Genomic DNA, 57,671 nt, shown 5'->3' with positions numbered 1-57,671 from the left:
AATACACTAAATTTGAGGGATAAAAATGTTTTTTGTAAGAATGAAAATCAACATTATAACATTGATAATGTTGATGTTGAAAAATTGCATAGCGAACTTTTAAAAGTTAGTAAATTGAGGGACGATATTGAAAATGAGTTGCATAAGATAAGTACAAATATTCAGGATGATAAGAGTTTCATTGATGAACTGAGTAATAAATTACAGATATTACTAGAAAAGAAAGTTAAACTTTCATTAGGAAGCAAAATCGTAGGAATAGATGATTTCTTTGATTATGAATCATATAAAAATGAATTGAATAATAAAATCAGTAAATTAGAGGAAGAAAACGAAATATTGAAAAGTGAACTATTAAAGGAAAAAGAGTACAGAGAAAACGAAATAGAAATGCTAAAAAAGAAAATTGAAAGTGAACATGATTATTTTGAAAATAAAAGAAAAGGTATTTTTAGAAGGATATTTTAATTTATGGACAAAACATCTTCAAAAAGCATATTAATATTGTAGGAAGTAAGATTCCTAATATGCTTAAGGAGATGATGGATTTGATATTACAATTAAATCCTGTGCAGGATGCGTCGATATATCAAGGTTTTCCAGATGAGAGCTATGGAAGTTCTACTTCATTGTTTATAGGACAATATTCGGGTATGTTTACAGTTTTTAGAACGCTATTAAAGTTTGAATTACCGAGTATACTAAATGATGTTACTATAAACAGTGCTAAATTAAAACTGTATGTTTATAGAAAAGATGCTTCAGGGGTTCAACCTGCTGAAATATATCAATATAATCAGGATTTTGATGAGAGTGTTACGTGGAATGAAGCTCAAACTGCTTCAAAAACTTTAATAAAAACAATAAATATTTCTGGTACTGGTCATTTGGATATAGATGTTTTGGATATAATAACTAGCTGGCTTAATGATACTTCACTGTATAGATGTATTGAAATTTACGGTGTTGAAGATTCTAATGCATTGATAGGTTTTAGAAGTTCAGAGTATAGTGATTTAGATATGGTACCAGTAATTGAAATCGATTATTCTGATGCTTCTACAACAATTGATTCTATAACTAGTGGAAACTATAATATTAACACGGCAAATACGATTTTGCTTGGGCAAAAATTTTCAACAACATTTGGTATTGAAAACAAAGGTGATTTAAATTCAGGATTAGCAATTGCACAGATAAGCGATTATCCAACTGCTCCACCAAGTGTTCAATGGATGGATGATGATGTAGTTGAAATTGCACCAGGTGAAAGGAAGGTATTAACGACAATAGCAGCAAGAAAAGCAGATAGAGTTGCTATAATCAGTACTAAAATACGTTCGCTTTGTAAAGCAATAGATTCTACGGCATCACCACCTACTTCTTGGGATTACGATATGAAGGACAATTTAATAGTAAATACGAATGAAGATGTTGCAACAGAAAATTATAGTAATCAAACAGCTTTGCAGTGGAATCAAGATCCAGCTGCTACCTTTAATATAGATGATGAAGGTGTAATTCATGTGCAATCGAGTGATATATCTTCAGGAAGTCCTAAATCAGCTGAAATTCAAACGACAACTAAAAATGTAGACACTTTAAGTTATATTCCATTTGATTTAGATTTAATTGATATAAATGATGCTACGAATTTAGATGCTTATCTATTATCGGATAAAATAGCTAATGTTGATGGAATTGTGAGCAGCAGTGATATTACGGTGGATACTACTGTAACACCTATAGAGGTTGTTTTTAGGACACAATATACAACATTCACTTCATCAAATGCTAATGTAAAAGTAGATGGATATATTGAAACAGATGAATCTATGGCAGGTTTGAAAGCAAATGTTTATTATCATGATGGAACAACTACAACCTATTCATTGATAGCTTCAAATGTGGATTTAGGAACTGTAGGTGTTAGTGATAAAAAGATTTATATTTCTCAAATATCACCTGCTGGTTTGATTGCATTAGGTGCACAAAGCGGAAAAACCGATTATTTTAAATTTGAAATCACTAGAAGTTCAGGTACTGTTACAGATTACAATATAGTTCAGAGAGATATTGCTGGACCAGTGGATGCTAGTACTGGTTTAATTGATGACAATAAAGAAAAGATACTTGCAGAAAATAGTGAATCATTAACGGTTTAATATACTGTATTTGAAAGGCTTATAAAATCGTATAAGATATCTTCAATAAAATGCAGATTTTATAATTTGATAAGGCATATGAAAATAAATAAATAGTTAAGTATACTGGTGTATTATTTATATGAATGTGCCTAAATATAATGTATTAGAGTATTAGAGCGAGGTTATCTATTTGTTAGATAACCTCTTGATTTTGAGTTTTAATATTCTATTTAAGTTATTTAGATTGTTTATTTTTTTACTTTGATAACTTATGATTCTTTCAAGGGTTTTTATATAAGAGTTTTTAGAATTTATTTCTTCAATAAGAGAATTATTTATTTTACCAAATGTAAGAGTAGAGAAATTATCATCTGAATCGTTATTTTTTTTAAACTTATCATTGAGATTATGATATTTAGTATTGATGTTATTAGTACTATTTATAGTATTGTTATTATCACTATTGATGTTAATGGTATTTTTAATATTATTGTTAGTGCAGATATTAGTGATGATATTTGACTTTTGAGTATATTCACTCATTAATGTTTTTGGCAAATGTTTTAATGTATAGTTCTTCAATATTAATTGATTTGATTTGATTTGAATAAAACAGGAATCATTAGCGTATATATAAGTGCTCTTTAAGCAACTATCTTTTATAGTGTTACTCATGTATTTACATCTGTATATTTTTTTAGATGAATTTTCGAGTGTAAATTTTGATGATATTATTTTTGTGATTGTATCGTATACTTTATACACAATTTTATTTCCTTCAAGCCAAACACAATATAATTTATCATGACTACACATCAAAATAGGATAAAATACATTTGAATTCTTATCAGATATTGCCTGTATGTTAAATTTAGAATTAGTGTTATTTAAATTTTTACTTAGTAAGTATAGAACCATATTTCTATCTACTAATGTTGTATAACAAATTACAATATTATGCTTAGGAGTGATAAGAAAATTAATATTGTAGTAATTGTTAAGTGAAATGTTATCTTCTATAGTTTCAAGAATAAATTTAGTGTTATCAAGCTTTGTTAGTGAATAAACGTTATTTTTTTTAGAATTATAAAAAATATATATGAAGTTTTTATATATGTCAATAAAAAAGGACTTAGGATATTTATTATAGGGTACTGATATTATATTTTTTTTAATACACTGTCCATTTGAAAGAATACAATGATGCATATTTGAAATAAATTTTCTGTTATCATTTGAAATATAAAAAATATGAGGAATATTATTGCACACTATTAGTGTTATATGGTAAATATCATTGATTTCAAGAGGAATATTCAAACATTTTTGATTAATATTTTCATTAGAGTATGTTAAATAATTTAGTTTGAAATCTTCTGTTAAGTATGCAATATGAATTGTGTTATTTTTATCCATAAAAGAGCTATACTCTAGTACTAATTTTGATAATACATTACTGTAAAAGAGTTCTTGTGTTGAATATTTTTCAATAACTAGATTTGTATTATTTATAAAAATTTTAAATATAATGTTTTCGGTTGATCTAAAAATAGTATATTTTTTATTTGAATTGTACATTGTTATTCACCAGCTATTCCTTATATTAATTTATATGATATAGTTTAAGCTAATATAATATTGAATTTTTAAATATTTTAACAAAATACAACTGTAATTGAAGCTATCGTTATTAAATGAATTATGATATCATTGTTTTGGAAAATAAAAACTATGAAGAAGAAGGGATTCAAAATGAAAAAAGGAATTATTTATATTGTTTTAGCAGCTTTCATATTTAGCACTATGGAAGTCGTTGGTAAAATGATTGCAGGAGATTTAAATGCATTTCAAGTAACGTTTTTAAGATTTTTAATTGGATGTGTAGTGTTATTACCACTTACGGTTAATGAGTTGAAGAAAAGATCGATAAAAATAAATAAGGATGATATTATTTATTTTATATTAACCGGTTTGTTATGTATACCTATATCGATGGTTCTTTTGCAGGTATCAGTTGGATATACTAAAGCTTCTACTGCAGCGATTATGTTTAGTACAAATCCTGTTTTTACTATACCATTTGCATATTTTATATTAAAAGAGAGTATACGTAAGGAAAATATTTATTCTATAGCTATAAGTTTGATAGGTATATTATTTATATTTAATCCTTTAAGTATTGGTGGTGGTATTAAAGGAATGCTTATTGCACTTGCATCATCAATAACATTTTCTTTATATACTGTTATAAGTAAAAAAAGAATTGAAAAATACGGTGGAATTATATTTAATTTCTTTACTTTTTTAGTTGGGGATTTAGTTTTGTTAGTAATATTAATTATGTTTAATATACCTATAATTAAGGGTGTAACGGTTTCAAACATGCCTATAATACTTTATTTAGGTATTATTTTAACAGGTTTAGGATATGTAGTTTATATTGCTGCTATAAAAGAAACATCACCTGTTGTGGCTTCAACAGTTTTCTTCATAAAACCTGCATTAGCACCAATAGTATCCGTTATATTGTTGAAGGAAAGCATAACTTTTAATGTGATAATAGGAATAGCATTCATATTGATTGGTTCATATATAGGATTTAGAGGTAAACAGTCTCAAAATATTTAATAAAGGCTTTGTATTGAAAACTATGGTTTTCAATGTATAATTAAGTATATAAGTATGATTAAATTTGTTTACAGAAGGGGAGAAATTGATATGAAAAAGTTTAAGAAACCAAATTTTAAGATGAGAAGGAGGGGGACAAATTTAAAATTAAATCTAAGATTATATAACAGAATTTCTTTTAAGATAATGTTAGAATTATTTGCACTATTGTTTGTTGTTTGTACCGTGTTTGGTGTTATTTCCTATAAGGGAGCATCTAGTGCATTAAATAATAATATTAGAAATTCTCTTCAGGCAAGAACCAGAGATGCAGCAGAACATTTATCATCCCAATTAGAAGGGAAAATTGTCATATTAAAAGATATAGCGAATTGGTATGAGATTAAGACTATGGATTGGGTAAAACAAAAAGGTAAGCTTGTTGGGGAAAATCAAAGATTAGGATTTGTTAGATTTCAGATAATATCATTAAATGGGAATATGCATACAACTGATTCTGATAAAGTGTTAAATGTTTCTAATAATGAAAACTTTCAAAAGGTATTGAAAGGTGAAACAGTGATTACAGATCCGTACATAAGTGAAATAGATGATTCTGCATTAGTAGATGTAATGGTTCCTATTAAATCAGTTTTTGGTGAAACAACAGGTGTTTTAGTTGGATGTTTGGATTTAAAGAAGGTAAATAGCATAGTTTCTAATATAAAGGTTGGTACGACAGGATATGCTTTTGTTGTTAATAGAGAGGGTACGTTTATAGCACACAAGAATATTGAAAAGGTTATAAAATGTGTAAATGTTTTAAAAGAGGCCGAGAAAGATACTAAAACAAAAGAGCTTTCAAATTTAGTAAAAAATATGGTTAAAGGTGAGTCTGGTTTTGGAGAATATTACTATAATAACTCAAGAAAGTTTATGGCATATGCGCCAGTAGCAAATACGGATTGGTCAATTGCACTTACGATTACTAAAAGTGAATTATTTAAAGATATCGATTCTTTGAGAAATAAGCAAATTATATTGATTTTTGCATTTATTGTTCTTGGTGTAGCATTAGGGTATTTTATTGCAAATGATGTTAAAAAACCTCTTTTGGTTATGGAAAAACATGCTGAAGAACTAGCAAAATGCAATTTATCATATAAGACAACATTAAAGAGAAAAGATGAATTTGGAAAAACAGCTGAAGCATTAAATAAGGCAGCGGATACATTGAAAAATGTAATTTTAGCTGTTAAGAATGAAAGCAAGTTTATATTGAAAGGTACCGATAAATCAGCAGAAATGTTTGAAAAAGCGAGTGAAAAGGTAGAATATATTGCGGCTTCTACTGAGGAGATTTCGGCAAGTATGCAAGAATCATCAGCAGGAGTAGAAGAGGTTACATCGATGGCATCTACAGTAAAGGAAGAGGCAGATCAAACTGCTGAAAGAGCTAAGGAAGGTCTTGTACTCGCATTAAACATAGAAAAGAAGTCAAATGATATAAGCAAGGATGCGGCTAAGGCTATGGAAAATGTTCAAGCAATATATAAAGATGCTAAGGAAAAATTAGAGAAATCAATAGAAGATGTAAAAATTGCAAATAATATTTCCGAAATGGCTGATAGTATATTTGCGATAGCAGAACAAACAAATCTTCTTGCTTTAAATGCTGCAATAGAAGCTGCAAGAGCGGGAGAACATGGAAGAGGATTTGCTGTTGTTGCAGATGAAGTTAGAAAGTTAGCAGAAGAATCATCAGCTGCTGTTGGTGAGATTCAAACGAATGTTAAAAAGGTGTTATCTGCTGTAGGTGAACTTTCGAGTTCATCAGAGTTTGTATTGAAGGTAATAGAAAAGGATATTTTAAATGATTATAGAAAACTTATGGATGTAAGTACACAGTATAAAGGTGATGGACAAACATTTAAAAACATAATTGATGATTTCGCGAAAGCATCTGAGAATATATCTATTTCTATGGAACAGATTGTTGCTAGCATGGAAGAGGTTGCTAATGCGATAACTGATGTAACAAATTCATCAGGTGAGATTGCTCAGAGTCTTGGAGAGGTTAGTGAGAACAATGATTCAATTATGGAACAGGTTAAAGAAAATGGACAAAGTGCAGAAAAATTATCTAAAGAGATATCAGAGTTTCATATTGAGTAGATAATATAATATTTAATTAATTTTACAAACCTCTCATTTTTAAAAGTGAGAGGTTGAATTTTTGCTTTAGCAAAACGAATTTACTTTGCGAAAAAATGTATAAAACATATTTGAATTGTAAACAATAATCAACGAGGTTGTATGGTTGGCATACGAAGGGTAGATATTAAAATAAGTAGAGCAGATAGTTGCTCTACTTATTTTAGTCTATTCATGATTTGCATAAATATTGAAAAAGCTAGAAAAATAGCAATAGAAATATAAAGTGGTAAATATGCTTTAAATGCTCTTGCTTTTGAATAACATTGTGAATCACTCATGTAATTATATTCATTTTCGTTTCTTGTAGAATAATCATGTTTTTCATGTATATTTTTCAAATACTTCAATAGTCTAATTATTGCAACAGTACACATTAATGCTATAATAAAATAAGTTACTATTATTGACAATGATTGCGAACTATTAGCAGACTTTTCTATTAATTTAGGATTAGTACTTTTTATGTAAAGAAAAGCAAGAGAGTTAAATCCATTGAATATAAAATGCACAATCATTGATGAAAATATTGAATTTGTATAGTAAACCAAGTAAGCAAGTATTATACCAAGAACAAACGTATATAAGAACTGTGGTGGATTCATATGAAATAACGCAAAAATCAACCCAGTTATTATGGCAGCTTTGTGTATGCTAACACTTCTATACCCTCCCAAAACGACACCTCTTACGGCTAACTCCTCAAATATTGCAGGTAGTAATGCTACTATTATAAAAAATGTAATACTAGATGATACTGATAGTTTATTCATTACATTTACAACATTGTTTTTGAAAAATAAGCTAGTTATCATACCTAAAAAAGATCCTATCGGTATGAATAAAAATCCCAATATAATACTTATTATTATTGCATATATACTTGGCTTATTAAGCCTTAAAGTTCTTTTTACAGGATACTTTGTTATAATAAAATATATTATTATTGGAATAAGTAAAATAAATATATCAGAGAATATTAAAAGTTGAGTTGTTGAAAAGTTATGTGTTTTTGAAATAAAACCTATAAATGTTGCAAGAATAATTTGAAGCAATATTATTATTAGCGAAAATAAATTTGAGCGAAATATGTTTTTCATTAGTAATCCTCCATACGAATATAATTGTTATAAACTAGTTTATTCTATATTGAATAATATATTCCTTTATTTTTATCGAAAAAATATTAATAGTTTGTGGGAAATCTCTTTGTAGTAACGTCAATATTTATGAAAGAAAATAACAAATCAAAGATGTAACGTATATTTTTGCCAGACAAGGAGACAGATTTTGCTTGTAGAAGAACTATCAACGAGTGCTTATGGCATAAAATATACTAGCATACTTACTAGTTATTTTTGAAAATGTCTAAATAAAAAAAGCATGAGGGGAGAGTAATTATGAGAAAGGTAGGAACATTAACAGCATCTGTTGGATTGATATTTTTAGGAGTATGGATGGTTGTTAATAAAAATAATCCAGAAATTGGTGCAATGGTATTTAAGTTTTGGCCAGCTATTTTTGTGGTGTTGGGCATAGAAGTATTAATTGCAGCAAACAAAAAAGATAATAAAGTAGTAAATAGGATTAATTATTGGGTAATACCAGTTATAATATTATTTTTAATTGTGAATGTGTTTATTTTTGCTAAAAACAAAATAACAAGCATAGCACATATAAGTTTTCCTGAAATCACTAATAGTATAGATATTAGCGACAGTTTTTCTTCAAATAAGTATGATGTGATTAATGCAACAAAATCATTAGAGAAGTATGGAGATAAGATAGATTTAAATCTTAAAAATGGAGACATTGAAATTAAAAAGTCTACAGATGATAAAATAAAAATTGATGCAAATGTATATGTAAAACAAAACTCAGGAATTGATGAATATGAAATTATAGAACAAAAAAAATCAGAAGGGTATTGTATTGATTTTAATCAGCATTATGTAAAAAAAGTAAAGGCTACAATATATATTCCTAATGGATATGATATAAAAGTTGATTCTACAAATATCAATTTTAAATTGGAAGATAGTGAACTTACTGCAAATGTATTTATAGATGGAACAAATGGTGATGTTAAGTTAGATGGAGATATTTCTAATGTTAAAATAGATATGACAAATGCTAATGTACAAATAAAGAATTCAACTTGTAAAGACGTTGATGTCGATTTAACTAATGGAGATGTCAGTATAAAAACAAATGATGATAATGTTAAAATCAATGTAGATACAACAGTTGGCATATGTTTTCTTAACGGTAGTAAGTATAAAAGTGTTAATAAGAAGATAGGTGATGGTGAAGGGAAAATACGTGTTGATATTACGAATGGAGTTGTAAATATCAAAACTCAGGAGTGATTTTTTTGGATGATGTACAAATTATCAGTAAGTTAAAACAGGGAGACGATGAATGTTTCATTGAAGTTGTAAATAACTTCAAGAAAAAGATTATCTCATTATGCTATTCTTACGTTAAAGATTATCAAGAGGCGGAAGATTTATCGCAGGAAGTATTTATTACTCTTTATAATAATATTCAGCGTTTTAGGGGAGAGTGTTCGCTTTCGACTTATATTTACAGGATAACTATATCTAGATGTTTGGATTATAAAAGAAAAACGAAATTTAAAAGTATTTTAACAAATCTAATGGAAATTAGGAAAGTAGCAGAAACTGTAGATATGGATGAGAAGAATTATATTAGGGAGTGTATAAGAAAGCTTCCTGATGATTTGAAAATTGTTATTGTGTTGTATTATTATATTGGTATGAGTCAGAAAGAGATAGCAGATATACTGAATATTACTACAAAAACTGTAGAAGGCAGAATATATAGAGCTAAAAAGAAACTAAAGAAAGAATTTATAGAGGAGGGGAATATAGCATGCAGCAAAAGTGGGATGATTTAGATAAACTAATTTTAGATTCAAAACAACATATTGAAACTTCAAAAGATTATAATGAAATATTGATGAATAAGATACGAAATAAAAAACGAAAAAAATCAGGCATATTTTGTTTTAATTCTGATTTTAGGAGAATTGCTGCAGCTAGTTGTATAATGGCAGGAATTTTTATGATGGTTATGTTTACAACAGATATTCAATATAACATAATAAAAACCCAGTATAAAATTAAAATGCAAATTATGGCTATGCAATATAAATATGGTTATACAATAGATGAAATATTGAATTGGTTAGGAGAGTGATAAAGTTGAAAAGAAGAAGTGAGTTTATTACATTTTTGACAGCATTGATTCCTGGGACTGGATATATGTATTTAGGACTTATGAGAAGGGGTATTGAAGCATTAGTGATATTTTTTGCGATTAAACCTTTGTTTAGCCTTTTAGGACTTGGATTTATAGGTAGCATCATTAAAGTACCATTTTGGTTTTATTGTTTCTTTGATACTTTTAATGTTGCACATAAGATGGATAGAGGAATTATTGTTGAAGATACAGGCTTTATAATAGATAGAATAGTTGAACGCAAAAAAAATAATATGCAGTGTGATTTTCAAAATGGGTATAACAATTATAATGATTATAATATTGATAAAAGGAAGTGGATAATATTAGGATGGTGCATAATAATACTAGGTATATTAGGCATAATAAATAAGACTTTAGCGGGAAGTATGTTTTTTATGGAATTGAAATCTTTTATAAGCAAGTATTTTATTCCAGCAGCTTTTGTTATAGGTGGTATAGCATTACTGAAAAAGAATAAATATTAGATAAATAAGTTGACAATATATGTAATGTATAGTAGTATATAAGCATATACCAGTACACGGTATATGCTTATATACTTATTATGAGGTGAATGCTATGAAAAAATTGTATAAATTGATGATTGTGGTTTTGTGTGTAACTGTACTGGGAACTGCATGCAGTAGTAAAAAAACAGTTAATACTAAAAAAGATACTGCAAATAATAGTAGTATTGAAAGCAAAAAAGAAAATGTAGATAATAGCAAGATTGAAGGTGAAAAAGAAAATTTGGATAACATCAAAGTTGGTGAAGAAAAAAATAAAGAAAATAGTAAGGGTAATAAAAAAGATGAAGAAAGTGAAAAAAATAAAAAACAATCAAGTAGCAATGATAAAGAAAAATCATTAAATAAGCCCAAATTGATATATTTTTCTACATCAACATGACCTGCATGTACACAGATGGAGTCTGTGATAAATGATGTTATTTCAGCATATGGAAGCAAAATAAATGTTATTACTGCAAAGCTAGATATTGATAATTCTGAGTATATTGAACTTGCAAATAAATATGATATTGTGGCAGTTCCAACATTGATATTTTTAGATTCTGATGGTAAGGTTTTCTTTAAAAAAGTAGGTTTTTATGATGAATCACATATAAAAGATGTTTTTAAAAAGATGGGAATTAAATAATATATCAATATACTTCGCATTTTTGACTTGTTTTATTTCATATGATTTATATCTCTGTATTAAGCAGGGATATTTTTTTATTTATAGGGGAAAATTTATTAATGATGGAATTGTTTTTAGAATTTGATCAATTATACAGATTCCATTTCTATAAGAGTAAGATTGAAGATTTTTGTATTAGCAAAACGAGTTTACTAGAGAGGATGAAAGATGTGAATAAAAATACTGGTAAATTTTTAAGTTTGATATTTTTTGTGTTCTTTTCTTTTATATTTTTTGTAGCATATAAGTATTATGATGTAAATAATAACGGAGTAGAAGCTTATAATAATGAGAAGTATATATGCACAAATAAATCGTTTGATTCAGAATCGAATGATTCAAATGAACATGAATCAGATGCTTTTAACATTCATCTAGAAAGTAAGGGTGTGAAAGAAGTAACACATTTTCCAGAGATAAAGTGTACAGCTGGAGATAGTGCACAAATTATTGATGATATAAAGAAAAATGGTTTTGAACAAAAGCATTACAAAATTATTTTTGCTGATATGAAGAAAATAATAATTAAAAATAATAGTTACATTTTAATGCTCAATAATTCTGATAGCAATATTTGTTCGGCTATTGATTTAAATAAACTCATGGAAGATAATTACACTATAAAAGAATTTTCAGTGAGTCCAAATGGAGAATATGTTGTTATTGAGACAGAAGATACGCAATCAAAGTATAAGGGTCAAATTTACTGTTGTGATTTGAAGAGGAATATAGCGATTAATATTTCAAAGTGTAATCACGACGATATTATTAATACATGGTCATATTCTGGTAATTACTATGTATATGGGGATAAAAGTGGTAAAAATATTATATTATATGATGTAATAAATAATAAGCTTGTTGAGGTGCCATTCGGGAAAGGAATGATTAAGGATATATTTATTTCAAATGATGGGAATATAATTGTTAATTCTAATAAAAAATATTTCATTAATAAGGAAGAAAAATACAATGTGACTGAAATAAATATTCCTGGTAAAATAATTAATTTTAGAGATGGAAATGTTACATTTTATGATAATGGAGTTATTTACACATATAATTCTGGTAAGACAGAGGAAGTGAATAAAATTGATGAAGATTATAATTTGGTAAAATACAATGGAGAGAAGGCTATATTTTCAAATTGTAACTCAATAATGGTTTATTCATTCAATACAAAAAATATTTATAGGTATAACTTAAAATATGAGGACATAGAATATATTTATTTTTCACCAAATTTGCAGAGATGTATTCTTATGAATGAAGAACATAGATTTAAGATTATAACTTCAGATGGAGGAATATATGATATTGATAATGATGATTTTTTGAATTACTTAGGAGAATATAGATGGCTTGATAACAATAATATAATAAAACTACAGCCAATAATTGATACGAGCAACAATAGAATTAAAAACATAGAAATAGTAAAATTGAATATAGAAACAGGAGAAAAAAAGAGTATTTATAAGTTTTAGCTTATAGTATGCCAGTTTGCTAGAGCGTTATGGGCTGCTAGTCGACCATAAATAAGTGTGCTAGTTGATCAGAGTGCTAGTAAAGATTTGTGACTTGGTTGCTTTACATTTATAATTAGCGAATGCTTTTTATATCATATTTACGATATGTAACTATTTCATCATTAACTGGTAACTGACCAACTAGTAACTGGCAATCTTTTTATGTTAACTGTTCTCTATTCTTTGATGTAAGTTCTTTGTTTAAAAAATTCCTCTCTTAGTATTCCCATAATGTATTCGTCATGATATTTACCTTCTCTAAACAATTCCTGTCTGAGAGTACCTTCTTTCACAAATCCACATTTCTCATAGCTGCGAATAGCTCTTTTATTAAAAGAATAAACATGTAATTTAACTTTGTGTATATTCATTTCGCAGAATATGAATTCAAGTAATAAATTCATAGCGTCAGTACCGAAACCTTTTCCCAAATAGTTTTTGTTTCCTATAAATATACCTACAGTTGCAATACTGTTTTTCCAATCTATATTATTAATACCACATCCACCGATGTATTTGCTATCTTTTATGCTTTCAATTGCAAAACTGAAGGTATTTTTATCAGATTTACTTTGAGAGTCAACCCAATTCTGTTCTTCCTCAAGAGTAAGTGGATAAGGAATTCCAGGTGTTAGAAATTTCCTCAACTCAAAGTCATTTATATATTGATGTGCAAGTTTGGCATCTTCCTTTCTGTAGTCCCTTAGTATTACTTTTTTACCTATTAACATTATTATATTTACCCCCTCTAAATTAATATACAAAAAAGCCCAAAGAACAAGTCATTAAAATAATGAGACTCGTCCTTCGGGCTTTTATCCCAAAAGTGTAGCCAACATTTAGATGGCTCTGTATCGCTTGGACCAGACATTACTAAGGTAACCGGAACCCTAGATACACTCTCTTTGAAATATCTGTTTTGCATGATTATACACAATAAGGTTTATGTTGTCAATAATAAATGCAAAGATTTTTAATGTTTTTTTCAATAGTTACTTCAGCTAATATTTATTTTTATTATGGTTATACTAAATTAGAAAATCAAATTTACAACAAAAGAAATAGCAAAGGAGTGTATACATATGTACAAAAGAATTTCAGCTTTATTATCTGTATTATTTATTACAACCTTTTTAGGATGTGCGTTTTATAGCCAAAAATCTATTCCTCAAAAATCTATACAAGTGATGGCAAGAATAGCGGATGAGGATGATGATAAGAAAGGTAATGATGCGGAAACAATTGGGGATGAAGACAAAAGCAATCAAGAAAATGAAGAGAAGCGAGTTAAGGATGATATTGAGAAAAACACGGAAAAAACTACCAGTACCAATGAAGAAAAGTTGAATGATGACAAAGAAGAATTAAATACAGATAATAACAAAGAAGAATTTAAAACTGATATTGAAGAAGAAAAAAGAACAATTGAATCCAAAGATGATGAAGAAAATAAGCATATGAAAGAAAATGAAACTGGAAAGAAAGATAAAAACGAAAAGAAAAACAATAAAGAGAGCAAAAATAAGCACAAAGATGAAGACAAAAATGAAAAAAATCTTAAAAATAATTGATATTAAATAAAATAGCTCGCCAGTGTTGGCGAGTTTTTTATTTAAAAAGACTACTCTTATAGATCTTAAATATATCCTCTTCAGTTACTTTATCTGGATGATTTTTCAATTTAGCAGTATTCTCAATCATAGCTTTAGAATATTTTTTTAGTTCTTCTTCTGTAATTGATGTATCGTTATGAAGAATTTTATCTAAAAAGTCACCGAATTCCTCTATTGATTTTAGACCTAAACAATGTAAAATGGTATCTACTTTTGAGCTTTTATTGCAAATTTCGAGATAAGCTTTTAAGAGAAGTCCATTTGCTTTTCCATGTTTTATTCCGTGAAAATATGTTAATGGATAACCCATTCCATGAGGAAGAGATGTACCAGCTTGAGATATAACCATTCCTCCTAAAGTGGATGCTAATAATAATTTTTCGCGTATCTCAAATGAAAAATCTTTGTTATTAAGTGAAGCCATACATTCTGAAAATAGCTTTAATCCTTTTTCGGCACATGCATCACAAATAAGGTTTGATTTTGCAGACAAAAAACCTTCAATTAAATGAGATAATGCATCAACAGCAGTATTGATAGTGATTTCATCGGGTGTACCCATAAGATAAGTAGCATCTAAAAATGCTATTTTAGGGAAAATCTTTTGAGCAAAATTCCTTTTTGTTTTCGCCTTATTATCAGTTAATATTGCATATGGTGTTACTTCAGTGCCTGTACCTGCTGTGGTAGGTATTGCAATTATAGGGAGTGATTCTAATTCTGGAGAATTAAATAAGTTGTTTACAGAACAGCCTTTGTTTTTTAGAAGTACACCTATAGCTTTTGATGCATCTATAGGAGAACCACCACCTATTCCAATGATAAAATCTATATTTTCATTTTGGGCGATACTAACGGCTGATTCAATCGTTTCTAATGATGGATTTTCTTCTACACTATCGAAAATGATGTATTCTATGTTGCTATTTTTTAAAACGTAAATGATATCATTTAAAGAACCGTTTTTCCTAGAAGAATTTTTTCCTGTGATAATAAATGCCTTTTTGCCAAGTGTTTTGAATAAATTAGCTTTTTTCCTAATTATATTTTGACCTATGAAAACCTTTGTAGGCATAAAATAATTAAATTCTTGCATATACATCTCCCCTTGCTGTGATTATTCGAAATTAGGCATTTGAAAGAAAATAGATTAGCATACTGATTAGTTATTTTTTTAAAATGCCTATTACTTGAAATACAAAATTTTCATATACATAATATATATCTATAAATGAGCAAATCCCAATTCATTAAATGTAAAATAACATTTTAGTGCGATTCTCTAGCATCACCTAGTACAGGAAAACATTAAAATTCAATATTACAAATTGAGTCGTAAAGTCATTTGTAAATTATTGTAATGATTTTTGCTCATTTAAAGTATATATATAACATACGTCAAAAATATATATCATGTCAACAAGAGAGAAGTTCACTTATTTCTTTTTATCTAAATCAAAACTTTTTACAATTTTCTGTAATCTCTCATTTTCAGGAAATAATTTGTAAACAGAATATAAATATTCAAGTGCATAATCGACATCTTTCCAATTAGCATATATGTACGCTTTTTGGAAAGATAAGTCTACATTATTTGGGTACTTTTTTATTAGTTCATTATTTATTTCTAATGCTTTATTATAATTGTTTTTATCAACATAGCAAGTTACTAGGTCACTTTTTAATGTTATTTCATATCCATCTTGAAAATGCTCAATATGTTTTAATAACCAATTAATTTTTTCGATGGCATCATCATATCTACCAAGTAATATATAGGCTGTATTACCATAATCAGATGCTACTTGCAGGCAAATATAGTAATAATCAGGTATTTTACCTTGGTTTAAAATATATTTGTTTGCAAGGGACAAATAGTTTTCATAACTAATTATTTCTTTTTCATATTCTTTTACATAGTTGTATGAATATATTTCACCGTAATATGTTCTTTCACACAAATACAACTTTAAGTCAGTATCATTTAAAAACAGATTTAAGTCAATGTCTTCAATATCTGATGTATCTATAGTGTCTTGTTTTAATCTTTTTTCACCAATTTCAAAATAAATTAATGATTCTTTATACTTATTTAGGTGCTGTTTTGTTTCACCAATATTTAAACAATCAATTGCAGATAACATTCTTTTTATAAAAATTTTATTGTAGTATGTATTAGCTTGACCAAAATTTGCTTCTTTAAAATACTTATTTCCCATATAAATACAATGTTTATTATATTTATATATTCCAATGCTAATTGTCAGTATTGCTATAAATGCTATTAAAAGTTTTTTATTCATGTTTCCCTCCTAGAAAAATAGCAGACTATTCTTAAATATTATTAAGAATAGTTGCTATTATGAATTTACATAAGACTTGATTTTAACTTATTTATACCTGTTTTATTTACAGCTTACTATTTAAATTATTGATTTCGGACTTTGATAAGCTTATCTAACGAAGATTATACCATATAATGCAAGAAAAAATTGTCAAATATAGTCCATTCAAAAATAAAAAAAAAGACATTATTTTGCATAATATCATTGTTTTTTCTCAAATATAATAGGAATTGAAATGCAATAGGTAATATAAAGCAATATTCTATATGGTAAGTTAATAATATTTAATTAAAAAAGAAATTTAGAAATACTTTTTGAGAGAAAATACTTTACATTAAAAATGATAGAAAAATTGTAATGGTGGGTAAGAAATAGCAAGTAGTAAATTCGTTTTGATTAAAGTTATTGAGTAACGTTGAAACATTATATTGAATATAATGAACTAGATTAATGTTAGTCAGGAGTATTAGTATGAAGTTACATTTAAAGCTCAAAGATGGTAGGGAGTATTTTTTTAATGAAAAGCAGACAGATATTATAGCTAAAAATTTAAATTATGTTAGAATAATTCAACTTATATTGGGAGATAAAGATATATTATCAGATACAACAATTGACATTATGAATGAAAAAATAAGTTTTGGTAATATAAAGTCTTTAGAGCTTATTTTTTAGGGTCACTTTATATACAAACTTAATATAATATAATATATTATAAAATACAGTAGTGAAATTAAAGCGAGAAATAAAAATGGACTACATACAGATATAATAAGTAAATTATTATATCTGTGAGAAAAAGGAGGTAATAGTGGTGAATTGTAACAATAATTATTACAACGATAATTGTGGTTGTGGATGTTGTGTAAAAGTGTTATATGAATGTGGATGCCACTGTGTAAATGTAAGCGGTAGATTAGTTTGTGATGATGGAGAATCTATTAAGGTATGTGATAGTTGCAATAGATTAACAGTTATACCAAAATGCAAGGTTTGTTCTATGACGTTTTTCCCATCATGTTCATGTTCATGCAGAGGATAATGTTATAAACTTTTAAATATTATAGGGGCTGCCTAATTAAGGTGGCCTCTATTTTTGTGAATTATTCGACTTGATAAGAAATCAGGGATATAATTATTAATATAGAAACAAAAGAAAGGATTGAGGTATAATGGTTATTGATAGAAAAGTGAAAAGGGTTATGTTCAAAAATAAGTCTCAATATCTGGGTTCTATTATGCTTATAATTATAAGTTGCATGCTATTCAGTGTGTTTAACATACCTGGGAATAATATCATAAATAATCTTAGTGAGTTTAGAAAAAATTATATTTTGGAAGATGCTAGCTTTGTGACACAAAATCCTATAAGTAACATTTCTGAAATTGAAAATAATTACAATGCTATATTGGAGGAAAGAAAATTATTTGACTATAAAATAGATGGCAATACTGAATTAAGAGTTCTAAAGAAAACAGATAAGATTGACAAATATGTAGTGGTAAAGGGAAAAGGGCTTAAAAATAAAAATGAAATTTTACTCGAACCTAATTTTGCAAAAGCCAATAAGCTGAGTATTGATAGTACTATTGAAATAGAAGGAGAAAAATTAAAAGTAGTAGGTTATGCTGTTGTGCCAGATTATGTTTTCCCAGTTAAATCAGAAGGTGATATGTTTAAGAATCCTAAAGCATTTGGTTTTGGAATAGTTTCAGATGATACATTTAATCAATTTAATAAATATTCTTCATACTACAGTATTAAATTTTTAGAAGATAATAAGAAAAGTATGCTAGATTACTTAAATAAAAATAATTTTGTTATTAAATGGATTGACAAAAAGGATAATATGAGAATAAGTTTTGTTGATAATGATCTTAAAGGATTAGATCCAATGGGAAAATATCTACCAGGTGCGATAATATTATTAACTTGCATTTTGATATCGGTTGTAATTAGCAGACTTATAAAAAAAGAATACATTCAAATAGGAACACTTTATGCACTTGGATATAGGAAAGAGGAAATATTAAGACATTATTTGAGATATTCATTTATTATATCTATAGTTGGGAGTTTAATAGGTACTGTATTGGGAATGCTTTTTTGTAAACCATTTTTGGAATTTACAACAAGTTTTTATGATATACCTCTTTTAAGTGTTAAATATTATTTTGGATATTTAGTAATTAGCTTGATACTTCCATTTGTTTTTTTAATTCCTACAACATATCTAGTTGTTAATAGGGCATTGAAATTATCTCCATTAAAACTTATGAAGGGCGGAGTTAACAAAAGTAAAGTAAATATATTGGAGAAAAAAATTAAATTAAACAAATATAGTTTTGTTACAAAATTTAGGATAAGAGAAGTAGTTAGGAATATACCTAGAAGTGTTTTTATGATATTAGGAGTTACCTTTGCATCTATGCTTTTATTAATTGGTTTTGCAACGAAAGATTCAATGGATTATGCTCTTAATAAAAGCTATATTGAAACATATAATTATCAATATGATTATAGATTTAACGGATTTCAATTTAAAGAATTAAATAAAACTGACAAAATATCCTTTTCACCTTGTACCGTAACTTCACCTAAAAGCGATGATAATGTTTTTATAATATATGGTGTTCAGAAGAATGCAAAATATCTAAAACTTAGAGATAATAATAAAAATCTTCTAAATCTTGATAATGTAATAATTACAAGACCATTAGCAGATAAATTAAACATAAATATAGGAGATTCGATTGAGGTCAAAAATAAATTAAATTCAAAGAAATTCAAAATTAAAATTGATAACATTGCTGAAACTTATATTGGTGAATTTGTTTTTATGCCACTAATTAAATTTAATTCACTTAATGGTTATCCTAAAGGAAGTTATATTGAAGTGTACTCAAAAGACAAGATTGACTTAAAGGATAATGAATCAGTAAATGTTAGTACCAGAAATGAAATTTTAGATGGATATCAATCATTAATGAAACCATTTAAATCAATGATTGGGGTGATATCGTTAGTTTCATTTATTATAGGGTTGATTGTAATTTATATTGTAACATCTTTAATTATTGAGGAAAACAAACAAAACATATCTATGCTTAAAGTATTAGGATACAAAGATAAGCAAATTTACAGTTTAATATTAAAAAGCAACACTGTATTGGTGATTTTAGGATATATAATTTCAATTCCGTTACTTTATGTACTATTGGGTAAATTTTTTGAAATAATGACTAAAGAAATGAATTATACTATTCCAACAAAATTAAATAATATTAATATTTTTTTAGGAAGTGTATTTATATTAGTAGCGTATGAAGTATCAATAATAGCAAACAGAAGAAAAGTAATAGGAATATCAATGAGTGAAAGCCTCAAAAACAGAAATGAATAGGGGGAAAATTTATGAAAATCAAAGTGGAAAATGTAAGTAAAAAATATAATATGGCAGGACGTGATTTTTGGGCACTAAAAAATGTAAGTTTAGATATAGATAAAGGGGAAATAGTTACGATTTTAGGTCCGTCAGGTTCAGGTAAATCTACACTTCTGAATGCTATTGGAGGTATAGATAAAGTTGATGAAGGAAAAATCATTATTGGAGATTTGGAAATATCATCACTTAAAGACGATAAACTTACTAAGTATAGAAGAGATAAGGTTGGATTTGTTTTTCAATTCTATAATCTTATTCCTAATTTAACAGTGTGGGAAAATGTAGAAGTTGCTACTAATATTAGTGAAAATCCTTTGGATATCGGGAAGGTTTTAGAATCGGTTGGTATGTATGACAATAAGGACAAATTTCCTTCTGAATTAAGTGGAGGAGAACAACAGAGGGTATCTATTGCTAGAGCTGTTGCCAAAAATCCTGATATACTTTTATGTGATGAACCAACTGGAGCGTTGGATTATGTTACATCAAAGGAATTGTTAAAACTTATAGAAAAAATCAACAGTGAATACGATGCAACTATTATTATAGTTACTCATAATATTGCAATTAGTAAAATGTCTGATAAAATAATTAAACTTAGAAGTGGAGAGATAACTTCTATTTGCAAAAATATTGATAAAATTTCTGCAGAAGAAGTTGAATGGTAGTACTTATAAAACTTTTCACATAATTTCACACAATTTCATTATAATTATTCCAAAATTATTTATTATACTTAAGTTACAAATAAGAGGGAATAAGAAATGAAAAGGAGAGATGAATATGTTAGATTTGAAGAAAGTAGTAATACCATCAGTTTTAGCAGCAACTTTGATGTTGCCAAATGTAGTATTAGCAGATGAACCAAGTACAGGAGCTGTTACAAGCAACAAACAGACAAAAATTATGCAGAAATGGGATGCAAAACAAGAACATAAAATTAATAATATTACTGAAAGATGGCAGGTAAATAAACAAAAGTGGGAAAATAAAGTACAAGATAGAAGACAGCATTTTATTGAGAAAAGAGCTAAGAGAACAGAAAAGTTGAAAACTAGATATGAAAGTATGAGCGAAGTTATTTCAAAAGGTGAAAAATATGTACCAGGTATTTCTGATAAATGGAATGCAATTTATAATGAAAGAATGGATTTAAGGGCTAAAATGGATGATATATTAAAGGGAAGATGGACTAAACTAGATGAGCTAAGAGCTGAGAATTTTCAAAAACGTTTAGAGCAAAGAAAGGAAATTATTGAAAAAGTAAAAAATGGAGAAATGACAAAAGAAGAGGCTAAAGCGTTAATGAAAGAAAAGAGAAAAGAAATTAAAGATAACATAAGTGAAAGGAAACAAGGATTAAAACAAGAACGTGAAAATTACAGGGAATCAGCTAAAGCAATAAGAGAACAAATGAGAAAAGAATGGAAGAGTTTTAAAGAAGCAATAAAAAAAGAAGATGCAGATGCAATCAAGACTTCGATAAATGCTTTTTACGAAAATGCACATAAATTGAATGATATGTTTAAAACTAGAATAGAAAATTTGCAAAACTTTTAAATAAAACGCGGGAAACCGCGTTTTATTTAATGTTTAGGTATATTTAAATAAATAACAAGCTAGTATACTTAGTATATTTGATATATTATTTACTTTCATATGCCTTAAATTTATTAATTGTTGTATAATTTTATTAGATATATTCAAATAGATAATAAGTCAGTATATTTGACTTGTTATTTTCTTTCAAATGCCTTAGTAGTAGAAAGGATTGATGATTTATGTATAATATTTATCTTGTTGAAGATGAAGAAAATCTAAATAATATTTTAAAATCGTATTTAGAAAAAGAAGGTTGGAATGTGAAATCATTTTTAAATGGAGTTGATGCACAAAAAAACATAAAAAATAGACCAGATTTGTGGATCTTGGATATTATGTTGCCTGATATAGATGGCTACCAATTGATAAAGGAAATAAAAAACGACTGTGAGAATATACCTGTAATTTTTATATCGGCTAGAGATGAAGATTTAGATAGAGTTATAGGACTTGAAATGGGAAGCGATGATTATTTATCTAAACCGTTTCTTCCAAGAGAACTTGTTATTAGAACAAAGAAATTATTGAATAGGGTTTATAAAAATTCTAATAAAATACCTGATAATAGTCTAAAAAGTTTTGGAGTTTATAAAATAGATGAAGAAAAAAGAATGGTAAAGCTATATGATAATATAATTGATTTGACATCAAAAGAATTTGATTTATTAGTGCTGTTTATCAATAATCAGGGTAAAGCATTTTCAAGAGAAAATATACTTGATTCAATTTGGGGAGAAGACTATTTTGGGAATGACAGAGTAGTAGATGATTTAGTGAGAAGGCTCAGAAAAAAGATGCCTAAACTTAATATTGAAACTATATATGGATTTGGATATAGGATGGTGATTATGTGAAGAATAAATCTCTAGCTGTTCAAATATGGGGATTTTTTACTGCCATAGTATTAATAATATTGATTGCTATATCAATATTGTTGTTTGTGACAATAAAAAAGTTTTTTACAGATGAATCATATAATACAATTTACGCAGCACAGAGAGGGTATATACAATTAAATATTTTGGGTAAGAAAAGAAATAAATTTAAAAGAATTAATATAAATAATATTCAATATCATCAAGATATTAGGAGAGTTATAAACATAAAATATCCATTTGACTCAGAAGAATCAAGAAAGAAATTTTTACAGTTGCTAAAAAGCACACAGGAAGCTAAGGGGTTTTTAAGGAAAATTGATAAACAAATTAATAGTCAAAGTGAAAGATCTAAAAGATACGTTGAAAAAATAAATGGTTCTGATATGTTCTATATTATAACTAAGTATAATCATAATGGTGAAAGTGGATTTGTTCTGTCATATATGTGGAATACATACAGTAAAAATTTGATAAAAACGTTATTTTCTAAATTAATAATAATAATATTTATTGCATTTTTTATTTCATTAGCGGCAGCATTAATTATTGCTAAATATCTAACAAAACCATTGAAGATTTTAGAAAGAAATGTTAAAAAAATAGCAGATAAGGAGTGGTATGAACCTATAATTATTGATAGAGAAGATGAAATAGGAAGATTATCTGATTCAGTTGAAGAAATGAGAAAAGAATTAGTAAAAAGGGATGAAATGCAGCAAAATATGCTTCAACATATTTCACACGAACTTAAGACACCTGTTATGGTTATAAGAAGTTATGCTCAGTCAGTTGAAGATGGAATTTTTCCAAAAGGAAATCTTGAAAACACTATGAAAGTAATTGATAGTGAAGCTGAAAGACTTCAAAAAAGAATAAGAGATTTATTGTATTTGACAAAATTAGAATATATGTCAAGGCATGAAACACCAAATGAAGAAGTAAATATGAAAAATATTATTGAAAATGTTGTTGAAAGATTTAAATATAGTAATACTAATATTAAGTGGAACATTGAACTAGAAGATATTAAAATATTAGGTAAAAGAGATCAATGGAAAGTTGTTGTAGAAAATATACTGGATAATCAGATGAGATATGCAAAAGAGTATATTGATATTATATTAAAGACGGAAAATAATGCAGTATTTATAAAATTTAACAATGATGGTGAACATATTCCTGAAGAAAAAATAGGGGATTTATTCAACCAATTTGAAAAAGGTAATAAAGGAAAATTTGGGCTTGGATTAACAATTGTAAAGCAGATTGTTGAAAAACATGGAGGGAATATAGAGGCTTATAATGAAAAAGATGGTGTTACATTTTGCATTAGAGTGCCTTTACTTTAGGCACATTTAAGTGGACTTGCTTTGTTAAAGCAAAATATTCGTATTTCAGAGGGAGATTCTATTTTAAGATAATTAAACTGTAAATTAAATGATTTTAAAAATACTTGCTGTTTTTTGGGGAAAATTTATAGATTTATCGACTTATTAATGAGAATATAGTATAATTAAACATATATACGAAATATTCAGTGAATTTAGAATGATTATGTTTTAACTGATTTTATATTAAGGATATTAAAAAAATAATTAGTCAGTATTGTAGTGTGTTTTGTAGCTTTGACTTGTTATTTTTTTAAATGCTAAGAAGGGGTCGTAAAGTGGATAATAATGAATTTTTACATGAGTTTGTTAATAAAATTGAGGGGAATTTTGATATAGAATACAACCAAAAAGTGTTTGATATGGATTTTGATATGACTGCTACTTTTAATCAAAGAAGTGCTAAGTATATGTTCCTAAAAAAAGCTGAAGTATATGCTTTTAAAAATCATGAATATATTTTTTATAAAGAGTTAAATGGTAAATTAACTATTGATTACTTAAATGATGTAAAGGAATTTTTAAAGAAAAATGTTGATGAAATTGTACATATTGATGAAGAACATATGTCCAGTGCAGTAACATTTGTGATTTGTAGCAACCATACTGTTGATAAAGATGTGATTAGGTTAGTTAAGAGATTTAAATTTTATAGAAGTTTTTCATTTGGATTCAAGGGTTGGGTAAATGGTAAAATTGTTTTTGTAAATCCAGCTTATAAAATTATCGTTACCAATAGATTGGGTAAAGATGTAGGTAGAATTATAAGTGGAATTATGGAAATTAAGTGAGGCGTATTGAATACAGAGGTACTTTGGCTTGCTTGTTATATTATGTGCTTTAAATGAGCAAAAATCATTACAATAAGTAACGGATGACTTGACAACTCAATTTGTAATACTGAATTTTACCGTTTTACTGTACCAGATGATACTTGAGAGTCATACTAAAATGTTATTTTATATTTAATGGATTGGAATTTGCTCATTTATAATTATGTGTTTAAGTGGGGAGGATTATAATTTATTTAAATAAATTATAAAATAAAAATTCTAGGGGGTATAATATGAATTCATTAGTACTTGTTTTAGTTGCAATTGTATTTTTTATTGTTGCGTATTCTACTTATGGTTCATGGTTGTGTAAAAAATGGGGTATTGATCCTAAAAGACCTACTCCAGCACATACTAGAACAGATGGAGTAGATTATGTGCCAGCAAAGGCTCCTGTGTTACTTGGGCATCATTTCTCATCAATAGCGGGTGCAGGTCCAATTGTAGGACCAATAGCTGCAGCAGTATTTGGATGGTTACCTGTAATGCTTTGGATTATCATAGGTAGCATTTTCTTCGGTGGTGTTCACGATATGGGTGCTTTGTTTGCATCTATAAGACACGATGGTAAGTCTATTGGAGAAGTTATTCATGTAAATATGGGAGATACAGGTAAGAAGTTGTTCTCTTGGTTTGCATGGCTGTCATTATTACTTGTAATAGCTGCTTTTACTTCTATTTGTGCTGCCACTTTTGTTAAAGTACCTTCAGCAGCAACTTCATCATTGTTATTCATTTTATTGGCAATTATTTTTGGGTTCTTAGTATACAGAAGGGGTGCTGGATTAGGAATTAGTTCAGTAATTGGTGTAGCATTGTTGTTCTTCTGTATTTGGTTAGGTTTAGAGTTCCCATTACATTTGTCTTATAATACTTGGGTTGTCATATTATTGGCGTATATTGCTGTTGCATCAGTAACGCCAGTTTGGATATTGCTTCAACCAAGAGATTATTTGAATTCATTCTTACTATATGCAATGTTACTTGGTGGTGTGCTAGGTGTATTAATAAAACATCCAAAAATCCAATTACCAGCAGTTACATCATTTAACCTTGGAAATTACAAATTATTATTCCCAATATTATTTGTAACCGTAGCTTGTGGTGCTATTTCTGGTTTCCATTCACTTGTTGGTTCAGGTACAACATCAAAACAGCTTGATAATGAAAAGGATGTAAAGGTTATTGGATATGGTTCAATGCTTATAGAAGGTGTACTTGCTACATTAGCAATTATTACGGCTGCATACATTGGACAGGATAAATTAGCTGAATTGTTAAAGGGTAGTGCTACTAATGTTTTCTCAAATGGTTTGGGAGAATTTATGACAGGTTTTGGACTTCCTTTTGCAACTGGTAAGAGTTTCGTAGCACTTGCTATTTCTGCATTTGCTTTAACTTCATTAGACACGGCTACGAGGCTTGGAAGATTTATATTCCAAGAAATGTTTGATAAGAGAAAATCAGCAGATGAAGTATCTTCTAACCCATTGACAAACAAATATGTTGCAACTATCATAACTGTTGTATTAGGTGGATTGTTAACTTTCAAGGGTTGGAGAACAATATGGCCAGTATTTGGTTCAGCAAATCAGTTGTTAGCAGCACTTGCATTGCTATCGCTTGCAGTATTCTTGAAAAGACAAGGAAAAGAATACAGAATGGCTTCAATTCCAACAGTATTTATGTTCTTAGTAACATTATTCGCATTGGTATTGTTGATAATTGGAAAGATGAGTAACTTTGGTAAGAATTGGCCTATAATACTTATTGCTGTTGTATTATTTGTATTAGCAATTATATTAATGATAACAGGAGTTAAAGCATTAAGTGACAACAAAGTATCTGAGGATAAGAATTTTAAAGCTTAAAATAAACTTGGTGAGTTTATGGCGAGCATTGAATAAGGATTAATAATTCCCCACGTATTAAGTGGGGAATTATTAGCATGTGTTAGAAAGGGGATTAAATATTGAATGATAAATTAAAGGAATTTTTAGAAAATTTGAAGTTGTTTTTTGAGGGAGCTTCTGATTTTAATAGAAAGTCAAGAGCAATTCTTGAAAAAGAAGCACATGATCAAATGGATAACTTTATACTCCTATGTTTTGCAGATATGCTAGGACTTCCACTCCCCACATCGTATTATGCCTTGGAAATTTTGCCATATATAGCTGATGATTTGGAATATTGGCAGAGAAGAATGTTAGATAGAAAATCAATATGGGGTGAAAAATGGGGCGATTGGGATTTGGATGCATAAAATAATTTTCAATTAGGGGTGAATTTATGAACAAAATAGTATTTTTTGGAGGAAAAGGTGGAGTTGGTAAAACAACATGTTCTTCTTCATTTGCTTTGAGCTGTGCCAATAAAGGTATGAAAACACTTTTGGTATCAACGGATCCAGCACACTCGATTTCGGATATTTTTGAAACAAAAATAGGGTATAAAATAGTAAATATAAGAGAGAATTTAGATGCATTGGAGATAAGTTCTGAAATAGAATGTAAAAATTACATGAACAGAGTTAAGGCAAATTTAAAAAATGTAGTAAGTCCCGTTATAGTCAAGGAAATCAAAAAGCAAATTGATGCTGCTGCGATTTCTCCTGGCACAGAAGAAGCTGCACTTTTTGATAAAATGATTGAAATAATAATAGATAAAAGTGAAGAGTACGATAAAATCATTTTTGATACTGCACCAACTGGGCATACTGTTAGATTGATGTCTTTACCAGAGCTATTGGGAGCATGGCTCAATTCACTTATTTTAAAAAGAAAAAAAGCATTAGAGTTAATGCAAATGGCACAAAATGCAGGCAAAAAAAATAAAGACGAAATAGAAAATGATGCTGTTATAAAGATACTTAAAAAGAGATATGATAATATGCAAAAAGCAAGAGCTATTATCACTGATAACGATAAACTTAGTTTTGTTTTTGTCTTGAATGCAGAAAAGCTTCCCATAGAAGAAACAAAAAAGGCAGTTAATATACTTGATAAATATAAAATAAAAGTAGATAGCCTAATAGTAAATAGAATTTTGCCAGATGATATTAAAGATGAATTTTGGATTAATAAAAAAGAACTAGAAAAGAAGTACATAGATGAAATTTATGAAACATTTAAAGGCAAAAAAATAATAAAGATACCTATGTTGAAACAAGATATGAGGGCTAATAATATAAAAGAATTAATGGTATATTTTGAAGATGAGAGTAGACTTTCCTAAGTAAGTGTACTAGGAATTAGGTAGTAGTGGAAAAGAAGGAACTAGGAGTTAGGTACTAGGTGCTAGGAGATAAAAATAAGTGTGCTAGGTTGCCAGGTGGCTAGAGAGCTAGTGCAAATTTGTAACTTGAAAACTAGTATCTATTTAAGAACAAAGTTCTAGGTATTAGTTTTCATCAAAGTAACAATATGCTTTGGTGATTGGTGATTGGTGATTGGAGATTGGCTATTGGTAACTTCTGTTTAATCTCCAGTCGCTAATCGCTAGTTTCCAGCAGAAATTTGTGACTTGACAACCAGTATCTTATTAGGTACTAGGTGCTAGGAGATAAAAATAAGTGTGCTAGGATAAAGCAAGTTTGCTAGATGGCTAGACTGCTAGTGCAGATTTATAACTTGATTACTATATACTTATAATAACCAAATGTTTTTATATTGCATTCAAGAAATCGTACAACGATTTCAACATTAACTAGCCACTAGCCGACTTGTAACTGGCAATCTTCTTTATTGAAGAAATTGCATAGCAATTTCAACCTTTACTATTCACCATTCACTATTCTCTAAAAAAGTCAGAAGGGGGATTATTATATGATTTTAATAAAGAATGCAAATATACATACTATGGCGGGTACTGATTACAAAAATGGGATGATATTGATAGACAAAGGTAAAATAAAGGAAATAGGGGAAAATATCAATATTACAGATGATGCAGAAGTAATCGATGTAGGAGGCAAATTTGTAATGCCGGGATTAATCGACGCACATTGTCATATTGGAATGTTTGAAAGTGGAACGGGTAAGCCTGGAGTAGACGGGAATGAAATAGCAGATCCTGTAACTCCTCAACTAAGAGCGATTGATGCTGTAAATCCAATGGATATAGGCTTTAAAGAAGCTTTAGAGTCAGGGGTTACGACGGTTTCTACTGGGCCTGGTAGTGCAAATGTAATAGGTGGTCAATTTACTATAATGAAAACATATGGGAATAGAGTGGATGATATGATTATTAATCAATGCTCCGCTATGAAAATTGCATTTGGTGAAAATCCAAAAAGATGTTATAGTGAGCTAAAAAAATCACCAATTACAAGGATGGGAATTGCAGCAATTTTAAGAGAAAGTTTGATTAAGGCTCAGAGATATGTGGATAAGAAGGAAAAAGCTAATGATGACTCTTCAAAAATGCCAGAATATGATATGAAAATGGAAGAACTAGCTAAGGTTATTAGGAAGGAAATACCTTTAAAAGCACATGCACATAGAGCTGATGATATATTAACTGCGCTTAGAGTAGCAAAAGAATTTGATGTGGATATTACTTTAGATCACTGCACGGAGGGGCATTTGATTGTCGACTATTTAAAAGAAGGATATCAAAAAGGTGTAATATTGGGCCCTTCAATTTCAAGCAGATCTAAAGTAGAACTTCAAAACCTTACTTTTAAAACTCCTGGAATTCTTTCAAAGGCTGGTATCAAAGTAGCTATAATGACTGATCATCCAGTTATTCCACTTCAATATTTACCAGTATGTGCAGCATTGGCAGCTAGAGAAGGAATGGATGAAGAAGAGGCATTAAAAGCTGTGACAATAAATGCAGCTGAAATACTAGGTATACAGGATAAAGTTGGAAGTATTGAAGTAGGGAAAGACGCTGATATTGTTGTTTATAGTGGACATCCATTTGATTTAAGAAGCACAGTTGATATTGTTATTGTTGATGGTAAAGTTGTGAAAAGAAAGTAAAGTGAAAAATTAACAAACAAATAAGGGATTAAATTATTTACGTAATTTAATCCCTTATTATAATGTGTATTTGAAATGTTAGGCGGCTAAATTCAATAGATTGTTAATTGATATTTCAGCCGAAATAACTCCTTTGTTATTAGGCCTTCTAATAGCCATAAAAACACTTAATTCACCAGTATCAATTTTTCTTGTTAGAGGGTAAATTCTAACATTTTTTTCACTTCTCATAAATTCTTTATATCTTTTATCTAATTGAAAAATATTAAGACCACAAGCTTCTTTTACTGTACAATATTCAAATATTCCATCATTGTTAGCATAGTACAAACCATCTATTCCTAACTGATTGCATAAAGTTTTTAAACCTGTTTTACTCATGTCAGGATTGCTGTTTATTATTTGAAGAGCAATATCCATTAATTTTTTATTGATTTCTTCATCTAAATAGTAGTCTAAAAATTGGTTAGACACATTTGATATATTTTCAGTTATGTTTTTAAAACTATTTAATATATTCCATTGAACATCAATATCAGCTGCAAATTCTTGCATTAAATTGACAGTTTCTCCATTAGACTCCATAAGAAATTCATTATTATTGATAACATTTTCAATAGATTCGATTATTGTAGAATATTTTTGAATAATATTTTTTATCTTGTTATCAAGTATATGTGAAGAATTAGCTATGTTTATTAAAGTGTTGTTGACATTGTTTAGTGCATCATTTGTTATATTTATTTTTGATTCTGTTAAATGAGAAATGCTGTTTAGCCTATCTATATTTTCTTCGATATTTTGCAGTTTAACATTAATATTCGAACTGAACTGTTTTGATTGATCTGCTAATTTTTTTATTTCAGTGGCTACTACTGCAAAACCTTTTCCGTGTTCACCTGCTCTAGCCGCTTCAATACTAGCATTAAGAGAAAGTAAGTTTGTTTTATTGGCGATATTTTCAATGTATGAGATTATATTATGTATTTCTTGCGAAGAGGTTTGCAAGTTTTCTGTGACATATAAGAAATTTTTAAAAAAATTAACAAGTTCCTGCATGTTTTTACGCACGTCGTTTAATACAATTTCTTCTTTCTTTACAGTTTGAATATTATCTTTAGAAAATTCTTGAGTGAATTTTATAACATTATTTATTTCATTAATTTCTACAGAAATTTTATGAATTTCTTTATCAATAGATGTAATATTAGAATTATCAATTTCAATACGGTTTAAAACTTCTTTAGAAGCATTATAAATTTTGTCAGAGAGTTTACTCAGGTCATTTGTAGTTAAATACATGTTTTTACTACTATCTGCTAATGATAAAGCTACATTAGCTATACTATTATCAGAACATTCATTTGTAACAAGTAATGGTTTATCTGAATTATCTAGTGAACTGACTCTTTTTTTATTTTCAATATAATAAATTAATATTATTCCAAAAGTATTGATAAGAATAATAGCAGCAAAGGAAACATAGTTGCTAATTTTAAAATAGTTTATAATGATGCCAATAAAAAAACTTATTATAGCTAACAATAAAATTCCTATTAATTTTTTCATATAATCACCTCTTTTTATAATAAGATTTGTCTCTATAATTATATACTAAAAGTCTGATAATCACAATCATGAGTACTGATAGCACGAATAATAAATTCATTAAAAGAAAAAATAATGTATAGATTTAGAATTGACAAGAATGTACTTATGTGTTTTAATTGAAATATACCCCCTATACGGGGGAGGGGAGGTAATATAAAATGAATGAAGAGAAAAAGCAAGCAGTTCAAGCATTAAAGACTTCAAAAGGTCAAATTGAAGGAATAATAAAAATGATTGATGATGGAAGATATTGTATTGATATCTCGAATCAAATAATTGCAGCACAATCTTTACTAAAAAAAGCAAATATGTTGATTTTAAAACAGCATTTGAACCATTGTGTTAGAGAGGCATTTTTAAATGATGAGGGTGAAGAAAAGATTGATGAAATTATGAAAGTACTAACAAAACTTATAGGAAAGTAGGTGTAAGTAATGATTTCAAAAGTATTTCTTTTCTGGGCATTTGGTTATAATATTTTGGGAATTCCAATAGCTATGGGAGTATTGCATATATTTGGAGGACCATTACTAAATCCTATGATTGCGGCAGCGGCAATGAGTTTGAGCTCGGTTTCAGTAGTTTCAAATGCTCTTAGATTAAGAAATTTTAAACCACAGTCGTATTAGTGAATATTTGAATAAAAAAGGAATGATGTTTAGTAAAATTTAACACGAGCCAACAAGAATATATATAAGAATTATGGATACTATAATTGTATACTTAATAAGTTTTGGAACTCGTATTTTCTCAGAAATTATAGAGTTCTAAAACTTGTATAAGGCATCTTTAAAAGAATAGCTAGTCAGTATGTTAGCTTATTTCGTATCGTGTATTGTGTTGAAACACTGAAATTCTACGATAGTTCCACTATCATAGAGGAACTTGTTTCTGCTTGTTTGATACAAAATATACGTGACATATTTGACTTGTTAATTCCTTTCAAGTGCCTAATTGACAAATGAAAAAGGGTTGAGTTGATATGAAAAATGAAAACAAATTAGGATTAGGTGTACTTATTGCATTGATTGTTGGTTCTATGATAGGTGGAGGAGTATTTAATTTGCCATCTGATATGGCGGCTAGTGCGGGTAGTGGAGGAGTGATAATAGGATGGATTGTTACAGGTATTGGTATTATTTCTTTGGCACTTGTTTATCAGAACTTGTCATTGAGAAAGCCAAAGTTAGTAGGTGGGATTTATAGTTATGCGAAAGAGGGATTTGGAAGTTTTTCAGGATTTAATTCTGCATGGGGTTATTGGCTTAGTGCTCTTTTAGGGAATGTTGCATATGCTACTCTTTTGTTCGGTGCATTGGGATATTTTTTCCCAATATTTGAAAATGGCAACAATTTAGTTTCAATTGTGTGTGCATCTGTATTGCTTTGGTTAATGCATACTCTGATATTAAATGGAGTAAAAGAAGCAGCTATTATTAATGTGGTAACTACAATTGCAAAGTTAATACCAATAATAATATTTATTGTCTTTGGTATTATAACATTCAACATTAATAATTTTAAATTTGAATTTTGGGGTAGTTCCGATTTGGGAAGCGTTGTAAGTCAAGTTAAAAACATCATGTTAGTTACTTTATGGGTATTTATAGGAGTAGAAGGAGCTGTTGTTGTTTCGGGAAGAGCAAAAGACAAAAGAGATGTTGGAAAGGCTACTGTTATAGGGCTTATAGGTACATTGGCTATTTATGTGTTAATATCATTACTATCAGTAGGTATTCTGAAAAGACCTGAATTAGCTAAACTAAAGAACCCATCAATGGCATACGTAATGGAGGCAATGGTAGGAAAATGGGGTGCTGCTTTAATAAATATAGGATTGATTATTTCGCTATTAGGAGCAATGCTTGGGTGGACGTTGTTATCAACAGAAATACCATATGTTGCAGCAAAAGATGGTGTATTTCCTAAAGTGTTTGCTAAAGAGAATGAAAAAGGTACTCCAGTGACATCATTATGGGCTACTAATGGATTGATTCAGTTTTTCTTAATTGTAACTCTATTTTCATCCGGTACATACCAAGCTATATATTATATGGCAAGTACTGCTATATTAATTCCATATTTGTTTAGTGCTTTATATGGATACAAGGTTACTTTGGATGAGGGAGCTTATAGTGTTGAGCCTGAAAACAGAGGAAAAGATAAATTAATAGCACTGATAGCTTCAATATATGCTATTTGGTTGATATATGCAGCTGGATTGGATTATTTATTGATGTGTACAGTGCTTTATGCACCGGGAATTTATTTCTATTACTTGTCAAAGAAGGAAGCGGATAGAGGTGAATTGACTGGTGGCGAAAAGATGATATCGGCAGGCATTGTTATCGCAGCAATTGTCGCTATTGTTTTGATATTTAAAGGTGTTATAGCACCATAGTATTAGTATCTTCACCCCAGGGGTGCAAAATTTTCTAATTACCAGAATAATATACTGATACATATCAAGTGGATAGGTAATTTAATTAAAATTCATGCACATATGGATGCTTGATTCCAATATTCCATTGGAACCGGGTATCCTATTTTTGATGTTTTATGTTGTTGTAGAATTTGTATTAATAAAAAATATAAATACTTTTTAAAAGATAGTGAAAATGCAACAAAAATTAAGATATAATAATAAGTAAAGAGAGAAATGGTGACATGAAAATAAAAATATTAAGATTAGTTTTTGGAGGAAAAAAGAATGCCAATAATAACAAGATTTTACGGAATAATCATTAAAATGTATTTCAACGATCATCTACCACCACATTTTCATGCTATTTATGGGGAATATAATGGAGTATTTGATATAAACACACTGGAAATGACGGAAGGAGATTTGCCTAATAGAGCTGTAAAATTAATAAGAGAATGGGCTGAGCTACATCAAAATGAACTTATGAAAATTTGGGAAAAGAAAGTATTTAAAAAATTAGATGGGTTGAAGTAGGAGGTGTTTTGTATGAAAATTAAAATACCTAAAATAAAAGATGTAAAAGTAGAAGAAGATTATATAGTGATAGTAACTTTCGAAAACAATATTGTTAAAAAATATGATATGAAACCATGGTTGAATATTGAAGAGTTTGAGATATTAAAGGATAAAATAATATTCAGTATGGCAAAGGTTGACGTTGGAGGATATGGAATTAGTTGGAACGATGAAGCGGATATTAGTGAGTATGAATTATGGACTAAAGGAAAACAAATTAATTAGCAACCAGAAAAGCAAGCTCGGTCGCAACCGCCCTCCAGGCTCCCTCGCTAAGGGGTCAGACCGTGCGCCAAGCAAAGGGCGTGATGTATAGCAGGTGGGAGTCCTGTATGACAAAGTTTAACCAACAGTCATTAGCGAGTCTTAAGTTGTTTGGGGTGACCCAAAGGGCTAAGCGTAGACAGCAAACTGGTGGGGCGTAAGCCGAATAAGGAGGGCTTATTTTGCTTACTGTTAATTTCTTATAAAAAAGGAGCTACGTACTAATTATTTAGTGCGACAGCCCCAACTTTTACTATTCTCTATTCCTTATTCAATATTCTCTAATTAAGGTTCTTTAATTTGGGTTTGTTGTTTATAAGAAAATATTTGTTTGTATATTGACAAATATTTTCTTATGTTATAATATTCATATTGTAAACTTTAATCGCGTATATGGTTTACAATATAAATTTATTTACGATTAAGGGGGAATTTAAACGTGAAAATCAATACCAAAGACATGGTTCTTGTATCGCTATTTGCGGCTTTAACTGCCGTGGGGGCATTTATTCAAATACCAATAGGTCCTGCACCTATTACATTACAGGTTCTTTTTACAGCGTTAGCTGGTGTGATATTAGGCTCAAGATTAGGTGCTTTATCACAAATGGTTTATGTATTTCTAGGACTTGTTGGATTACCTATATTTGCAGGGGGAACTGGAGGAATTTCTACTGTGTTTACGCCATCATTTGGGTATCTTATAGGATTTATAGTAGGTGCTTATATTATAGGCAAAATATCAGAAACAACTAAAGTGGTTAATTTTACAAGATTATTTATAGCGTCATTAACTGGTATGGTAGTGATTTATGCTATAGGTGTTCCATATTTATATATAATTTTGAAAGATGTTTCAGGAGTGGGTATTTCAGTAGCGAAAGCGCTTAAAATAGGAATGTTAATATTTATTCCAGGAGATATAGCAAAATGCATATTGACTGCAGTATTAGGTGTTAAAATCATACCAATAATAAAAAGACAAGCAATATAGAATAGAAAAGAAACTCCATCAACGACATTATGGAGTTTCTTTTAGAGCATATATAATTATTCTTTTAATCTGTCGACTATTACCGCACAAGAGGCATCTCCAGTAACATTTACTGCTGTTCTCATCATATCGAACAATCTGTCAACTCCAAATAAAAGAGGTAATCCTACTATTGGTATGTTTGCTGAAAGCAATACTGCAACAACTAATAATGAAGGACCAGGTACACCGGCTTGACCAATAGAACCGACTGTTGCAGTGAATATAATTGCTAAGTATTGAGCCATTCCAAGCTTTATACCAAACATTTGGGCAAAGAAACAAGCTACTAGTGCATAATATATTGCATTACCATCCATATTTATTGTTGCACCGAGTGGTAGAACAAATGAAGTTGTTTCTTTTGATACATTTAATTCTTCTTCACATGTTTCCATGTTTATTGGAAGAGTTGCCATAGAAGATGAAGTTGATAATGCAAACAATTGAACTTTATATATTTTGGAGAAAAACTTTTTAACAGGTGTTTTACTAAATAGTTTCAGAGCAAGAGAATATACTCCAAATGCTTGAAGTAATAATCCTATAACATAAATAACCAATAATTTCACAAGTAGACCTAATATATTATATCCAAATGTGCCTACTGCATCGGCCATTAGTGCAAATACACCTATTGGAGCAATATACATGATTTTCATAATAACAAAAATTAGTGCATCTGTGATAGCATTAAAAACTTTTGTAAGTAATTCTTTTTGTTCTTCTTTTAAAGAAGCAATTCCAAATCCAAAGAATAAGCTGAAGAATAAAATTTGCAAAATATTTCCTTGAACGAGTGAAGCTATTGGATTTGCGGGTATTATTCCTTTAATTGTTTCCCAAAAGCCAGGTACAGTACCTTTATTAGCGTATTCGTTTGAGAATATTGATTTAATTTGCTCCATAGGTAAACCAGTACCAGGTTTAAATAATTGACCTAGTATTAATGCAACAACTACGGCAACAGCGGTTGTAGATAGGTAATATACAAAAGTTGCTATACCTATCTTACCTGCAGATTTGGAGTTGCCAATTGAAGCAGCACCAGTAATGATAGAAAATGTTACAAGAGGTATTACTACCATTTTTAAAAGAGTCATGAATATATCACCAAGTGGTGCAAATATTGATGCATTTTTTCCCATTACTCCTCCAACTATAATTCCTAAGAACATAGCAACAATAATCCATGTTCCTAAATTTTCAAATAGAATCTTCCCTTTTTTCATATTATCCCCCCTAAAAAGTTGTGATATAATTGTAATGTAATCACGATATTATTATACTAGAAAAAAATCAAAAAATACAGACAAATGAATAAAAAAGTTTTGGAAGTTTCATTGGAAAAATTTACACCCCAGGGGGATGAGGAAAATATGGAGATTATAAAAAGTAGAAAAATTACTTATCAACAAAAGGTTTTAGAGCTTGCAAGAAAGGCAGAAAATTCTTTGAATGTATTGAATATAACTAAAAATGTTCAGCAGTATAGGGATGAGGGTATAATATGTGATCTTTTTGAGGGAAATGCACCTTATAGACCTAGATATGTTGTGCCTGATTATGCAAGATTTATGAAGAATGGTAGCAAATTTTTAGAACTTAGTGCTCCAAAGAATATATGGGAAGCTACAAATAATTTGCTCATATTATATAAACATGTACCTTCTATTACATCTTTCCCTGTTTATATAGGGAATATAGATTATTTGTTGGAACCTTTTATTAATGATGAAAAGGAAGCTTACAATGCAATTAAATTGTTTTTAATTCATATAGATAGGACTATAACAGATTCATTTTGTCATGCGAACATTGGTCCTTTAGATACAAAAGCGGGAAGAATGATATTAGACATTCAAAGAGAAATTCAAACTTCTATTCCAAATATATCGCTTAAGTATAGTAAAAATACACCTGATAGTTTTGCTATTAGTGCAATTAATACGGCTTTTGCTACAGCAAAACCTAGTTTTGCTAATAATGAAATTTTTGAGAATGAGTTTGGGACTGAATATGCTATTGCTAGTTGTTATAATGGCCTTCCTATAGGTGGGGGGAGCTTTACATTAGTTAGATTGAATCTTGCAGGGTTGGCTAAGAAGACAAAATATAAAAAAGAGTTTTTGAATGTATTGCTTCCAGATGCAGTTGAAAGAATGGCAAGTTATATGGATGAAAGAATTAAATTTCTAGTGGAGGAGAGTAACTTTTTTGAAGGTAGTTTCTTGGTAAAAGAAGGCTTGATTAGTAAAGATAGATTTACTGCTATGTTTGGTATGTTTGGACTTGCAGAGTGTGTAAATCATTTTATTGATTCGGATAGATTAGAAGATAGATTTGGACATAGCGAAATGGCTGACAATATTGGACTAGAAATTATAGAAAGACTTTATGAAGAAGTTAATAAGCACTACAATGAATATTGCAAGTTTTCAAATGGAAAATTTCTTCTTCATGCACAAGTTGGCATAGATTCTGATGAAGGTATTAGTCCAGGATGCAGGATACCTATAGGGGAAGAACCTGAGCTTTATAAACATTTATTGCAATCATCTAAGTTTCATAAATTTTTTCCATCGGGAATAGGTGATGTGTTTGCTTTTGAAAAGACAGCTAAGAATAATCCACAATATGTTTTAGATATAATTAAGGGTGCATTTAAAGAAAATATGAGGTATATTTCGTTTTATGCTTCTGATTCTGATGTTATAAGAATAACTGGATATCTTGTAAAAAGGTCTGAAATGGAAAAATTAGAAAGAGGAGAGCAAGTACTACGAGATACTGTTGAGTTAGGATTGGGATCTGTAAAAAATCAAGGTATATTAAGTAGAAAGGTAAGAAAAGTATGATTGATGGATTGGTTAATAAAATACTTCCTTTCAGTTCTGTGGATGGGCCGGGAAATAGAACTTCTATTTTTCTTCAGGGATGCAATTTTAATTGCCTTTACTGTCATAATCCTGAAACCATCAATATATGTAATAACTGTGGTATATGTGTAAAGGAATGTCCATATGAAGCACTTAAAATTATGGAAGGAAATGTTGTTTGGGATAAGAATAAGTGTCATAAATGTGGTAAGTGTTTAGAAATATGTCCTAGAGATAGTTCGCCTAAAGTTCAGAAAATGAGTGTTGAAGATATTGTTGATGAGATAAAAAAGACAAAGGCATTTATTTCGGGAGTAACAATTTCAGGAGGAGAATGTACAAGACAGCTTGAATTATTGACTTCTGTGTGCGAGAAAGTTAAAAGTCTTGGATTGACTGTTTTTCTGGATACTAATGGCTCTATGCCTTTTTATGAAAACGAAAAATTGGTCGAAGTTATTGATAAAGTTATGCTAGATGTAAAGGCATTTGATGTTAAAGAACATTATAAGCTTACTGGAAAATCGAATGATATTGTTTTGAAAAATTTAAAATATTTAGGGAAAATAAATAAATTATATGAAGTGAGAACGGTTATTGTTCCAGATATTTTAGATAATGAAAAAAATGTATTTGAAATTAGCAATATGATAGCATCAATAAATCCTGATATAAGGTATAAGCTTATAAAATATAGACCTATTGGAGTAAGAAACCATTTAATAAACTCATATTCGCCATCAGATGAGATCATGAATAAATTATTTAGAATAGCAAAAAGAAATAAATGTAAAAATGTTATTATAGTATGATTTTAAAGCTAGAAATGGCTGCAATCACAAGGAATGTATAATATTGAATATAAGTGGGTATTTGTACAGGTGTTTACAAATATTAATAAATAATGTATTATAATGCTATGGAAGTATAAATAGACATAATAATTTTTGTATTGACAAGGTGTAAAAATAAATGGTTTCTATTTATATGATAAAAGGGTGAAGCTGATGGTGAATTATGGTGCATTGAAAGAAAATGAGAAATTTATCACGGATGAAGTACTAGAATCTTTGCTATATGACAGTGATAAAAAACATTTAAAAGAAAGTATAACTTTTGCTGATTTTATAGCTGAACTTGTTAAGTACACAGTACTAAAGATAAATGATATTGTTATAGGTTATGATGAATATGGTGGAAATGATAATGATTATAATGAAATATTAAGAGGTATGTTTAAGCTTTGCTATACAATATCCTCTAGTATTGAGCATGATAGTTTAGTGAAAATTGAGAAAATTTTCAAAAATGCATATTTAAAATTTGTAGATATGCTTGTTAAACAAACTGAAAAATATGAATTTCTTTTAAGAGTGGATAAAGTGTTTGACAATATTGAGATGATTAACCATGATGCTTTATTGAAGGAACTGGAGCATGATTTGCTAGATAGTAGTGACAAAGAATATAATAAATTGGAATCTAGTATGCATGAAAATTTTGTAATTTACAGTAATTTGTTAGAGTTGATTCCTGATAGTTTGGTATTATTAAATAATAATTGTATTGTGTATGCAAATAAAGCTGCAGCTGAGCTTTTAGGTGCTTCAAAACCGAGTGATATTGTAGGAAAAAGGGTAAGTGATTTTTTGGTGTTGAGTGCTTATGATGTTGCTTTGATTGAACAGGAAAATGATATTTTGTACAGAAATGGTGTTGTACCTGTGATTGAAAAAAGATATATTAGGAAAAGCGATAATAAAGAGATTATTATTGAGACAAAACATGCATTAGTACCATATAAGGGTGAAAAAGTTGTGTTAAATGTTTCTAGAGATATATCAGAAAGAAAAAAAATACAGGTATTAAAGGAAAAGATTAAAGAAAAAACTTTACTTCTTGAAAAATCGAAAGAGTATGATAAGGCTAAAACGGAATTTTTTACAAATATATCGCATGAGCTTAGAACACCATTAAATGTTATTCTTGGAATAATACAATTAGTTGAAAAGAAATCTAATGGCAGTTATGAATTTAATCAGGGCAAGATATCAAGTTATATAAGAACACTAAAGCATAATTGTTATAGATTGCTGAGATTGGTAAACAATCTTATTGATATTACAAAAATAGATGCTGGATATTTAAGTATGAATTTTGGTAAGTATAACTTAGTTAACGTAATTGAAAATATTACATTATCTGTTGTTGGATATTCAGAAAGCAAGGGCATAAATTTGATTTTTGACACGAACGTTGAAGAAAAATATATGTGTGTTGATCCAGATAAAATTGAAAGAATAGTATTGAATCTTTTATCGAATGCTATTAAATTTACTGAAGCTGGTGATGAGATAAGGGTAACATTTACCGACTTAGGGGACAAGGTGCGAATTTCTGTAAAAGATACTGGTATAGGTATACCAAAGGATAAGCAAGATAAAATATTCGAGCGGTTTGTTCAGGTGGATAAATCGCTTTCAAGAAAAAATGAGGGTAGTGGTATAGGGTTATCTATGGTAAAGGCTTTTGTAGAAATGCATGCAGGTACAATAGAGGTAAATAGTGAATATGGAAATGGAAGTGAATTCATAATTGAATTACCAGTACGTGAATTTGAAAGTAAAATTATATGTAAAGATAAAGCTTATGATGAGTATGCAAATGTTGAGAAGATAAATATAGAATTTTCTGACATATATATAGATTAAACAATTTGAGTGATTTTAAAAAAGTCCACAAACGTTATTTATAAAAATGATGTTTGTGGACTTTTGTTTTGTATGTAATTCAAAGTGGTATTAGTAATATGATTATAAAAATGGGTATATATATTAAGTATAAGTTTGAATTTAAGATTAAGTTTGAGCTTAGGTATATATTTTAACATTAACATGTATAAATGTAGTATGTCTAGTACTTTGGCAAACTGAATCAAGGGGGATACTTATACATTATGATGAATATTATTTGGTTTTTGATATTGGCATCAGGAATAATCGTAGGGATTTTAACTGGAAATGGAGAAGGTATAACAAAGGCAATGGTTATGTCCACTGAATCAACAGTTGAATTGATTATTAAGTTAATAGGTATGATGTGTTTGTGGTGTGGCGTTATGAAAATAGCAGAAGAAAGTGGACTGACTGAAAAAATTGCAAAGATATTACGTCCAATATTGAATATGATATTTAAGAAAGAGGGAAAAGATAGTAAAGCTATGGGAGCTATTGTTATGAATTTAACTGCAAATATGATGGGAATTTCTAATGCAGCAACTCCATTTGGAATAAAAGCGATTGAGGAAATGAATAAGTTGAATCCTAAAAAAGATACTGCAACAGATGATATGGCACTATTTTTAGTTCTTAATGCAGCTTGTATTCAATTTGTGCCTACTACCGTAATTTCAATAAGAGCAGCAAGTGGATCTAAAAACCCAGGAATGATAATTATACCTGCAATAATTGCTACAGGAACAGCTGCTATAGTAGGAGTGCTCGTTAGTAAAATATTAAGCAGATTTTTCTAAGAATGAGGTGTATTGATAAAATGATAAAATTAGTACATGAATATTTAATAATAGCAATTATACCTTTGATTGTTGTAGCTATTATTACATATGGTATATTTAAAGGTGTAAAAGTTTACGAATGTTTCATTGAGGGAGCAAAAGAAGGACTTAAAATTTGCCTTAAGATATTTCCATATCTTCTTGCAATGCTTTTAGCAGTTTCTGTTCTTAGAGAATCTAAAATATTAGATGGATTTATCAATATAATGAAGCCCATATCTCAAATAATTGGACTACCTTCCGAAATACTACCACTGGTTTTAATTAAGCCATTATCAGGTAGTGGAGCTTTAGGTGTTTTTACTGATATACTAAATAAATATGGTGCAGATACTTATATTGGGCTTGTTGCTTCAATTATAATGGGGTCTACTGAAACTATCTTTTATACGTTAACTGTATATTATGGAGCCGTTAATATAAAAAAAATAAGACATACTTTGTGGGCCGCTATTTTTGCTGATATTACTGCGATTATTATGGCGGTAACTTTGGCAAGAGTTATGTTTAATTAAAAGTATAAAGAGGCATTTTGCAGGCCTCTTTATTTTTTTATTGTATGTCAATTCTTAATATATTCGTTTGCTTCATAAACGATTTTTTCAACCTTTTCTTTAAATCTCCCCAGTGACTTTTTGCTATAATCAGAAGCATTTATATTGTTTACAGCTGTTTGGAGTTTAGTCAAAAGCTCAATATAAGCTTTTTTGAAGTTGTCTTCTTTTTTATTTTTCATGTTAATCACCTCAAAAAATAGATGTTTATATTAATAACATATGCCTCAATTTATACAATTGGGAAAATAGATGAAATTTTTTTTGCTATAATGGGAAATGTGGTAAAATTATCTCAATGATATGATGTAAGAAATGAGGTGAAAGTGTGTTTCAATGGAAAGAATTATACGATGAATGTTTAAATTGTAGCAAATGCGAGTTGTGTAAAAATAGAAATAAAATGGTTTTTGGAGAGGGAAATATTAATGCAGATATTATGTTTATTGGAGAGGCGCCTGGAGGAGATGAAGATAGAACGGGAGTTCCTTTTGTTGGAAAAGCAGGTCAACTTCTTAATAAAGCACTTACAGCACTAGAACTAACAAGAGAAGAAGATTATTATATATGCAATATATGTAAATGTAGACCTCCTAAAAACAGAAATCCTAAAGAAGAGGAAGCATATGCGTGTTTACCTTACCTAAGAAATCAAGCAGCACTAATAAAACCAAAGATAATTGTATGTTTAGGTTCTGTTGCAATGAGATATGTTATAAGTAAAGAATGGAGAATAACAAGAAATAGAGGACAATGGATTAAAAGAAAAGGAGTTTATATGATGGCAACATTTCATCCAGCTGCATTACTAAGGGATGAGAGCAAGAAAAAATTTTTTTGGCAAGATTTGAAAAGCGTAAAAGCTAGATATATTGAAATAAAGAATAAATAGAATAAATTATGTTTGATTTAACAATAATATTGACAGAGACTGTTAACTATAATAATATTATTAGTAAATAAAAAGACTTTAAGCATGAGTGTTAAGTATGAGTGGAGTAAATGCGTTGAAGAGAAGAGTAGTAAATGAAAGTATCTAAAGAGAGCCAGGTCAGGTGAAAGCTGGCGATATGGAAGTTTACGAACATGGCCTTGGAGCATACTGTTTGAAGTGGTAGTAGAGCAGTACGGATTTGCAACCGTTATATTGCAAAGTGATAAATTGACCTTTCTATTTAGGTTGAGAGTCACTTAATGAGTTCCTTATCGTGAGGTAGGGAAGAATTAGAGTGGTAACGCGTATATTCGCCTCTAAGCAAGATTTGGCTTGGAGGCGTTTGTTTTTTATTAATGTTTTTAGTTTACAAATTAACTTTTGCAAATATCAAAGTGTTAAATTTTATATCTGTAAAGTTTGAATCTATAAAAAGAAAGGAAGGAATTTTAATGAACAAGAAACCGTATTATATTACGACACCTATTTATTATCCATCGGCAAAACTTCACATTGGTAATACTTATACAACTGTTGCGGCTGACGCTGTTGCAAGATTTAAGAGACTCACTGGTTATGATGTAATGTTTTTAACTGGGAGCGACGAGCATGGACAAAAAATTCAAAGAATAGCGGAGGAAAAGGGAGTAACTCCAAAACAATATGTTGATGAAATTGTAGCTGGAATTAAGGAACTGTGGAAATTAATGAATATTAGCTATGATAAATTCATAAGAACTACTGACAATTATCATGAAGAATCAGTCAAAAAAATTTTTAAGAAACTATATGACAAGGGAGATATATACAAAGGAGAATATGAAGGATGGTATTGCACTCCTTGTGAGTCATTCTTCACTGAATCACAACTGGTAGATGGAAAATGTCCTGATTGTGGAAGACCAGTGGAGAAAGCTAAGGAAGAAGCATATTTCTTTAAAATGAGCAAATATGCAGATAGATTAATTGAATATATTGAAACACACCCAGATTTTATTCAACCAGAAACAAGAAAAAATGAAATGCTCAATAATTTCTTAAGACCAGGACTTCAAGATTTATGTGTTTCTAGGACATCTTTTAATTGGGGTATTCCTGTTGAATTTGATACTGATCATGTTGTTTATGTTTGGATAGATGCACTTTCAAACTATATTACAGCATTAGGATATTTAAATGATGAGCCAGCATTAATGGAAAAATATTGGCCAGCAGATGTACACCTTATTGGTAAGGACATTTTAAGATTCCATACAATATATTGGCCAATTATGTTAATGGCACTTGAATTACCACTTCCTAAGCAAGTATTTGGTCATGGATGGCTTATGCTTGAGGGGGGTAAAATGTCTAAATCAAAAGGAAATATTGTTGATCCAGAAGTGCTTGTAGAGCATTTTGGAGTAGATGCAGTTAGATATTATTTACTTCACGAGATTCCATTTGGTTCTGATGGAATATTTAGTAATGAAATATTTATCAAAAAAACTAATTCAGACCTTGCAAATGATTTAGGAAATCTTCTTTCAAGAACAGTTACTATGATTTCTAAGTACTTTGGAGGAGAAATGCCTGCACCTAATGTAAAGGAAGCTGTTGATGATGAACTTATAAAATTAGCATTAGAAACTCCTTCTAAAGTTGAAAAAGAAATAGATGATTTAAAGATACCTTATGCACTTGACCATATTTGGACACTTATAAGAAGAACAAATAAATATATAGATGAAACAGAGCCATGGATTCTTGGTAAGGACGAAAGCAAAAAAGATAGGCTTTCTACTGTACTTTACAATTTATCAGAATCTTTGAGATTTATATCAGTATTAGTTTCACCATTCTTGCCAGAGACTAGTGAAAAAATAAATGAGCAATTAAATATAGACTTAACTTCGTGGGATAGTCTTGTATCCTTTGATGGAACAAAGGCAGGTACTAAAGTTGAGAAAAAGGGGGTTATATTCCCAAGAATCGATGTTGAAAAGAAATTAGCAGAGTTTGAAAAAATAGCCGAAGAACAGAGAAAGGCTGCGGCTGCTGCAAATGATGAAGAAAAGCAAGAAATGATTCCAATCAAAGATGAAATAACAATAGATGATTTTGATAAAATAGATTTAAGAGTAGTTACCGTTTTGGAGTGTGAACCTATTAAAAAAGCTAAAAAGCTACTTAAATTGAAAGTTGATTTGGGTGGAGAAATCAGACAGGTAGTTTCAGGAATAGCACAGCATTATAAACCAGAAGATTTGATTGGTAAACAAGTTATTCTTGTAGCAAATCTTAAACCTGTGAAATTAAGAGGAGAATTGTCACAAGGAATGATACTTGCAGCATATACTAATGATGATAGTAAGCTTGTTTTAGCAGGAATTCAGGGTAAATTGCCAAATGGCAGTCAAGTAGGATAGAAGCAATACAACCCATTATTGGATTAATCCAATAATGGGTTGTATTTAATGATTGGAACTAAATGGACTGTAATGTCATGAGTAAATTGAAATAAAGCAGAAATATATTGAGATAATTTGCTTATACAATAGAATTTAAAGATATATAGATTTGACCAATATAAGTAATGCTTATATAATCCTGTGTGTGAAGAAAACTAAAAAAGTAGGTGACAGGTGTTCTTTTTAGAATGAAAAGGGAAAGTGGTGAAAATCCACTACAGCCCCCGCTACTGTGAATGATGACGAATTCTAAGTATACCACTGGCTATTTGCTGGGAAGGGTAGAAGGAGGATGAATCATGAGTCAGGAGACCTGCCTGTTGCTCTTCGCAAGTCTTTCGGAGGGGAGGAATATGTGATGAGAGCCATAATACTTTATCTTTTTTCAAAGGGTAATATACCTTTGAATAGGATATTGATACATTATTTTCCGTTTTATATTAAGATTTAGGAATATGAAAGTAAGGCATTTGAAAGAAAATAACAAGTCAAAGTTTTGCTTTAACAAAACGAATTCACTATGCCTTAGATATGTTCAATGTATTTTATATTCATAATTAATAATAAAGGAGAAATAAAATGGAAAATAATAATATTATCAAAAGAAGTTTACTTGTTTCATTAGGAAGTTTGCTTTATGCAATTGGTATTAATGCTTTTATAGCACCTCATAAATTATTGAGTGGTGGAATTGCAGGGATTTCATTATTATTCCAATATGTTACTAGTGTCCCATCAGGATATTGGGTATTTATATTAAATATTCCCATATTCATAATCGGGGTTAAGAAAGTTGATAAGGATTTTGTACTTTTTAGTATTCTAGGAATGCTTACCATGTCAGGATTCTTGATAATAACAAGAAACATTGTAGGATTTTTAAAGGTTGATGATATTGTTATATCGACTATTTTTGGTGCTATAATAAGTGGTATTGGTATGGGAATTATTTTTAAGAATAGAGCTTCACAAGGTGGAACGGATATTATAGCTGTGATAATAAGAAATAAAAATGGAGCTAAAATGTCGACGCTATATTTTGTTCTTAATGGTACAATAGTTTTACTTGGAGTATTTGTTACTAATTTAAAACTAACATTATATACAGTACTATTGATGTACATTAAGTCTTTGGTAATTGATAGGGTTATTGTTGGTTTTGAACAAAAGAAGATGATTATGGCTATAACATCTAAGGAAAAAGAGATTTCAACTGAAATAATGAATAAAATTGGAAGAGGCGTAACTTTTTTAGATGCTGAAGGTGCATATACAGGGGATAAAAAGAAGATATTATATTGCATTGTTACATTAAGGGAATTGACAAGGGCTAAAGCTATTATTGATAAAATAGATAGTAAGGCATTGGTTTCTGTAGTAGATGCTTCTGAAGTCCAAGGAAATGGTTTTTTAAAACCTGCATTATAGTTAGAGTAGTATTATTGATAAAAATTAAGTTGTTAATATGTTTTGTATTAACAACTTAATTTTTTTGTAATACTTTTTACTTTGTTGTATAATACTAATTACATATATTTAGTAAAATTTGAATATTATAATTTGTGGTAATGCATTTTTTATTTGTCAGGCTATAAAATTCATATTTTGGTTTAGAGAATTATACGGTTTTAAGAATTTTGCAAGTATATAAGATTTATATTTTTTTTGCTAGAATATTATGCGGTTTGGAGAATTTTACAATTAATATAAATATAAGTATAAGAATTCACATTTTGTTTAGAAAATTATATACTCTAGTAAATTTGTTAATCAGTGATTGGAGAATAAAGATATGATTGATGATTTGAAAATTCTCGGTAGAAAGTTTTTTGAAGATGATATTATTGCATTAGCTTCTCAACTTGCATATAGTTTAATATTATCTTTTTTCCCGTTTTTGATTTTTTTGCTTACTATAGTGGGATATTCTTCAGTTAATAGTAGTGATGTATTATCTATGTTGAGGACGGTTTTACCTACTAATGCTTTTGATTTGATAACAAGTACAGTAATAGAAATAGTAGATTCAAGAAATGGAAATTTACTATCATTTAGTGCGATAGTTACGATTTGGGTTGGTTCAAGTGGTTTTAGAGCTGTAATTAAAGGATTGAATAAAGCTTACAATAGAGAAGAAAAAAGACCATACTGGATGGTTGTCATTATATCGGTTTTGTGTATGTTTGCATTGACATTTATAATAATTTTTTCAATATCATTATTAGTATTTGGTGAAATGATAGGCAATATGATGGTAACCAAGTTAGGATTGTCGATTAATTTTAAAATTAATTGGAATATATTAAGGTATATAGGTGCAATTGTATTAATGATATTTGCATTTGCAGCATTGTATCACTTAACGCCGTGTAAAAAGCTTGATTGGCATGAAGTCATGCCTGGGGCAACATTTTGTACATTAGGATGGTTGCTGTCATCTATGGCATTTGCTTTTTATGTAAATAATTTTAATAATTATTCGGGAATTTATGGTGGAATTGGTGCAATAATTGTACTTATGGTATGGCTATTTATAACTTCAGTTGTTATACTGTTAGGGGGAGAGATAAATGCTATTTTGTCACAGAAAAAAGAGTGAATTTTTAATGATAAACAAAGATGGTGAAAAAGATGAATGTAACTAAAAGAATAAAGATAATGTCAATATTTGGTACAAGACCGGAAGCTATAAAGATGGCTCCGCTAATTAAGTTGCTTGATAGAAATAAATACTTTGAATCTAAAATATGTGTTACTGCTCAGCATAGAGAGATGTTAGATCAAGTATTAGAATTGTTTGATATTGATACTGATTATGACTTGGACATAATGAAATATAAGCAGAATCTGACAGGTGTAACGAATAGAGTACTTGTTGGACTTGAGAACATTTACAAAGAATATACTCCGGATATGATTTTAGTTCATGGTGATACAACTACTACATTTGCGGCAGCTCTATCGGCTTTTTATAAAAAAATTAAAGTTGGGCATGTTGAAGCGGGACTTAGGAGTTTTGAAAAATACTCTCCATATCCAGAGGAGATGAATAGGAGACTTACAGGAGTAATAGCAGATTTGAATTTTGCACCTACTGAAGTGAATAAAAGAAATCTTTTAACAGAAGGAGTAAAAGAAGAAAATATATTTGTTACTGGCAACACAGTTATTGATGCACTCAAATATACAGTTAAAGACAAATATAAATTTGAAAATGATATTCTGAATGATTTAGATTATGAAAATAAAAAGATAATAATGGTAACTGCACACAGAAGAGAAAATTGGGGAAAAGGAATAGAAAATATATGCAAAGCACTTAGAAAAATTGTTGAAAATAATAATGAAGTAGAGATAGTTTTTTTAGTGCATTTAAATCCGATAGTTAGAAATACTGTATATAAATATTTAGAAAACATTGAAAGAGTTTATTTACTACCACCAATTAATACTAGAGAAGCACATAATTTAATGAATAAATGCTATATGGTTATGACAGACTCAGGGGGACTTCAAGAGGAAGCACCATATCTTTCTAAGCCAGTTTTAGTATTTAGAGATGTTACAGAGAGAGAAGAAGCTGTTGAGTATGGTACTGTTAAACTTGTTGGTACGGCTGAAGATATCATAATAAAAAGTGCTAGTGAGCTACTAAATAACAGAGAAGTTTATAATAAAATGAGTACAGCAGTAAATCCATATGGTGATGGGAAAGCATCTGAAAGGATAATCGATTCTATATTATATTATTTCAATATTAGTGATACTAGACCAAATGAGTTTTAAGGCATTTGTTTGAAAGGAAATAACAAGTATGATGACTAGTCATTTTTGAAGATGTTTAATTACATATACAAAAGGCTATTTTTCACAAATAGCCTTTTAGGTATTTGAAAGAAAATAACAAGTCAAAGATGCGACGTATATTTTGTGAAATACAAAGAGTTGGGTTCCGCTGATAGTAGGTTCTATCAACGGGTTCCAACGATGAAGTAGTTCGCAAAATAGGCTAGCATACTGACTAGTTATTTTTTTGAAAATGCCTTAGTACTAAATGAGCGTATACTCTTTCATAATATCGTTAAATGTCTTCTTATTTATTATTGCATTCACAATATCATTTGACTTATCCGTATTACCCATCAATATTGCTCCTGTAATTTCATCGTGTTTAAAATATAGTCTTTTAAAAATCTTCCTGTCTTTATCTATGAACCTAACTTGTTGAGTGCTTTCGATATTGTTTAAATTACCACATGAAAAGATTTTTGTGTTAAATCCTTGGAAGAAGAATGATGGTACAAAATTGTTAAACTCAGAATTACCTCCTGCGGCGTTCGAGCCAGCAATTTCGCCTGTTTTTTGGGATACAGCCCAATTACCATATGATGCAGTACTAAGTTCTGCACAATCACCACAGGCATAAACATCTTTAACATTAGTCTCCATTCTTGTATTAACTAAAATTCCTTTGTGGTATTTTATTTCAGAGTTTTCTATTAAATCAATATTTGGCTTTATGCCAATAGAAAATAATACTAAATCACATCTTAACGATTTATTATTTGATAATTTTACTCCAGTGACTTTTGTAAAACCCAATACTTCTTTAACAGATTCACCAATTATTACTTTAACGTTCTTATTTTCCATAAGGGATTTTAATATCTTAGATGAAGTTTTATCTAATTGACGATGCATAAGTATAGGATTTCTTTCTACAATTATAACTTTAAGGTTCAATTTACTTATTTCATACGCAGCTTGGAGTCCTAAGAGGCCACCTCCAACTATTACTATGCTTTCAGCTGATTTTAAGTAATTTTTTATTTTATTTGCATTTTCTAATGTTCTAAGTGTAAGTGCTCTAAGTTTTTCTTTACCAGGAATAGGAGGCATAAATGCATGAGCACCAGATGCAATTATCAATTTGTCATAATCAATAATAGTATCATCTTCTAAAACAATATTCTTATCATTGGTATTAATTTTTACAACATTTTTTCCTAAATTTAAATTGATATTATTTTTTTCATACCACTCTTGTTGAGAGATAAATAATTTATCTATGGATGTATCTTTAGTTAAATAGCTTGTCAGCATTGGTTTGAAGTAAGGCATGAGAGTTTCTTTTGATATTATTTCAATGTCACATTCTTTATTTTTTTCACGTGCAGCCTTTGCAGAATAATAACCTGCAGCACCGCTACCTATTATAATTATTTTCATATAAAACCACCTCTTATCATATTTTTGCAGTTAGTTTTAAGTTTAAGTTTCGGAATGTCTATCAAAGTGATAGTTTATGTTCTTGTTTTGAGCGAGTCTTAAACTTAACGTGCTTATTTATCAATTTTACAAGACTTCCACTTTTACAAGTGGGAGATTGAAGCTTCTATTTCAAGTAGAGTAGAGCCTCCAACTAAAGTCTCAATGTTTTGCTTTATCAAAACGAGTTTACTGAGTTATTTTATTTCAAATGCTTTATGAGTGGAAATTTGAATTTTTGCTTTAGATAGAGTAATATTTCCGCACAAAGTACTAATATTTTTGATTTAGTAAAACAAATTCATTTGAAGTTATTATAAAATGAATAAAACTCAAAATAGGTATAATATTATGAATAATGCTTATGTATGATTTGATAAGATGCCATGTATTAAAATAAAACTACTCGACACTATTTTATGCATAAGAAAAGAATAATATTAAACTGTAATACCAGTATAACATAAAATGGGATTAAAGTCTATTATGGCAGTTTACAATTAATGCTAACTTGAAAGATATTTAAGTGCTAAACTTCTGTGTTTAAAAAGTATTAAACTGGATATTAATTTATATATAAGGTGTATTTTATGAAGTCAGGAGTGATAAAATGAATAAAGTTTTGCTTATTGGAAGAATAGTTAAAACACCAGAATTAAGACATACAACAGAAAAGAATATACCATATCTAAAATTTATTTTAGCGGTAGATAGAGAATTTAAGAACATCAACAAGGACAAAGAAACTGATTTTATACAGATTGCTTTGTGGGGCAGAATTGCAGAAAGTTTGGTTGAACATTTAGAAAAAGGTAGACTCATTAATGTTATTGGCAGATTAAAGGTTGGCAGTTATGAGATTCAAGAAGGTGAAAGAAAATACTATGCAGAAATAATAGCAGAGCAAATTAATTTCTTGGATTTCAAGAAGGAAGAGAAAACAAATTAGCCCAAAAATCTCTAAGACGAAGAGTTCTTAGAGATTTTTATGTATTATGTATTATGAAGTTTTTAGAATTTAGATAAGTTTATTGAAAGATTTTCAAATGCTCTATATAATAGGTTATAAGACTTATAAAATTATAATGACTATGAAATTATATAAGGGGAATCGAATTATGGGTATAATTAAAAGTATATTGATAGTGATATTTTGGTCAGCAGTTCCTATTGTTGAACAAAGGGGAGCTATACCTATTGGATTGTTTAGGTATAATTTAAATCCATTTGTTGTGTTTGTTGTGAGTTATTTAGGAAGCTTGTTGCCTGTTCCATTTATATTACTACTATTTGAAAAAATATTTGAATGGCTAAAGAAATATAAAATTTTTTATAAATTTTGTGACATTATAGAAAGAAAAATAAATAAAAACAAATATAAATTTGAAAAATATAAAGAGCCAGCATTAATTACATTTATTGCTATACCGCTTCCTACTACTGGAGTTTGGACAGGTACTGCTATTGCTGCGTTTTTAAAATTTGATTTTAAGAAATCAGTTCTATGTGCTGCAATAGGGGCATTGATTTCATCAGCAGTTATAACAATAGGGTTAGTAGCTGTTCCAGCTATGCTTGGATACTAAACAAAGTGATAGTTTGTAACTTGGTAACCAGTATCTTGTTAGGTACTAGGAGGGGAAAGAAGGTACTGGGAGGAAAAACAAGGTGCTAGACTTTAAATTTCTAACTAAGTTACAATCTGCTTTGGTGATTGGTGATTAGCGACTTTGGTTCAGTTTCCAGTCTCCAATCTCTAGTCTCTAACACAAATTTGTAACTTGGTAACCAGTATCTTGTTAGGTACTAGGAGGGGAAAGGAGGTACTAGAGGAAAAACAAGGTGCTGGGAATTTAAAAGAAAAATTAAATTTAGAATATTCGTAAGAAACTAAAAACTAAAAATTATTAGACTTGAATTATTTTCTTTTTACGAGTAAAATAAAGTCGTAGAAAGTGCTTCTAATATACATTATTTTACAATGATATTGTTGCGTGGGGGTAATTAATATGGAAACTGATATGTTTGAAAATTTTAAATGTAAAGTGAATAAAAACATTAGCAAGGTTATTGTTGGGAAGGAAGATAAAATAGATAAAATTATTGTTGCATTTATTTGCTCTGGGCACGTTCTTTTAGAAGATGTTCCAGGGGTAGGGAAAACAAAACTAGCTAAAAGCATGGCAAAGTCAATGAATTGTAGTTTTAGCAGAATTCAGTTTACGCCAGATCTTCTCCCTTCTGATTTAACAGGTATCTACTATTATAATCAAAAAACACAAGAATTTGAGTTTAAAGAAGGACCATTATTAAAACAGTTTATACTAGCAGATGAGATAAATAGGGCTACTCCAAGGACACAATCAGCATTGCTTGAATGCATGGCAGAACGTCAAGTAACAATAGAGGGTAATACAATTAAATTATCAAGGCCTTTCTTTGTAATAGCAACTCAGAATCCTGTGGAGCAATTCGGGACTTTTCCACTTCCAGAGGCACAATTAGATAGGTTTTTTATCAAACTTTCTATGGGATATCCAAATTCAAATGAAGAAATTGAAATGATGAATAGATATGTAGATTCTGATCCTTTTGATTCAATTGAGGAAGTTGTTTCAATAGAAGAGATAGAATATGTTCAAAATAATTATGACAAAGTTTTTGTTAGCAAGGATATAAAAGAATACATATTAAATATTATTTTAAAGACAAGAACACATAATGATGTAGAATTAGGATGTAGTCCTAGAGCAACATTGAATCTTATGAAGGCTTCTCAAGCTAATGCAGCAATAAATGGTAGAGATTATGTTATACCTGAAGATGTTAAAGAAATGTCTGTTCCTGTTTTAAGTCATAGGTTAATTCTTAAAAGTGAAATCAGCATTAGTAAAAATTTATCAGAAAAGATTATAGAAGATATTTTAAATTCAATTAAGGCTCCTCTAGAAGAGGTTTAGGGTGATGGTATGTTAATGCAGGTTTTTTTCATATGCTGTATAATTTTATTGTTAATGTTAATTGCAAAAGTTACACGAATTAAGGGTTTTGAAAAGTTAAAAATAACAAGAAATATACAAAACAATAGGATATTTGAAGGTGAAGAATTGATTATTGAGACAGTGGTTGAAAATAATAAATGGCTTCCTGTTTCATTTATATTGATTAAAGAGAGAATACCATTAAATTTTGTGTATGGCAACAATGCACAGATTTTAAGAAATAGCAATAATCAGTATCATACAAGCAAGTATTCTATATTGAATTATGAACGAAGAAAAAGAAAATATAATGTACTAGTTAATAAAAGAGGTACATATATAATAAGGGACATACAGATAACAATAGGGGATTTATTTGGATTCTCGGCAGAAACTAAGGATATTTTAGATTATAAAGAAGTAATTGTATATCCTAAAGTGAAAAATATCAGCAAATTCAAATTTAATAATACAAATTTATTGGGTGATGAAATAGTTAAAAGGTGGATACATAAGGATCCTCTTTATGTTAGAGGAGTTAGAGAATATAATGTTGAGGACAGAATGAAGGATATTCATTGGAAATCTAGTTTAAAGATGAACAAGCTTATGGTTAAGGAATATGATTACACATCTGAAAGAGAGTTAATAATTATTTTGAATATACAGTGTGGCGAAATTGAATGGAGCACTATATGTGAGAAGTGTATTGAAGATGCTATTAAAGTAGGCGTAGCTTTAGCTGCGAAGGCTACTAAAGAGGGAATGCCTACAGGAATGTGGACTAATGCAAAACTAATAGGTATGCAATCAATGTATTCTAGTACAGTTAAAGCTTCAACAAATTCATTTGTGAAAATTTTAGAGCTATGTGCACGTATTGATTGTTCTGTTGAAATTAAATTTGACAAATATTTAGAGAATAAGAAAAATGATTTTATGCAGAAGAATACATATTTAATTTTAACACCATATTTGAATGAGGCATCAGTCAGTATCATTTCCAAATTAAGGGATAAGGGAATGGATATTAAATTGATAGATGTTTCATTAGACAATTCTGTCACTAATATTAGGGGTGTAGAAAAAGTGGATTATAAAGGTGAGTGGAGCTAGTGAGTTGGTTTAGACAGGTCAAAACGATATATAATATATTTTTTCAATTGTTATTCTTCATTATTTGGTGTATTGTCGGAAAAATATTTTTCAATATATATGTTGATGAGAGTATTTTCCTGATATCACTACTAGGAATTTTTTTGATGCAGTTTCTGAAATACAAATTTAATAATTTATTGTTATGGAAGAAATATAAATTTGTTTTGCCGATTGGTATTTCTTTAGTTGCATGTACAGTATTAATGATTATATTTAATATTGGAAATGTAATATTTAGTATTGTTTTTATTGTAATCAGCATATATATATCATACAGATATGAAGATGAGGTAATTGATTATTATACTTATAGAGATAGAGTCCAAAAAGGATTAATTTTATTTATTTTTTTCGGAGTTATAATTTCATTCACTGATAAGTGTATGTCAATACTTCTTTCAAAATACTATATTTTTATTATTGTAACGGCGGTACTCCTTTTAAGGGAGAGTAGAAGATATTCATTCAAAATAAGGAATAAAAGATCATATTTTTATAATATTGTGATAGCTATAACGATAATATTGTTTTCAATAGATAAGGTTTTCTTGATCTTTAAAACAATATTTTATTGGATATTTTCAGAAATAAACAAGCTATTTCAAGTTGTTGTGAATATTGTGGTTTTGTTTTTAATGAAGATATTAGAAAAACCTTTTTTATATTTAAAAAATTTCATAGTTGCCCATATGAATGAAAATACAGAAAAGCTACTCGACAATTTAGTTAAAGGAGACAATACAATAAATGCCAATATACGAAAAGATTATGCTAGTACAATAGGTACAACAGCATTGGATATAGCTATTAAGATACTGTTGATTGCGTTGGTTGTTTTTGCTATATATAAAATTGTAATTGGACATAAAAAAACTAAAGGTGTACGATTTGAGCTAGTAACTGAAGAAAAGGAAAAAATTATCAACAGAAAAAAGAAAAGTATATTTAGGGATTTAGCAAGAAAAATATTAAAAGGTAAGGGAAGTATTAATGAACAAATATTATATGTTTATAAAAAGTTTCAAATAATGACTTTGGATAAGAATATTTTTAAGCCTCATATGAATGCAACACAGCTTAGCAATGTTACAAAATTGTATGTTGATGATGTTGAGGATTTGGATTCTATAAGCCAAATTTATAATGAGGCTAAATTTTCACAACATGATATGAAAAACGATGATTTAAAAATAATGAAACAAAATTATAAGAATATTGAAAGACAATTATAGTACTTCAATTCGTAATTTAGATTTTTATCATACATATTACAACGAAAAAATGCAGTATGCAGAGATTTTTATAGTGAATATTACTAAAAAATATATGATATTAAATATTTATAGTGCATATTACGAATTGAAGTTATAGTATAAAATTATTGTATTTTACAAAGAATAAAAACATCGAAATACTATATCATGAGGTGATATGCTTGTCTGACAAAGAATGTGGGAAGAATGGAGTAAGGAAATTTAGTGACATAGTTGCAATTTCATCAGAAAAAAATATAAATTATTTAGTGTACAATGCACGATTTACTAGTGCATTCAGTTATAGAATAAAAAAACTAATTGCTGAAATAAGAGATGTAAAGAAAGATATAGATTTTATAGCTATGTTTAATACAGAGGGTGATATAGCTATTATTGATACTAAAATCATTGCTGACTTTATTGCTGATAATTATGTTGTAATGATTGAAAAATATTACAGAAGTGAAAAAGCATTTAATATTATTAAAAAGGTAAGAAGAAGTAATAAGAAGGTTCGTTTGGATTTTACAAATGTTTCATACAATATTCTGTATAAAACGTTTGATGAGATATACAGAGAAATATATTATGATAAAAAGATAGTAAACAAGATGAAAATAAAATATGGCATAATGGAATATTCTAATAAGGATT

Annotated in this window: 55 protein-coding genes, 1 riboswitch and 1 other annotated feature (2 of these 57 cut by a window edge); of the genes, 46 read left to right on the top strand and 9 right to left on the bottom strand. The window is 28.9% G+C overall.

Annotation, left to right across the window (positions count from 1 at the left end):
• A protein-coding gene (locus CLTEP_RS03205) for a hypothetical protein (protein ID WP_066822528.1) crosses the window boundary here: on the top strand, window positions 1-468 show its end. 1,008 nt of this gene lie to the left of the window's left edge; the window shows 468 of its 1,476 coding nt (coding positions 1,009-1,476); the start codon falls outside the window, past its left edge; its stop codon occupies window positions 466-468.
• Between the two features lie 59 nt (window positions 469-527).
• On the top strand, window positions 528-2,165 hold the full coding sequence (locus CLTEP_RS03200) for a DNRLRE domain-containing protein (protein WP_066822526.1): 1,638 nt from the start codon (window positions 528-530) through the stop codon (window positions 2,163-2,165).
• Window positions 2,166-2,333: 168 nt separating this feature from the next.
• Here the strand turns inward: CLTEP_RS03200 and CLTEP_RS03195 are convergent, their stop codons facing one another.
• Window positions 2,334-3,725, bottom strand: coding sequence for a hypothetical protein (locus tag CLTEP_RS03195; protein WP_066822522.1), 1,392 nt, complete (start codon window positions 3,723-3,725; stop codon window positions 2,334-2,336).
• Between the two features lie 174 nt (window positions 3,726-3,899).
• On the opposite strand from CLTEP_RS03195, the gene CLTEP_RS03190 reads away from it, so the two are divergent.
• Window positions 3,900-4,775, top strand: a complete 876-nt coding sequence (locus CLTEP_RS03190) for a DMT family transporter (protein WP_066822572.1) — start codon at window positions 3,900-3,902, stop codon at window positions 4,773-4,775.
• A gap of 90 nt (window positions 4,776-4,865) precedes the next feature.
• On the top strand, window positions 4,866-6,929 hold the full coding sequence (locus CLTEP_RS03185; protein ID WP_161938344.1) for a methyl-accepting chemotaxis protein: 2,064 nt from the start codon (window positions 4,866-4,868) through the stop codon (window positions 6,927-6,929).
• 197 nt (window positions 6,930-7,126) lie between these two features.
• Here the strand turns inward: CLTEP_RS03185 and CLTEP_RS03180 are convergent, their stop codons facing one another.
• Complete coding sequence (locus CLTEP_RS03180) at window positions 7,127-8,068, bottom strand: CPBP family intramembrane glutamic endopeptidase (RefSeq protein WP_066822519.1); 942 nt, start codon at window positions 8,066-8,068, stop codon at window positions 7,127-7,129.
• A 300-nt stretch (window positions 8,069-8,368) separates the two neighbouring features.
• On the opposite strand from CLTEP_RS03180, the gene CLTEP_RS03175 reads away from it, so the two are divergent.
• The 7 genes from CLTEP_RS03175 to CLTEP_RS03145 all read left to right on the top strand — a co-directional run bounded on the left by CLTEP_RS03175 (window position 8,369) and on the right by CLTEP_RS03145 (window position 12,922).
• On the top strand, window positions 8,369-9,337 hold the full coding sequence (locus CLTEP_RS03175; RefSeq protein ID WP_066822510.1) for a DUF4097 family beta strand repeat-containing protein: 969 nt from the start codon (window positions 8,369-8,371) through the stop codon (window positions 9,335-9,337).
• Window positions 9,338-9,342: 5 nt separating this feature from the next.
• A complete protein-coding gene (locus CLTEP_RS03170) occupies window positions 9,343-9,888 on the top strand; it encodes an RNA polymerase sigma factor (protein ID WP_066822507.1) in 546 nt (181 codons plus the stop codon).
• Window positions 9,864-10,190 carry a hypothetical protein gene (locus tag CLTEP_RS03165; protein ID WP_066822504.1) on the top strand — a complete coding sequence of 109 codons (327 nt, stop codon included), beginning with the start codon at window positions 9,864-9,866 and terminating at the stop codon, window positions 10,188-10,190. Before CLTEP_RS03170 ends, CLTEP_RS03165 begins: the two co-directional genes overlap by 25 nt.
• Window positions 10,191-10,195: 5 nt before the next feature.
• Window positions 10,196-10,720, top strand: a complete 525-nt coding sequence (locus CLTEP_RS03160) for a hypothetical protein (RefSeq protein WP_242863855.1) — start codon at window positions 10,196-10,198, stop codon at window positions 10,718-10,720.
• 94 nt (window positions 10,721-10,814) lie between these two features.
• On the top strand, window positions 10,815-11,144 hold the full coding sequence (locus tag CLTEP_RS03155; RefSeq protein ID WP_066822501.1) for a hypothetical protein: 330 nt from the start codon (window positions 10,815-10,817) through the stop codon (window positions 11,142-11,144).
• A gap of 15 nt (window positions 11,145-11,159) precedes the next feature.
• On the top strand, window positions 11,160-11,393 hold the full coding sequence (locus CLTEP_RS03150) for a thioredoxin family protein (RefSeq protein ID WP_066822498.1): 234 nt from the start codon (window positions 11,160-11,162) through the stop codon (window positions 11,391-11,393).
• A gap of 101 nt (window positions 11,394-11,494) precedes the next feature.
• Complete coding sequence (locus CLTEP_RS03145; RefSeq protein ID WP_066822493.1) at window positions 11,495-12,922, top strand: hypothetical protein; 1,428 nt, start codon at window positions 11,495-11,497, stop codon at window positions 12,920-12,922.
• A gap of 218 nt (window positions 12,923-13,140) precedes the next feature.
• Here CLTEP_RS03145 and CLTEP_RS03140 read toward each other — a convergent pair whose 3' ends face one another.
• Window positions 13,141-13,695 (bottom strand): GNAT family N-acetyltransferase, encoded by a 555-nt coding sequence (locus CLTEP_RS03140; RefSeq protein WP_066822490.1) that lies wholly within the window; start codon window positions 13,693-13,695, stop codon window positions 13,141-13,143.
• A gap of 351 nt (window positions 13,696-14,046) precedes the next feature.
• Between CLTEP_RS03140 and CLTEP_RS03135 the strand changes: the two genes are divergently transcribed.
• Window positions 14,047-14,535, top strand: coding sequence for a hypothetical protein (locus CLTEP_RS03135; RefSeq protein ID WP_066822487.1), 489 nt, complete (start codon window positions 14,047-14,049; stop codon window positions 14,533-14,535).
• A gap of 37 nt (window positions 14,536-14,572) precedes the next feature.
• On the opposite strand, the gene CLTEP_RS03130 is transcribed toward CLTEP_RS03135, so the two are convergent.
• Window positions 14,573-15,673 carry an iron-containing alcohol dehydrogenase family protein gene (locus tag CLTEP_RS03130; RefSeq protein ID WP_066822483.1) on the bottom strand — a complete coding sequence of 367 codons (1,101 nt, stop codon included), beginning with the start codon at window positions 15,671-15,673 and terminating at the stop codon, window positions 14,573-14,575.
• A 340-nt stretch (window positions 15,674-16,013) separates the two neighbouring features.
• Window positions 16,014-16,880: a tetratricopeptide repeat protein gene (locus CLTEP_RS03125; RefSeq protein WP_066822480.1), complete on the bottom strand. Its 867-nt coding sequence runs from the start codon at window positions 16,878-16,880 to the stop codon at window positions 16,014-16,016.
• A gap of 513 nt (window positions 16,881-17,393) precedes the next feature.
• Here CLTEP_RS03125 and CLTEP_RS03120 point away from each other — a divergent pair.
• From CLTEP_RS03120 to CLTEP_RS03065, 12 genes are all read left to right on the top strand, one after another.
• Window positions 17,394-17,597 carry a hypothetical protein gene (locus tag CLTEP_RS03120; protein ID WP_066822477.1) on the top strand — a complete coding sequence of 68 codons (204 nt, stop codon included), beginning with the start codon at window positions 17,394-17,396 and terminating at the stop codon, window positions 17,595-17,597.
• 139 nt (window positions 17,598-17,736) lie between these two features.
• Window positions 17,737-17,964, top strand: coding sequence for a hypothetical protein (locus tag CLTEP_RS03115; protein WP_066822474.1), 228 nt, complete (start codon window positions 17,737-17,739; stop codon window positions 17,962-17,964).
• A 130-nt stretch (window positions 17,965-18,094) separates the two neighbouring features.
• Window positions 18,095-20,326 carry an ABC transporter permease gene (locus tag CLTEP_RS03110; RefSeq protein ID WP_066822470.1) on the top strand — a complete coding sequence of 744 codons (2,232 nt, stop codon included), beginning with the start codon at window positions 18,095-18,097 and terminating at the stop codon, window positions 20,324-20,326.
• A gap of 11 nt (window positions 20,327-20,337) precedes the next feature.
• Window positions 20,338-21,036, top strand: a complete 699-nt coding sequence (locus CLTEP_RS03105; RefSeq protein ID WP_066822467.1) for an ABC transporter ATP-binding protein — start codon at window positions 20,338-20,340, stop codon at window positions 21,034-21,036.
• Between the two features lie 115 nt (window positions 21,037-21,151).
• Window positions 21,152-21,928, top strand: coding sequence for a hypothetical protein (locus CLTEP_RS03100; RefSeq protein ID WP_066822460.1), 777 nt, complete (start codon window positions 21,152-21,154; stop codon window positions 21,926-21,928).
• Between the two features lie 221 nt (window positions 21,929-22,149).
• On the top strand, window positions 22,150-22,824 hold the full coding sequence (locus tag CLTEP_RS03095) for a response regulator transcription factor (RefSeq protein WP_066822457.1): 675 nt from the start codon (window positions 22,150-22,152) through the stop codon (window positions 22,822-22,824).
• Window positions 22,821-24,197, top strand: a complete 1,377-nt coding sequence (locus tag CLTEP_RS03090) for a sensor histidine kinase (protein ID WP_066822452.1) — start codon at window positions 22,821-22,823, stop codon at window positions 24,195-24,197. The genes CLTEP_RS03095 and CLTEP_RS03090 overlap by 4 nt, the downstream gene beginning before the upstream one ends.
• A 317-nt stretch (window positions 24,198-24,514) precedes the next feature.
• Window positions 24,515-25,027, top strand: coding sequence for a DUF8052 family protein (locus CLTEP_RS03085; protein WP_066822449.1), 513 nt, complete (start codon window positions 24,515-24,517; stop codon window positions 25,025-25,027).
• 275 nt (window positions 25,028-25,302) lie between these two features.
• Window positions 25,303-26,940: a carbon starvation CstA family protein gene (locus CLTEP_RS03080; RefSeq protein WP_066822446.1), complete on the top strand. Its 1,638-nt coding sequence runs from the start codon at window positions 25,303-25,305 to the stop codon at window positions 26,938-26,940.
• Between the two features lie 101 nt (window positions 26,941-27,041).
• Complete coding sequence (locus CLTEP_RS03075; protein WP_066822444.1) at window positions 27,042-27,332, top strand: DUF7990 family protein; 291 nt, start codon at window positions 27,042-27,044, stop codon at window positions 27,330-27,332.
• Window positions 27,333-27,358: 26 nt separating this feature from the next.
• The gene (locus CLTEP_RS03070; RefSeq protein ID WP_066822441.1) at window positions 27,359-28,303 is read left to right on the top strand and encodes an ArsA family ATPase; all 945 of its coding nucleotides are present in this window, start codon (window positions 27,359-27,361) and stop codon (window positions 28,301-28,303) included.
• A gap of 590 nt (window positions 28,304-28,893) precedes the next feature.
• The gene (locus CLTEP_RS03065) at window positions 28,894-30,054 is read left to right on the top strand and encodes an amidohydrolase (RefSeq protein WP_066822437.1); all 1,161 of its coding nucleotides are present in this window, start codon (window positions 28,894-28,896) and stop codon (window positions 30,052-30,054) included.
• A 78-nt stretch (window positions 30,055-30,132) separates the two neighbouring features.
• Here CLTEP_RS03065 and CLTEP_RS03060 read toward each other — a convergent pair whose 3' ends face one another.
• Window positions 30,133-31,623, bottom strand: coding sequence for a methyl-accepting chemotaxis protein (locus CLTEP_RS03060; protein ID WP_066822434.1), 1,491 nt, complete (start codon window positions 31,621-31,623; stop codon window positions 30,133-30,135).
• A gap of 200 nt (window positions 31,624-31,823) precedes the next feature.
• On the opposite strand from CLTEP_RS03060, the gene CLTEP_RS03055 reads away from it, so the two are divergent.
• The 6 genes from CLTEP_RS03055 to CLTEP_RS03030 all read left to right on the top strand — a co-directional run bounded on the left by CLTEP_RS03055 (window position 31,824) and on the right by CLTEP_RS03030 (window position 35,924).
• Window positions 31,824-32,090 carry a metal-sensing transcriptional repressor gene (locus CLTEP_RS03055; protein WP_066822431.1) on the top strand — a complete coding sequence of 89 codons (267 nt, stop codon included), beginning with the start codon at window positions 31,824-31,826 and terminating at the stop codon, window positions 32,088-32,090.
• Between the two features lie 9 nt (window positions 32,091-32,099).
• Window positions 32,100-32,294 (top strand): hypothetical protein, encoded by a 195-nt coding sequence (locus tag CLTEP_RS15065; RefSeq protein WP_066822428.1) that lies wholly within the window; start codon window positions 32,100-32,102, stop codon window positions 32,292-32,294.
• A gap of 353 nt (window positions 32,295-32,647) precedes the next feature.
• The gene (gene arcD, locus CLTEP_RS03045; protein WP_066822425.1) at window positions 32,648-34,066 is read left to right on the top strand and encodes an arginine-ornithine antiporter; all 1,419 of its coding nucleotides are present in this window, start codon (window positions 32,648-32,650) and stop codon (window positions 34,064-34,066) included.
• 309 nt (window positions 34,067-34,375) lie between these two features.
• Window positions 34,376-34,624 carry a DUF4160 domain-containing protein gene (locus CLTEP_RS03040; RefSeq protein ID WP_066822423.1) on the top strand — a complete coding sequence of 83 codons (249 nt, stop codon included), beginning with the start codon at window positions 34,376-34,378 and terminating at the stop codon, window positions 34,622-34,624.
• Between the two features lie 12 nt (window positions 34,625-34,636).
• Window positions 34,637-34,891 (top strand): DUF2442 domain-containing protein, encoded by a 255-nt coding sequence (locus CLTEP_RS03035; protein ID WP_153016267.1) that lies wholly within the window; start codon window positions 34,637-34,639, stop codon window positions 34,889-34,891.
• 478 nt (window positions 34,892-35,369) lie between these two features.
• Window positions 35,370-35,924 carry a biotin transporter BioY gene (locus tag CLTEP_RS03030; RefSeq protein ID WP_066822421.1) on the top strand — a complete coding sequence of 185 codons (555 nt, stop codon included), beginning with the start codon at window positions 35,370-35,372 and terminating at the stop codon, window positions 35,922-35,924.
• A gap of 56 nt (window positions 35,925-35,980) precedes the next feature.
• On the opposite strand, the gene CLTEP_RS03025 is transcribed toward CLTEP_RS03030, so the two are convergent.
• On the bottom strand, window positions 35,981-37,195 hold the full coding sequence (locus tag CLTEP_RS03025) for a dicarboxylate/amino acid:cation symporter (RefSeq protein WP_066822418.1): 1,215 nt from the start codon (window positions 37,193-37,195) through the stop codon (window positions 35,981-35,983).
• Window positions 37,196-37,342: 147 nt separating this feature from the next.
• Between CLTEP_RS03025 and CLTEP_RS03020 the strand changes: the two genes are divergently transcribed.
• The 5 genes from CLTEP_RS03020 to CLTEP_RS03000 all read left to right on the top strand — a co-directional run bounded on the left by CLTEP_RS03020 (window position 37,343) and on the right by CLTEP_RS03000 (window position 42,931).
• Complete coding sequence (locus CLTEP_RS03020) at window positions 37,343-38,821, top strand: YjjI family glycine radical enzyme (protein ID WP_066822415.1); 1,479 nt, start codon at window positions 37,343-37,345, stop codon at window positions 38,819-38,821.
• Window positions 38,818-39,654 (top strand): YjjW family glycine radical enzyme activase, encoded by an 837-nt coding sequence (locus CLTEP_RS03015; protein ID WP_066822413.1) that lies wholly within the window; start codon window positions 38,818-38,820, stop codon window positions 39,652-39,654. The genes CLTEP_RS03020 and CLTEP_RS03015 overlap by 4 nt, the downstream gene beginning before the upstream one ends.
• Before the next feature lie 195 nt (window positions 39,655-39,849).
• On the top strand, window positions 39,850-41,553 hold the full coding sequence (locus CLTEP_RS03010) for a sensor histidine kinase (RefSeq protein WP_066822410.1): 1,704 nt from the start codon (window positions 39,850-39,852) through the stop codon (window positions 41,551-41,553).
• 245 nt (window positions 41,554-41,798) lie between these two features.
• Window positions 41,799-42,374 carry a nucleoside recognition domain-containing protein gene (locus tag CLTEP_RS03005; RefSeq protein ID WP_066822408.1) on the top strand — a complete coding sequence of 192 codons (576 nt, stop codon included), beginning with the start codon at window positions 41,799-41,801 and terminating at the stop codon, window positions 42,372-42,374.
• Between the two features lie 20 nt (window positions 42,375-42,394).
• A complete protein-coding gene (locus CLTEP_RS03000) occupies window positions 42,395-42,931 on the top strand; it encodes a spore maturation protein (RefSeq protein WP_066822405.1) in 537 nt (178 codons plus the stop codon).
• A 47-nt stretch (window positions 42,932-42,978) separates the two neighbouring features.
• Here CLTEP_RS03000 and CLTEP_RS14825 read toward each other — a convergent pair whose 3' ends face one another.
• Window positions 42,979-43,152, bottom strand: a complete 174-nt coding sequence (locus CLTEP_RS14825) for a hypothetical protein (RefSeq protein WP_161938343.1) — start codon at window positions 43,150-43,152, stop codon at window positions 42,979-42,981.
• A 146-nt stretch (window positions 43,153-43,298) separates the two neighbouring features.
• On the opposite strand from CLTEP_RS14825, the gene CLTEP_RS02995 reads away from it, so the two are divergent.
• The 5 genes from CLTEP_RS02995 to wecB all read left to right on the top strand — a co-directional run bounded on the left by CLTEP_RS02995 (window position 43,299) and on the right by wecB (window position 50,140).
• The gene (locus CLTEP_RS02995; protein ID WP_066822402.1) at window positions 43,299-43,862 is read left to right on the top strand and encodes a uracil-DNA glycosylase; all 564 of its coding nucleotides are present in this window, start codon (window positions 43,299-43,301) and stop codon (window positions 43,860-43,862) included.
• Window positions 43,863-43,968: 106 nt separating this feature from the next.
• Window positions 43,969-44,226, top strand: a binding site (T-box leader).
• Window positions 44,227-44,356: 130 nt separating this feature from the next.
• Window positions 44,357-46,312 (top strand): methionine--tRNA ligase, encoded by a 1,956-nt coding sequence (gene metG / locus CLTEP_RS02990; RefSeq protein ID WP_066822563.1) that lies wholly within the window; start codon window positions 44,357-44,359, stop codon window positions 46,310-46,312.
• Between the two features lie 197 nt (window positions 46,313-46,509).
• Window positions 46,510-46,689, top strand: a riboswitch (cobalamin riboswitch).
• A gap of 244 nt (window positions 46,690-46,933) precedes the next feature.
• On the top strand, window positions 46,934-47,782 hold the full coding sequence (locus tag CLTEP_RS02985; protein WP_066822386.1) for a YitT family protein: 849 nt from the start codon (window positions 46,934-46,936) through the stop codon (window positions 47,780-47,782).
• 364 nt (window positions 47,783-48,146) lie between these two features.
• The gene (locus tag CLTEP_RS02980; protein WP_066822383.1) at window positions 48,147-48,953 is read left to right on the top strand and encodes a YihY/virulence factor BrkB family protein; all 807 of its coding nucleotides are present in this window, start codon (window positions 48,147-48,149) and stop codon (window positions 48,951-48,953) included.
• A gap of 32 nt (window positions 48,954-48,985) precedes the next feature.
• On the top strand, window positions 48,986-50,140 hold the full coding sequence (gene wecB, locus CLTEP_RS02975; RefSeq protein WP_066822380.1) for a non-hydrolyzing UDP-N-acetylglucosamine 2-epimerase: 1,155 nt from the start codon (window positions 48,986-48,988) through the stop codon (window positions 50,138-50,140).
• Window positions 50,141-50,404: 264 nt separating this feature from the next.
• Here the strand turns inward: wecB and CLTEP_RS02970 are convergent, their stop codons facing one another.
• On the bottom strand, window positions 50,405-51,583 hold the full coding sequence (locus tag CLTEP_RS02970; protein ID WP_066822377.1) for an NAD(P)/FAD-dependent oxidoreductase: 1,179 nt from the start codon (window positions 51,581-51,583) through the stop codon (window positions 50,405-50,407).
• A gap of 649 nt (window positions 51,584-52,232) precedes the next feature.
• Between CLTEP_RS02970 and CLTEP_RS02965 the strand changes: the two genes are divergently transcribed.
• The 6 genes from CLTEP_RS02965 to CLTEP_RS02940 form a co-directional block, all read left to right on the top strand.
• Entirely contained in the window at window positions 52,233-52,571 is a 339-nt protein-coding gene (locus tag CLTEP_RS02965) for a single-stranded DNA-binding protein (protein WP_066822374.1), read from the top strand.
• Window positions 52,572-52,740: 169 nt separating this feature from the next.
• A complete protein-coding gene (locus CLTEP_RS02960; protein ID WP_084364585.1) occupies window positions 52,741-53,208 on the top strand; it encodes a COG2426 family protein in 468 nt (155 codons plus the stop codon).
• 423 nt (window positions 53,209-53,631) lie between these two features.
• The gene (locus CLTEP_RS02955; RefSeq protein WP_084364583.1) at window positions 53,632-54,582 is read left to right on the top strand and encodes an AAA family ATPase; all 951 of its coding nucleotides are present in this window, start codon (window positions 53,632-53,634) and stop codon (window positions 54,580-54,582) included.
• Window positions 54,583-54,591: 9 nt separating this feature from the next.
• The gene (locus CLTEP_RS02950; protein ID WP_066822371.1) at window positions 54,592-55,719 is read left to right on the top strand and encodes a DUF58 domain-containing protein; all 1,128 of its coding nucleotides are present in this window, start codon (window positions 54,592-54,594) and stop codon (window positions 55,717-55,719) included.
• 146 nt (window positions 55,720-55,865) lie between these two features.
• Window positions 55,866-56,993 (top strand): hypothetical protein, encoded by a 1,128-nt coding sequence (locus CLTEP_RS02945; protein ID WP_066822368.1) that lies wholly within the window; start codon window positions 55,866-55,868, stop codon window positions 56,991-56,993.
• A 203-nt stretch (window positions 56,994-57,196) separates the two neighbouring features.
• Window positions 57,197-57,671: the 5' portion of a hypothetical protein gene (locus CLTEP_RS02940; RefSeq protein ID WP_066822365.1), read on the top strand. 110 nt of this gene lie beyond the right edge of the window; 475 of the gene's 585 nt are visible here — the first part of the coding sequence; its start codon is at window positions 57,197-57,199; the stop codon falls past the right edge of the window.

This window comes from Clostridium tepidiprofundi DSM 19306 (assembly GCF_001594005.1).
GTDB classification, from domain to species: Bacteria; Bacillota; Clostridia; order Clostridiales; family Clostridiaceae; genus Clostridium_AC; species Clostridium_AC tepidiprofundi.
This window is presented reverse-complemented; position numbering and strand designations above follow the sequence as displayed.

What these genes read in the sequence shown, in the direction of transcription:
- CLTEP_RS03055 (WP_066822431.1), top strand. Translation starts at nt 31,824, where the DNA reads ATGAATGAAGAGAAAAAGCAAGCAGTTCAAGCATTAAAGACTTCAAAA.
- CLTEP_RS14825 (WP_161938343.1), bottom strand. Translation starts at nt 43,152, where the DNA reads ATGAAAAATAAAAAAGAAGACAACTTCAAAAAAGCTTATATTGAGCTT.
- CLTEP_RS03140 (WP_066822490.1), bottom strand. Translation starts at nt 13,695, where the DNA reads ATGTTAATAGGTAAAAAAGTAATACTAAGGGACTACAGAAAGGAAGAT.
- arcD (WP_066822425.1), top strand. Translation starts at nt 32,648, where the DNA reads ATGAAAAATGAAAACAAATTAGGATTAGGTGTACTTATTGCATTGATT.
- CLTEP_RS03190 (WP_066822572.1), top strand. Translation starts at nt 3,900, where the DNA reads ATGAAAAAAGGAATTATTTATATTGTTTTAGCAGCTTTCATATTTAGC.
- CLTEP_RS03010 (WP_066822410.1), top strand. Translation starts at nt 39,850, where the DNA reads ATGGTGAATTATGGTGCATTGAAAGAAAATGAGAAATTTATCACGGAT.
- CLTEP_RS03065 (WP_066822437.1), top strand. Translation starts at nt 28,894, where the DNA reads ATGATTTTAATAAAGAATGCAAATATACATACTATGGCGGGTACTGAT.
- CLTEP_RS02960 (WP_084364585.1), top strand. Translation starts at nt 52,741, where the DNA reads ATGGGTATAATTAAAAGTATATTGATAGTGATATTTTGGTCAGCAGTT.
- CLTEP_RS03005 (WP_066822408.1), top strand. Translation starts at nt 41,799, where the DNA reads ATGATGAATATTATTTGGTTTTTGATATTGGCATCAGGAATAATCGTA.
- wecB (WP_066822380.1), top strand. Translation starts at nt 48,986, where the DNA reads ATGAATGTAACTAAAAGAATAAAGATAATGTCAATATTTGGTACAAGA.
- CLTEP_RS02950 (WP_066822371.1), top strand. Translation starts at nt 54,592, where the DNA reads ATGTTAATGCAGGTTTTTTTCATATGCTGTATAATTTTATTGTTAATG.
- CLTEP_RS03020 (WP_066822415.1), top strand. Translation starts at nt 37,343, where the DNA reads ATGGAGATTATAAAAAGTAGAAAAATTACTTATCAACAAAAGGTTTTA.
- CLTEP_RS03015 (WP_066822413.1), top strand. Translation starts at nt 38,818, where the DNA reads ATGATTGATGGATTGGTTAATAAAATACTTCCTTTCAGTTCTGTGGAT.
- metG (WP_066822563.1), top strand. Translation starts at nt 44,357, where the DNA reads ATGAACAAGAAACCGTATTATATTACGACACCTATTTATTATCCATCG.
- CLTEP_RS03040 (WP_066822423.1), top strand. Translation starts at nt 34,376, where the DNA reads ATGCCAATAATAACAAGATTTTACGGAATAATCATTAAAATGTATTTC.
- CLTEP_RS03195 (WP_066822522.1), bottom strand. Translation starts at nt 3,725, where the DNA reads ATGTACAATTCAAATAAAAAATATACTATTTTTAGATCAACCGAAAAC.
- CLTEP_RS03130 (WP_066822483.1), bottom strand. Translation starts at nt 15,673, where the DNA reads ATGCAAGAATTTAATTATTTTATGCCTACAAAGGTTTTCATAGGTCAA.
- CLTEP_RS03000 (WP_066822405.1), top strand. Translation starts at nt 42,395, where the DNA reads ATGATAAAATTAGTACATGAATATTTAATAATAGCAATTATACCTTTG.
- CLTEP_RS02945 (WP_066822368.1), top strand. Translation starts at nt 55,866, where the DNA reads ATGCAGTTTCTGAAATACAAATTTAATAATTTATTGTTATGGAAGAAA.
- CLTEP_RS03080 (WP_066822446.1), top strand. Translation starts at nt 25,303, where the DNA reads ATGAATTCATTAGTACTTGTTTTAGTTGCAATTGTATTTTTTATTGTT.
- CLTEP_RS02965 (WP_066822374.1), top strand. Translation starts at nt 52,233, where the DNA reads ATGAATAAAGTTTTGCTTATTGGAAGAATAGTTAAAACACCAGAATTA.
- CLTEP_RS03155 (WP_066822501.1), top strand. Translation starts at nt 10,815, where the DNA reads ATGAAAAAATTGTATAAATTGATGATTGTGGTTTTGTGTGTAACTGTA.
- CLTEP_RS03095 (WP_066822457.1), top strand. Translation starts at nt 22,150, where the DNA reads ATGTATAATATTTATCTTGTTGAAGATGAAGAAAATCTAAATAATATT.
- CLTEP_RS15065 (WP_066822428.1), top strand. Translation starts at nt 32,100, where the DNA reads ATGATTTCAAAAGTATTTCTTTTCTGGGCATTTGGTTATAATATTTTG.
- CLTEP_RS03035 (WP_153016267.1), top strand. Translation starts at nt 34,637, where the DNA reads ATGAAAATTAAAATACCTAAAATAAAAGATGTAAAAGTAGAAGAAGAT.
- CLTEP_RS03145 (WP_066822493.1), top strand. Translation starts at nt 11,495, where the DNA reads ATGATGGAATTGTTTTTAGAATTTGATCAATTATACAGATTCCATTTC.
- CLTEP_RS03105 (WP_066822467.1), top strand. Translation starts at nt 20,338, where the DNA reads ATGAAAATCAAAGTGGAAAATGTAAGTAAAAAATATAATATGGCAGGA.
- CLTEP_RS03175 (WP_066822510.1), top strand. Translation starts at nt 8,369, where the DNA reads ATGAGAAAGGTAGGAACATTAACAGCATCTGTTGGATTGATATTTTTA.
- CLTEP_RS03180 (WP_066822519.1), bottom strand. Translation starts at nt 8,068, where the DNA reads ATGAAAAACATATTTCGCTCAAATTTATTTTCGCTAATAATAATATTG.
- CLTEP_RS02970 (WP_066822377.1), bottom strand. Translation starts at nt 51,583, where the DNA reads ATGAAAATAATTATAATAGGTAGCGGTGCTGCAGGTTATTATTCTGCA.
- CLTEP_RS03070 (WP_066822441.1), top strand. Translation starts at nt 27,359, where the DNA reads ATGAACAAAATAGTATTTTTTGGAGGAAAAGGTGGAGTTGGTAAAACA.
- CLTEP_RS02985 (WP_066822386.1), top strand. Translation starts at nt 46,934, where the DNA reads ATGGAAAATAATAATATTATCAAAAGAAGTTTACTTGTTTCATTAGGA.
- CLTEP_RS03125 (WP_066822480.1), bottom strand. Translation starts at nt 16,880, where the DNA reads ATGAATAAAAAACTTTTAATAGCATTTATAGCAATACTGACAATTAGC.
- CLTEP_RS02955 (WP_084364583.1), top strand. Translation starts at nt 53,632, where the DNA reads ATGGAAACTGATATGTTTGAAAATTTTAAATGTAAAGTGAATAAAAAC.
- CLTEP_RS03135 (WP_066822487.1), top strand. Translation starts at nt 14,047, where the DNA reads ATGTACAAAAGAATTTCAGCTTTATTATCTGTATTATTTATTACAACC.
- CLTEP_RS03150 (WP_066822498.1), top strand. Translation starts at nt 11,160, where the DNA reads ATGGAGTCTGTGATAAATGATGTTATTTCAGCATATGGAAGCAAAATA.
- CLTEP_RS03100 (WP_066822460.1), top strand. Translation starts at nt 21,152, where the DNA reads ATGTTAGATTTGAAGAAAGTAGTAATACCATCAGTTTTAGCAGCAACT.
- CLTEP_RS02980 (WP_066822383.1), top strand. Translation starts at nt 48,147, where the DNA reads ATGATTGATGATTTGAAAATTCTCGGTAGAAAGTTTTTTGAAGATGAT.
- CLTEP_RS03185 (WP_161938344.1), top strand. Translation starts at nt 4,866, where the DNA reads ATGAAAAAGTTTAAGAAACCAAATTTTAAGATGAGAAGGAGGGGGACA.
- CLTEP_RS03165 (WP_066822504.1), top strand. Translation starts at nt 9,864, where the DNA reads ATGCAGCAAAAGTGGGATGATTTAGATAAACTAATTTTAGATTCAAAA.
- CLTEP_RS03025 (WP_066822418.1), bottom strand. Translation starts at nt 37,195, where the DNA reads ATGAAAAAAGGGAAGATTCTATTTGAAAATTTAGGAACATGGATTATT.
- CLTEP_RS03120 (WP_066822477.1), top strand. Translation starts at nt 17,394, where the DNA reads ATGAAGTTACATTTAAAGCTCAAAGATGGTAGGGAGTATTTTTTTAAT.
- CLTEP_RS03060 (WP_066822434.1), bottom strand. Translation starts at nt 31,623, where the DNA reads ATGAAAAAATTAATAGGAATTTTATTGTTAGCTATAATAAGTTTTTTT.
- CLTEP_RS03200 (WP_066822526.1), top strand. Translation starts at nt 528, where the DNA reads ATGCTTAAGGAGATGATGGATTTGATATTACAATTAAATCCTGTGCAG.
- CLTEP_RS03110 (WP_066822470.1), top strand. Translation starts at nt 18,095, where the DNA reads ATGGTTATTGATAGAAAAGTGAAAAGGGTTATGTTCAAAAATAAGTCT.